Raw genomic sequence first — 52,488 nt, 5'->3', positions numbered from 1 at the left:
CAGCTGGCTCATGAAGCCTGCCTTGCATCGCCTTATGCAGCCTGCCCTTGCAGCTGGCTCATGAAGCCTGCCTTGCATCGCCTTATGCAGCCTGCCCTTGCAGCTGGCTCATGAAGCCTGCCTTGCATCGCCTTATGCAGCCTGCCCTTGCAGCTGGCTCATGAAGCCTGCCTTGCAGTTGCCTCATGTCGTCTGGTCTTGCGGGCTTGCGTATGCGGCCAGGTGCGACAGCACAGAGCCATGTTCATGTCGCTCCTGCCTTGTGTATCGGCCTTAAGGTACGCTTACACAGGCTAACAGCAACCAGAATATTCAAGTTACTTATCAGCACTGCTTATCTGCCCTGGCACAGGCTGGCAGCAAAAGGCTGACTTGCTGATAACAATATGCAGACCTCACCGTGTTCTCTTAACACCTGCGGCAGGTGAGCCTTGTCCAGTGAGTTAACTTACAGGACTGGACTTCACCAGTTTTCCCTGAAAGGAGCACTTTCTTCTATGACATCTAATGGTTATTCAGCAAAAGCCAGTGGCAATGCAGGGAAATTCTCTCAGGGCAACAAGTACATAACCCTTAAGAGCATGCGCAATCTGCGCTCATGGTTTAAAGATGCCCGCTCTGACGATGTTCAGGACGTCATCAGACAGCTTGAACTTATCAAAAAGGAAAAGCTGCGCCAGGAAGAAGAGAACATCGAACGCAACCAGCGCCATCAGGAGATGTGCGACTTCTACTCCATGACGGGCTCATCGAGCATTATGGAAGTCAGCATTGACCCTCAGGATGTGCTCGATGCCCTTAGCGATTCGCTGAACTGCTGTATGCGCCGCTACCGCAGCGCCCGCATCAAATACCGTTTTTATGACCTTGATGGCAACCTGTGCGAATGGTCAGGCCAGGGACGAGAACCGCTTAAGCTGCGCGATGTGATGACAGCTACCGGCAAGTCCCGTGATGACTTTCTGGTCAGAAATGATGATCAGAACAACTCCTTTCTCATTGATGAGAGCTTTGCCCGCCTGTCAGAGAGCATGGACCAGAAATTCAAACAGTTCTCTGTATCCGGCAATCAGTCACGCAGAAGCAGCAGTACGGCAACCCCGGCTCCAGGAACATCACAGCCTGACTCACAGAACCTCTCCTCTGACAGTCAATTTGAACAGGACGACCATAATGCCAGTTAATCACGGCACATCATTGTGATCCCTGATGCTCAGCAACTGCGGCGCCCGGGCATGAAAAAGGCCATATCCCTTTTCAGGATATGGCCTTTTTCATGTGCACGTCACGATCTGGTCCGGGACTGTGGTCCGCTCCAGACCGAAGCTGGATCTGGTCAGGACCTGCTCTGTGCCCCGGCCTTGGCATAATGGCCATGGCCGGACACAGGGAAGGAGCGGGATGTGGCGTGCAGCTTATTTAATGGCAATGCCATTGCGCTCAGCCATAAGCTGGTAAATCTCAGCATTGATGGCCTTGAGCACAGCAGCAGGATTTTCAGCACGGGTAATTGGACGGCCAATTACCAGGTAGTCAGAGCCTGCCTTGATAGCCTCTACCGGAGTCATGACGCGCTTCTGATCACCGATAGCCGAGCCGGCTGGACGGATACCAGGGGTAACGGTAATAAACTCACCGCCCAGCTCATTTTTAATCATGTCAGCTTCCTGAGCTGAGGACACAACACCGTCCAGACCACTTTCCTTGACCAGACGGGCAAGGCGCATAACCTGCTCCTTAGGGGAAACATCAATACCAATGTCGGTAAGCTGAGCCTGGTCCATGGAGGTCAGAACGGTGACACCGATAACTACTGGTCGGGCTACAGCTGGTGGCAGACGCTCGAGCTCATTGGCTACGGTCTCCATCATGACACGGCCACCGGAGGCGTGAACATTGACCATCCACACGCCCATGCTGGCTGCTGCCTTGACGGCCATGGCTGTGGTATTTGGGATATCGTGAAACTTCAGATCGAGGAAGACACGGAAGTTAAGCTCAACCAGCTTGGAAACAAACTGAGGGCCGGCAACGGTAAAGAGCTCCTTGCCTACCTTGAGATTGCAGGTGCTCGGATCCAGCTGGGAGACAAAATCGAGGGCTGTTGCATCGTTATCGTAATCAAGAGCAACTATGACCTTGGGATCAAACATAATAACTTCCTGTAAAAGCCGGTCACGAATGTTCGTGCCACACCACCTACGGCCTGATTAAGGCATTGAAAATCAGCGGCCTCTATGCAGAGCAAAGACAGCCGATCCCCTTATTATACGGCCAATTGCTCACATCCATTACATATTTATAAATTGAAAATCTGCATAACAGCGCTATAAGCATCAATCTGCCAGGCCCGCAAGGCGCACAACGGCCAGACCGACGGACACAGCTTCAGGCACTGACTCAATGAGCATAAGCCCCTGGGCCAGGCCCCAGAAAAAGATGATGCGTGAGAGGTGTGGCGATGGAGCCGGTGAAGTCCTGCAGCCTCAGCAGCTGCAGCTGGTGCAGCCATGGAGCAGGTGCTGAGGCAAGGCTGGCAAAGCCAGTGACACCGGCGAAGCCAGAGGCGCAGCGGTGGCGCTGGGGCGGAGGAGGGGCGTCAGTCGCCATCGATGGAGTGACGGGGACGCATGGTATCGAAGTGGCGGCAGGATGGGCACTGCCAGAACATCATGGAGGACTCAAAGCCACAGCTTGAGCAGCTGTAGGTTGAGTGAATGGCTATCTGAGCATCGACAATGCTCTTGAGCTGCATCAGGGTTTCACTGTTCTCACCTTCCTTACTGTCAAGGCGTGAGCGCATGCCCATATAGTATGAAAACAGCTTGATATTGGGTCTTTCCTTGATCTGGCTTAACAGCATGAACTCGGCCTGAGACAGTGACTCCTGGTGCTCTATATAGCGACAGAGTTCTACCATGACAGCAGCACTGCTGGTGCGGCGGGCAAGGTCCTCAAGAGCCTTGCGGTAGGCCGGATCGCTTTTGTCCTCAAAGCAGCGGGTCAGCAGGTCAAGACAGAACATTCCTGTAGAGCTGTCAGTTTCTGCAATCTCACTTACCAGCTGCAGCACCTTCTCCCTGAAATCACCTGACTGCTCCTTGATAAGGATATCAGCCTTGATAATGCGGGCTCTGATGCACTGAGGCCAGATCTCAAGGGCATCATCAAGCAGCTTTATGGCATCACGATGACGGTTGTCCACCATGGCGCGCAGAGCCAGCTCGCAGTAGTACTGGGAAAGGTTGGCAAGGCCGTTACGACCGATCACATCCCTGTTGGCAAGGCCGGTTTCAATGGCCTTTTCGTAATCGCGAGTCTGATCATAAAGACGTACCAGCAGCACTGAGGCATTGCGGCGCTGACGTGGAATCTCCACCAGCTGCAGCAATATGTCCTCAGCACGGTCCATAAGACCGGCACTCATAAAATCACAGGCAAGCTCAATCTGAGCCAGCTCGCATTCGTAGGGCTCAGAGTTTTCATCATTGGCAAGGGAAGTATGCAGGGAAATGGCGCGGTCAACCTCACCGCGCTGGCGGAAAAGATTACCAAGAGCCAGAGAGGACTCAAAGGTAGGATGAGCAGAGTTGAGGTAGGCTATGAACTCATCCATAGCCTTTTCCTTGTTGTTATTGAGGAGAAAGTCGACGCCGCGCAGGTAGCTCTGAGCCTGCTCGGTCTTTTTACTGGCGCGCCTGTCCTTATAGGAATTTCTTCCCATATAGTAACCATAGGCTGCGGCAACCGGCAGCAGTAAAAAGAGTAACTCGAACATGTATTCAGAAGCTTATTTACAAGCCAGTCTCAGCATAACAGATTGATAAGCCTTCGGACTCAGGTACCATGCCTGAACCGGTCCGTTTTCGCCGCAATAATCATGCCGCAAATGCCGTCACAGCTCTGACATCACTGGCACTCACCGCTGCATAACAGCATTGTTTACTGCAGCACTCAGCATCATGTCAGCGCTATGTCAGAGTCCTGATTGACGGGCTGTATTGATTATCCGGAAACTCACTATAACACTGCATACCTGGTGCTAACCAGGCTTGTCGATATAAATTGCCAGGGACAGCCAGCCCTGATGAAAGGAGCCTTTCATGGCAGACAGTGCCTTGCAGGGCAAGCATGCACCTGCCCCTGCCACTGACCTGCCCGGGTATCTGTCCTTGCCAGGCACATGCCCCTGACCATTCCATGCCATGCCCCGGCAACTGCCCCTGACCATTCCATGCCATTCCATGCCATGCCCCGGCAACTGCCCCTGCATATGCCCTTGCCCCTGCATATGCCCTTGCCCCGGCAACAGCCCCTGCATATGCCCATAACCGGCTCCTGACTATGGCTCCTGTATCTGTCCGTGCTGGCATGATGGGCATTTGGGAGCGGTACAAAGACAAAGGGCCGACACCGTCGTGTGACGGTGCCAGCCCCTTGTGTGGTCTGATTCAGCATGTACGGCTCACAAAGATGCAGCGTCTGGTGCCTCTGCGCGGCTGCGCGGCTGCGCGGCAGCGCAGCAGCTGTGCCTGCCGTACCCTGCCCAAAACAAAGCCGCCGCTCCCAACTGACGTATGTTGAGGAGCGGCGGCGTGGCAGAACTGGTTCAGTACTGATTACTGAGCTTCAGCGGCCTTTGAGGATTCAACAGCCTTCTGGGCTTCCTTTTTGGCGCGACGGGCTTCAGATTTGGCGCCCTGAGCGCGGGCCCACATTTTGACTGAGAACAGCAGGGAGATGTACAGGCCGATGATAATACCGACCACAATGCCTACTACCATAACCATGGCAAGGGAAAGCTCAGCCTTTACAAAGAGGAAATCGAAAGTGACCATGCTCTCATTGGCAGAGCCTATGGTCAGACCTAAAACACAGATGAGAATTAATACAATGATGTAAAGCCAGAACTTTAACATAAGACACCCAATCAAACGAAAACCAGCCGGCCCTTAAGCCTGAGGGCATTATAGCAAAAAAACAGGCAGGGCCTGAATTTGACTGTCTTACAAGCCAGCAAGGCTCACACTTTTACTGTTACCAGCTCCCCGGTGCCCTGCCCCAGGCACATGCTCATGGGCTGGATCAGGCTGTCCATCCGCTGCCTGCATCCTGACTGACCATGGCAGTGCACAGGCACTCAACAGTGCCATCCCGGCTGCCCGTGTTACAGCCCGACAGATGCTTTGCCGGGCAACTGCAGCTGTCCAGCCTGTAACAGGCCTGCCACAGCCTGTCACAGCCTGCCTGCAACGGGATATACATCCCTGCTCATATCACAGTCTGCCCTGTGCCAGTTGATTTCTTTTGGCCACAGCTCTGGTATTTGCCCCTGAGTGGTTCTAATATTTGTGTTACTCCGTCAATGCAATGAGGTCAGGACAAGAACCAGCGACAGCCGGGCTCATGCCCGGCGGCTATGCTGGCTGCCCGGCGGCGGTGCCGGGCATGTGACATATGCCGCCCGGACTGCCGCTCCGTGGACAGGGAGCCCGGTCAAAATATTGGTGATATTGTCGTTATTAGTCGGGACAATGTTCAGTATTTTAAGACATGGCCCGAGCCATGACTGTACGGGCTACATAGTTAAGCCCTGACCTGAATATGTTTTTATTTGCAGTACAGCATCTGCCTTATGGCCCGTCATTCATGCCAGCCCCCGTGTCGGTACACGGTCTGTAAGACATAGGCTTATCTGTTATGATTATGTTTTTGATATCTAGTTAACTTGCCGGATATCGAACCTTATGCCCCGGGCAACCATCCTGTCAGGACTGCCTGAGGCCTGAGCCCTCCGGGCAGTTGCCCGTGAGGCCGATGCCTTAATGACTGCCCTTTACTCTGATACAGCCCGCTCAGTGGCGTACTTTCAGAGAGCCTGTCCATGGTTATGTTGCTCAACCATGAACCACAGGGCAGCTGCAGGCATTTGTATACTGGAGTATTGAGTAACACTATTGGAACAGAGAAAGTTTGCAGGCACTGATGCCTGTACCTCCCCACATAACTGTAATGTCCCTGCCCAGCTGGTCATGCTACGGGCATGACAGCATGAATTCCGGTCAGGCTGACGGCCAGCAGGACAGCTCGACAGGCTGACGGCCAGGCTGACGGCCAGCAGGACAGAGCGACAGTCTGTCCCCAGCCGTCCATAATATCTGCATTCAGTCATTATGCCGGCCAGGCATGACATAGAACCATTCCCGGCTCAGCCATGCACAAGCTGAGGCGTAATTACCAGGGGCAGTTTTGTGCCCACCGGACCTGTGAAAGCAGATCTGATGCGCAAGGCACCAGGCCGTGTATGGTCAGTTGAGCTGCAGGGCATGGCCCTGCAGGCATGGTACATGTTGCGAGGACCTTGCAGGTCTTATGTATGGGACGAGGTACTTTCTTTTTTCCTGACGCAGCGGATGCCGATTACAGCTTCCGCCCGCTTATGCCGCTGCTGCAAGCTGTGCGGCGGCATCAGCATCCGTCAGAACTTCCTCAGCTGTCTCATGAAAGGCCAGGCATGCCCATGCATAATTAAGCTGACCGGGACTTTTTGATTACAGCAATGGATAAGACCAAGGAGCAGACCAGGTATGGCCATCAAAATCAACAGTGAAGAGATCGCGACTTTCAAGGAAAATCTCAAGCTCTTAATGCCATATCAGGATCATGACCTGCTCAACAGTCTGGCCAAGGGTCTGTATACCAGCTCCAACTTTACCTTCAACAAGGTCAAGGGACTGAGCACCTGCACGGCCATCAACAATGTTCACATGTACTCCCGCCATAATGTCATGGAGGAGTGCCGCATCCTGTGCTCTCACCTTTCCTTTTCCCGCCTGTACCAAAAGCCTGTCTGCCAGGACACCATTGACAGTATTGAGTACTCCCTTTTCCCTAACCGCCAGCCCCTGCGTGAAAAAGCCCGTGCCGAGTTCATGGAGGAGTGTGAGCGCAACGATCAGATTCTCAACAGCACTGTCGAGCAGAGTCATCTGGATACCTCAGAGTTCCCGGAGCTCTCCCAGGGCCTGATTATTACCAGCTCCACTGACAAGAGCTATACCCCTGAGCGCGATGACCCGCCTCAGGTAACCATCTATGGCATAGCGGCCGGCCACGTGGTCGAGTACCTGTGCTCCATATACCCTGAGCTTGAAATCAATGTGGTCATACTCAACCCTGAGGTTACTGCCATCATGCTCAGCCAGGAGCCGGAAATGGGCCGTCGTCTTGCTCGAAAGAACGTCCACCTTTTCCTTGGCAATGATGACACAGAGATTCTTAAAAACCGTGTGGTTCTCATGCCGGAAATCACTCTGTGCCCTACCAGCAACTCCCATCTAAAGCAGCGCCTGATCTTCACCATGGAGCGCAATTACCACAGCCTCCATCAGAGCAAGAAGCGCCGCAGTTTCAGTGCGCTTCTGGCCCAGTACAATTACATCTACAGCCCTATGGCTCAGCAGCTGACCTACGATACTTTTGGTACAGCTGATGACATTGCCCTGGTACTCCCTGGCACTACCCTTTCAGACAGCATGGAGCGCATCAAAGAGCTCATGGAATCAGGCATACGTGTCATGACCTGCCTGATGGCACTGCCATTTTTTGAAAAGAACAAAATTGTGCCTGACATTGTCATGGCTGACGACGCCAGCATGTTCCGTATGCTGGGCAAGCTCGGTGGCCGCGACAGTATCTTCATGAAAAAGCCGGACTTCTACCGTGACAGTACCCTGGTATTCACCTCCAAGACCCATCTAATCATCCCTGCGAGCTTCTCAGGCGATAAGTACCTTGCCTACACCCGTGATCTCCAGCGTATCGGTGTCCCGGTGACTGAAGGTGCTATTACCGATCTGAATTTTACCAGTTCCATCAGTACTGCCATGATTTCCCTGGCTCTGAAGATGGAAGTGCAGCGTGTCTACCTCTTTGGCCTTGATACTGTTACCCGCTCCGAGGGCTATTACTCCACAGTCACTCTTGATGATGAGGAAGTGCTTATGGGCGTAACCAGCGCACTTACCGATACTGTAGAGTGTAATGATGGCCGTGTCCGTACAGCTTTGCATGCCTTTACCGGCTACAAACTGATTATTGAGGAAATCATAGCCAAAAACCCTCATGTCGAATTTGTTAACTGCTCACGCTTCGGAGCCATCATCAAAGGCTGTGTCCTTGATAACATCCTTGGTATCAGCAAAGACTGGTCTGAGTACAACACAGTCATGTAAAAGTGATCTCCAGATAAGCAAAAAGGCTACAGAACAGCGGTTCTGTAGCCTTTTTCATTTTGCACGCCCGGCACATCATGCCAGTGCCCTGACCAGTCGGCATGACCTTAACAGGCGGCATGCCCGCTGGCGGCATCCGGGCTGCCGCCGCCGATGGCTGCCTCCTGGTCAGGGCCATGGCGCCAGGGCGTCATGCCCGCAGCGGCAGCATGGATGCGCGGGTATGGGGCATGGGGCATGGTGCGTGGGGCATGAGGTATGGAGTAAACCATCAGTTCCTGGCGGCGGCCATGCTCTTTTCGTACTCGAGGAATGACTGGACACCCAGGATCTTCTTTGCGTTCTCCTCACGCTCCTCACTTGGAGTCTGTGTGTCCTTGAGCTTGTATGGAATACCCATTTCATCCCATTTGAAAGCACCGAAGGCATGGTAAGGCAGCACCTCAATGCGCTTTACATTGCTCAGGGTAGCAATGAAATCATGCAGCTGATGCAGCCACTGATCATTGTCGGTGTATTCAGGCACCAGAACGTGACGCACCCACATGTCCTTGCCAGTTTCGCTTAAGTAGCGGGCACAGTCCAGAATGTTGGTGTTCTCGAAATGAGTAAGCTCCCTGTGCTTTTCATTGTCGATGTGCTTGAGGTCGAGCATTACCAGATCGGTGTACTTCATCAGTTCATTGAACTGAGAAATAAAAGGCTCTTCACGGGTAAAAGGAGCACCGCCGGTATCAATGGTAGTGTGCACGCCCTCCTGCTTGAGAGCCTTGAAGAACTCAATCATAAACTCCATCTGCAGCAGCGGCTCACCGCCAGAGCAGGTCACACCGCCATCCTTGCCCCAGTATGGACGATAGCGCAGTGCCTGTTTGATGATCTGCTCCACTGTTTTTTCCTGACCGGCGTCTATCTTCCAGGTATCGGGATTATGGCAGTAAAGGCAGCGCATTTTGCATCCCTGGAGGAATACCACGAAGCGGATACCTGGGCCATCAACAGAGCCAAAACTCTCAAAAGAATGAACGCGGGCTGTGGTCATGAAAAAAACCCTTTTTTACAGATCATTAATTACACCGGCCTTGGAGGTCAATACACAAAAGCGGTGCTGATATCAGGACAAATCTTCCTGCCTCAAACTGCACGCAGGGGCAGCTACAGGCAAGTCAGGCCGTGGCGCTGCTCCTGCAGGCAGTTTCAGGCAGAAAGACTTCAGATTGCTCAAATGACAAAGGGCGGCCTCAGGCCGCCCCCTTTTTGTTCTGCCTCTTAAATCAGGGGCATCACCTTAACTTACATGCTCTTGTGGCAGGTACGTGCAATTACGTCCAGCTGCTGCTCGCGGGTCAGGTCGATGAACTTGACGGCGTAGCCGGAAACGCGGATGGTGAAATTGGCGTACTCTGGCTTCTCAGGGTGCTCCATGGCGTCAATTAACTTCTCGGTACCGAAGACATTGACGTTGAGGTGGTGAGCGCCCTGCTCAAAGTAACCGTCCATTACCTGTACCAGCTTGGTGGTACGCTCGCCCAGGTCGTGACCCAGAGCATTTGGAGAAATGGTCTGAGTATTGGAAATACCGTCCAGAGCATACTCATATGGAAGCTTGGCTACGGAGTTTAAGGAGGCCAGTAAGCCGGACTGCTCAGCACCGTAAGAAGGGTTGGCGCCTGGGCTTAATGGTTCGCCAGCCTTGCGGCCATCAGGTAAGGAGCCGGTAGCCTTGCCATAGACCACATTGGAGGTAATGGTCAGAATGGAAGTGGTAGGCTCGGAGTGGCGGTAGGTGTGGTACTTCTTGATCTTGTTTAAGAAGGTCTTGAGTAACCATACAGCCAGCTCGTCAGCACGGTCGTCGTCGTTACCGTAACGTGGGAAATCACCCTCGGTCTCGTAGTCAATTACGATACCCTGCTCGTTACGGACAGTCTTTACCTTTGCGTACTTGATGGCGCACAGGGAGTCAACCACGTGGGAGAAACCTGCAATACCGGTAGCAAAGGTACGACGTACATCGGTATCGATGAGGGCCATCTCGGCAGCCTCATAGAAGTACTTGTCGTGCATGAAGTGGATCAGGTTAAGCACGTTTACATATAAGCCTGCCAGCCAGTCCATCATGGCGTCGTAACGCTGCATGACTTCGTCAAAGTCGAGGTACTCGGAGGTAATAGGACGGAACTCAGGACCTACCTGTACGAGGCTCTTCTCGTCAACACCACCGTTGATTGCGTAGAGCATGCACTTGGCCAGGTTGGCACGGGCACCGAAGAACTGCATTTCCTTACCGGTCTCGGTTGCAGATACACAGCAGCAGATGGAGTAGTCATCACCCCAGATTGGGCGCATTACGTCGTCGTTCTCATACTGAACAGAAGAGGTCAGGATGGAGATCTTGGCGGAGTAATCGCGGAAGCCCTGTGGCAGGTTCTTTGAGTACAGAACGGTCAGGTTAGGCTCTGGAGCCGGGCCCATGTTCTCAAGGGTGTGGAGGAAACGGAAATCGTTTTTGGTAACCATTGAGCGGCCATCCATGCCGATACCGGCCATCTCAAGGGTAGCCCATACAGGATCGCCAGAGAACAGCTGGTTGTAGGATGGAATACGGGCAAACTTGACCATACGGAACTTCATGACGATGTGGTCAACCAGCTCCTGAGCCTCGCTCTCGGTTAAGGTGCCTTCAGCGATATCACGCTCAATGTAGATGTCCAGGAAGGTGGAGATACGGCCTACGGACATGGCAGCGCCATTCTGGGTCTTGATGGCAGCCAGGTAGCCGAAGTATAACCACTGGAAAGCCTCACGGGCATTCTTTGCAGGACCGGAAATGTCATAACCGTAGGCGGCAGCCATGGTCTTCATTTCAGCAAGGGCACGGATCTGCTCTGAGATTTCCTCACGCTGACGGATGATGTCATCGGTCATAATGCCGCAGCCGCAGATAGATAAATCCTGCTTCTTTTTGGCAATCAGGAAATCGATACCGTATAAGGCAACACGACGGTAGTCGCCTACGATACGGCCACGGCCGTAGGTATCAGGAAGACCGGTAATGATCTTGTTCTTGCGGGCCAGACGCATCTCAGGGGTGTAGGCATCAAATACGCCCTGGTTGTGAGTCTTGCGGTACTCGTTGAAGATCTGCTCATACTTTGGATTTGGAGTGTAGCCGTAAGTAGTGCAGGCTTCCTGAGCCATCTTGATGCCGCCGTATGGCATGAAAGCACGCTTTAATGGCTTGTCAGTCTGTAAACCTACAACCTTCTCCAGGTCCTTTGAACCCTCGGCAATGTAGGCTGCACCGTAGGCATTGATGCCGGAGACAATCTCAGTCTCCATGTCGAGAACACCACCCTTGGCACGCTCCTGCTTCTGCAGATCCTGAAGGATACCCCAGAGCTTGTCGGTGCTTTCGGTTGCTGGAGCAAGGAAGGACTCATCACCATTGTACTGAGTGAAGTTGCACTGGATAAAGTCACGTACGTCGATCTCATCAACCCAATGAGTGCCCTTAAAACCACGCCATTCTGCTCTCATAACCATCTCCTGTGAGCATAAACAGATATTTTACAAAACTGTCCCCTGCGGTGATGCCCGCGATATTTATGGGGAAAATTCTGTGAACTCAATCAAATCGAACAGCGCTATTATTCTCCCGCCCCTGGTCAAAAACAAGATTTGATATCCAAATAATCAAGTTTTAACAAAGCTGTAAAAATTCCCGCCACTTTTGCTGTCAAATCAGGTAAACATGCCATTTGCCAGCATTATTTCTCCACTTTCCCCTCCCGGCACAGCAGCAGTCATTCAGCTCCTTACTTACCGCTGATCACATGGGGGCAATTTGATCTGCTGTCATGACTGCATATGGCGTAAATTCGCCATTTGCTATGGTTTAAAAGCCAATTCCACGTACAACTTCAACACCTGTAAACCGACTAAGTTTTTCACTTTTTTCCGGCCTGAAAAAAAATTTTATTTTTGTAAGATCTTTAATAAATGTCGTTAATAAATAAAGACAGTTTTTTGTTCCGTTAATTGCCTGTGTTTATCATATTTGTCACTTACTTTGTCTTATTTCGACAACTTAGATGCCTGGACAAATACGAGGCCTGAAAAGATCAGAAAATGCAAAAAAATATGTGCAAAAGGCATAAAAAAGGGGTTTTGATAACCCCTTTAGTAAAGCTGTAAATATATAGAAGTTAGCTTTGGGCAACTTTACATATAATCCCCGTAAATATGTACTTTGCTGGCACAGCTGTACCGCATAATATTCTGGAACAGCGCCCCATAAAAGTGCGCAATTTTTGCAAAAAGAACGGCGAATTGCTGGCACCTGCTACCGGCCCAGTAATACCATAAGTTTTTCTAATACAAGATTTTAATAACCTGCTTAACTAAAGCTCAAAAGGCTCATTTTCGCCAGATTTCTTTGAGCTGCATCACACGAATAACGGCAAGACAGATCAAATCACAGCTGAAAATATTGATAAATCATCATCATTTCAGGCCTTGTTTTTTCCAGAAAATCATAAGCAATAATTGCAAATGACAGCTGGCACTCCATTTTCCCCTGTCCCGGACTTCCGCCACCACCACCACCACCACTGCCTCCGGCTGCCTCCGTCGTCGGCTGCCCGAGCTCATGGCTTATGGCTCATGGCATCCCGGCTGCGGCTGCGGCAATGGCGCTGCAGAGGACCTGCCCATTGAGCCATGGCGGCCCCTGACCAGCGCAATGGCGGGCCTGTGTCAGGACCAGCGATTTGGCTGTCATATGTCATGGCCAGCAAGTTGGCGGGCCTGTGCCAGGACCAGCGAGTTGGCTGTCATATGCCAGGACCAGCAAGTTGGCTGTCATATGCCAGGGCCAGAAATGAAAAAAGCCATTACTCAGGGATACTGAATAATGGCTTTATAGCGCAGGCACTGGGGCACAAGAATACTGTAATTCACCGGACACATTACTGCATAAAGGGGGCACAACAAGGGCGCAATTATCTGCAGTCACAGTCTGGGCACACGGATGCGGCACAGGTCTCAGGCGAACACGCGGGCCGGGATGATCATAAAGACCACCGGGCACACGCTGCCTTATATCCTGATGCTCACTGAGCATCTGGCAGCAGCCTGAATGCAGATAATAATTAAGAGCCGACATGTTATATCCGGTCCTGAAGTGGTGAACATTTGCCGGCATTATAAAGGTACTGCCGTGCTTATAATCAATAAAATTTATCTTTAAGGCACGACGCATTACCTGCAGCTGCTCCCGATATTTATGCCTTTCTTTCAATAAACTGTTCACTGCGTGCACCGGCACGCCCAATGCCACTGCACTCCCTGTTTAAATCATAAGCCCGTGCCCAGCAGGCCATAACAGCCATCCCCATAACCTGTCCCAGTCAGCCAGAGTACGGAAAATTTTCACGACCATATCTAAAGTGGTGCATACAGCGTACGCCGCACCCTCATTTTTCAGCTGCACCCGCCCCGTTACAGAGCACGCTTTTAGACAAACTCTCCCCCAGCCCTCAGAGTCTGGCACTGCGCAACCGCCCATATTTTATGAATCAGGCAGTCCGGGCAAGCCTTCACAGCGCTGTATATGTAGCCTGACATGGAGGCTGACATCAAAAACCATGTTGTCTGCCTGGCTGACATGATGCCCTTATGGTTTATGGGGTGCTGCCTGAACAGGGCGTCCGGCGCTCATGCTGCCAGTGGCAGGCCGGACTGGGTACATCTCCGGGTGCCGGGCTGGATGCAGAGCTGGGTGCCGGGCTGGATGCATAGCTGAGTGCCGGGTTCAGGGGCAGCCATGATGAGCTGCTAAAAGAAACAGGCCCGCATCCCTTGTGAGGATGAGAGCCTGTCTGTTTCTCTTCTCTTTTATCATGCAGCCGGGCCATGAAAGCCATGGTCTGGCTGTATGGTGCTGCTTCCGGGCTGAGACCATGATCAGTCCGGACTTTGTCCGGGATCTGTACGGGATCAGTCCGGAAGCGGCAAATTCTTTTGTGTGCTGGCCGGGGCTGCCTGTCAGCGCTTGCGTGATGGGCGCTCGACAATAGTGCCCTTTACGTAGGCCTGCAGCAGCTGCTCAAGCTCATGAATACTGCGCTTGATGCGGGCACCATTATCAGTGTCCTCTACCTTAAGACGCTTTGGATATCTCTCCACCTCGGAAGATACGGAGATCATGTCAATGTTCTCACGGGCAGCCTTTTCGCAGCTTTCAAATGGGCGGTGGGCCTTGAGAACCAGGTTACGTGAGTTGGAAATCAGGGTATAACCGGCGATACCTGTTGTCTTGTGGTAGGCAGAGCACAGACCACCGTCGATAACGATCAGGCGGCCGTTGCCACGCATTGGCTGCTCACCGTCCTTAACACGGATTGGAGTGTGGCCATTGATGATGTGACCCAGCTCAGGGTCAAGACCGAACTCCTCAAGAATCATGCGGCAGGTAGCTTCGCTGTGATAGTGCTTGTAGTAAGGATCACTAGGCTCCTTGTGAGTGCTCTTGTCATCAACAAAGTAGCGCTCAAAAGGCTTCATGATACGGCCGGACAGAGGGCTGTTGAAGCCGCACCACAGGTAGTACATGAAGTCGAGGCTCTTCTGATCTCTGATGGTGTAAGCCTGACGGGCCAGACGGTCACAGTAATCAAGGAAAGCCTTGCCCTGCATGATCTTGCCGGCAATATTCACCTGACGGAAGCGGCCGTCCTCAGTAAGCGGGATGCAGCCGTGATAAAGCAGGTTGCCATTGAAGCACTTGTAGATAGAGCCGTGTGAGTACAGGAAGGCTACCTCATTTTGCAGTCTTTCAGACTTGAGGAAGGATTCCTTGAGAGACTCCATAAGATGAGCCTCTTCACGGCTGAGGGCGAACGGATCTTCCGGGTTGATGGTTGGCAGATCAACAGTGTTGAGCTCGTACTCATTGCCATTGATGGTTACTACACCACGCTTGAGGTCCATCTTGTCCATGAGCAGTCGGTCATCCATCATGAACTCGCTGTTGCGCTTGATGAGCTGGCCCTGCAGCTTCAGAGCAATAACGGTAATGGCCTTTACCATCTTGGCGCGGCTTTCGTCCTCGAAAGCCTGCATGAGATCTTCGTATTCCTGATCACTGTCAGCACCGTGACCATTTGGTGGAGCGAAGTTCTTGCCAAGGTGACAGGCAGCTCCCCTGGAGCGCTCCTTTACCGGATAAGTGTAGGTCTTGTTGGCAAACTCATTTAACTTGCGCAGAGAAATGGAGTAAGCACTCTCCAGCAGTGAGTAGTTAAAGTAGTTAACGTTATTGCGCAGCACAGTGGCAATACATACCTCGGAACCAAGGGCAGCACCCATCCACAGAATATCGTGGTTACCCCACTGGATATCGATGCTGTGATAGTTCATGAGCAGGCTCATGATGCGATCAGGGCTTGGACCACGGTCATAAACGTCACCTACCACGTGCAGATGATCTACGGCCAGACGCTTGGACAGAGCGCATAAGGAGGTCACAAAGTGATGGGCAGACCTGGTTCTTAAAATGGTATTTAAGATGGCCTCATGGTAGATAGCACGGGAGGCAGTCTCGTCATTTTGAGCGTGGAGCAGCTCATCGATGATGTAGCTGTAATTCTTGTCAATAGCCTTACGTACCTTGGAGCGTGTGTACTTGGCAGAAAGATACTTACACAGCTTGATCAGGCGCTCAAGAGTCTCTTTGTACCACTGGTCATTAAGCTCACCGGCCTCACGGCGCAGGCGCATAACTTCCTCAGGGTAATAAACCAGAGAGCACAGAGCAGACTTTTCCTGAGGGCTGATATCAAAGAGCTCCTCAACCTTTTCATGGATAACGCCGGAGCATCCATTGATGATGTGGCAGAAAGCCTCATACTCACCGTGCAGGTCAGATACAAAGTGTTCAGTACCCTTTGGCAGGTTAAGGATAGCCTGCAGATTGATGATTTCAGAGAAAGCATCTACACGGTTAGGGTACTGCTCGGAGAGCAGCTCCAGATAGTGCAGATCAACCGGAAGACTGCCACGATTGGCGTCGTTAACAAATTCCTGTGCCTCGCCTATAACGTCAAGACCTGAGTCAAAAGTATTCAATCTATGCTGCTCCTGATAATGTTGCCTGTTTTCCGTACCTCTTCGGCGCCCTGACCGGCACCGTCTTGAAACTGAGCTGCTGACACCATAAATCTGACTGTCAGGCCGCCTGGCCACAGTCAATGGCTCAAAGCATGTCCATATTCAGAATCTGATAATAAGCTGCTGGCAGACCATCGGGACCTGGACTGCATATCCTTACCGGCTGAATGCCCTGCGCTGCATGGCAGCCATGGCGGCCAGCACGACTGCCTTATGACAGGTCTTTTGTCCTGGCAATCTGCGCCCTGTCAGGGCCATGTTCTGCTTGCTGTGTTAAGGCTTTTGAAGTACGGGAGGTAATTGACCCGTTGATTAATTTGCACAGCTCCTTTTTATGTCCAGACTGTGCACTCACCACACTTTGTGCCCTTGGCACAAGGAATTGAAAAACTTCCGGATGCTCCGGAAATTGTGATAACTAAGGAAGGAAGTGTTAATGCCTGTAAGACCGCTGCCATGTGACCTGCTGCAGGGCCCTGCTGCCTGAGCAGCTGCTACAGAAGCCTGTTTCCTGTAAGGCGAATTGAGTTTAGCAAAGTGCATTTTCTCTATCCAAGACGGCGCTTAAAAAGTGAGATCCATGCCATATCTTTGCATGCATGCATCATTCTTCCCCTGTTGCCAGGCTGAAACTCGGATCCAGGCACCGGCCCCTGTGTCTGCGATAACCACGCGCTTTGCAGACTGTGCCCCTGCGCAAAAGCCCAATGTTTTTTATTAAAATGATTTTAATAATTCATTAAATTAATTATCATCACGCCCTGACTTGCTCCAGTACGCCCCTCAACACCCGCCCATGCCTCCACAATAATGCTTATGCATACCGGCATTTCCTGACAGCCTGCACAGCAGGACGTCCATGGAAACATCCACGGCGCCCCCCCATGGTGCGGCCAATGCGCCTCCCTGTGGAAACAGCGACAGCCCTGTCACGTGGTGCGGCCAATGCGCCTCCCATGGAAACATCCACGGGCCTCCCCATGGTGCGGCCAATGCGCCTCTCCTGGAAACATCCACGGGCCTCCCCATGGTGCGGCCAATGCGCCTCCCTGTGGAAACAGCGACAGCCCTGTCCCATGGTAACGGCCCTGTTACGTCCCATGGAAACGGCACCGGTGCCGTCCCTTGCTGGATACAAGTTTGGTCCCTGCTCTATTCTCCCTTCCTTGCCTTAACACAAAGGCCGTACATGGACGCGTCAAGGCCTGAGCATGCCGGGCAAGGAAATGCCAGGGCTGTATACGGCGCGGCCTGGCATCGTCCACGCAGTTGCCTGGGCCTGGGACAGGTCAATTCCCCTGCCAGAGCAGCTTATGCATTGTCATGGCAAAGGCCGGTCAAGAGCGTGATGTAACCCGGTACCAGTATATCTATGGGAGCCTGTTTTGCTGTATCTGGAAAATCACTTTTGTGCAGTCAGAGCAGCACTGATAATGCGGCTCAGAAATCGCTTTTTCTCTGAACAGACAGGCACTTTGCAGCATGGCTTAACCGGACATTTTTAATAACAAATAAATATCTAGTAAAAACGGTGTCGCTATTACATTGGGCTTAACCGCCTTACCTGCATTGCATCTGAATTATTACTCTCATAATCAGAGAAAATTTTTCTGTTCATTCCGATAACCTTTTAAAGAATGAGCAACACCTCAAGATTTTCTGCCTGTTAAGTCCAGACAGGCATTTGCAGATGAACCTGTCATTTGACTCTGCCGGCTCATAAAGCCCGGATCTGAAATTCATAAAGGTCTGAGCATTACGGGCTTTGGAGGCCTGATTTTTTGCCTTATTCCAGTAAGTGGCGTGCTGACTGCTGTAATACAGAATTTGATGAGGTTAAGAGAGAAGAATGGGTATTTTCATTACTAATATCGCAGCCATGCAGGCCAGGCGATATCTGAATAATGCTACCCTGATGGCCGATAATGCCATGAAGCGCCTTGCTTCTGGTTTTCGTATTAACTCGGCAAAGGATGATCCGGCAGGACTTCAGATAGCCAGCAGAATGACCTCGCAGATTAATGGCTATAACCAGGCTACCCGCAATGCAGCTGATGGCCAGGCCCTGGCGCAGACCTATGAGGGAGCTCTGGACGAAACAGTAAACATGCTCCAGAAAATCAGAACTCTGGCTGTGCAGGCATCAAACGGCACCTATACCGATGAAGACCGTAAAGCCATGCAGGCCGAGGCTGATGCCCTTGCTGATGAAATTACCCGCATTGCCGAGCAGACAAAGTACGGTGGCAAGACCATTTTGCTTGGCCAGCAAAGCACCATGTTCGATAACGGTGAGTTTACCCTGCAGGTCGGCGCCTACAGTGGTGATACCATCACCCACGACATGTCACAGAGTTTCAGGCTTCAGGACATCTACGACTCACTGGCAGCAAATAACAACTCTGTAGCCAACGGCAAATTCACCCTCTCTACACGCGAGGGAGCACAGAACGTACTGGCAGATATTGACGGCATGATTGCCACAGTTGACGGCGCCCGTGGTTCCATTGGCGCTCTTCAGGTGCGTCTGGATTCTGTAATACGACTCAATGGCACCATGACAGCCAATCTTGCTGATGCCCGCAGCCGCATACGCGATACCGATTATGCAGAGGAGTCGGCCAATCTGATGAGAGCATCAATTCTCCAGCAGGCCTCCATGTCCATGCTGATGCAGGCAAACAGCCGCAACAATATCATCCTGCAGCTGATCAATAGCGGCATGATGTAATACCGAACAACTATCCCAGTAGGCCGAATCCACGATTCGGCCTCCTCCTTTTCAGTACCAGAATTAATAAAGCCCTGCCGCCCTGACCGCCAAGGTCAGGACTGCAGGGCATTTTTGTCCAGGTCAAACCGGACATAAGGACCGGCCGCAGGCTCAGGGCTGCACCGCTGCATGCGGCATGCAGGTGGGCTGCCGTACAGCTGGCACCAGGCGCAGGTCAGCTGGCACTGTTGCCGGTGCCGTGCATGGAGCTATACGGCCAGACGGTAGCCTACGCCCGTTTCGGTAAGGATGTAGACCGGATTTTTAGGATCATCTTCGAGCTTGGCCCTCAGGTTACAGATGACAATGCGCAGATTCTTATTCTGATCAAGATTATGCGGCCCCCATACCTGCTGAGTGATAAAGCGCTGAGTGAGAACCTTTCCATGATCTGAAAGCAGCACACGAAGAAGACGCTTTTCCAGCTTGGTCAGATGCACCTCGTGGCCATTTTTGGTGGTGATATTGCGCATCAGGTCGACCCTGACATTACCCATGGTAAAGACAGTATCGGAGCTTTGAATATCACTTGGAATGGTACGACGGCGCAGGTGGGCTCTGATTCGGGCACTGATTTCATCAGCACCAAAAGGTTTTATAACGTAATCATCAGCACCGCTGTCCAGAGCTTCTACCATGGTCTTTTCATCATCAACTGCGGAAATAACCATGATAGGAACCAGAGAATAGCCACGAATCTTTTTGATGAGCTGAACGCCGCAGCCGCCTGGCAATTCGTTATTGATCAGGATCAAATCAGGCTTGCGGGTAGCCGCATGAATGGCTCCCTGGCGCATGTCATGAGCCACGTAGGTTTTGTAATGCTCATTACCCAGTGACTTCTTGATATAGCGGCAGCTCTGATCATCACCATCAATAATCAATATGGTCGACTTGTGAATACGGGGAGCCGACTGGCCCGCAGATACAGATATTCCTGTGAAGCATGGGGCCACACCTGCAAGGACGTCACAGCTGTCGCCGTCCTCAAGCTCTGCACAATCATCCTGGGAGCAGTCATCATCCCCGTCTGTATACATGCGAGCTTCCCTTACATCACCAAAAGCAATCTCATCGGCACTGCAGGCCTCAAGAGCCTCACTGCAGCAAGGTCTGACACTCTTCTCACTGTCTGCATTCATATCAATATCAGAATCATCATCTTTACAACAGCAGGCACCTGTACTTACATCTGAAGAGGATGACTTTGATTTTCTGGAACGACAGTGCTCTGACCGGCAGTCTCCCTCTGAGCTGTCACTGACCTGGTCATGGTTCTTTTTGCCTGAACTGAAAGCGTGAAGCTGATGGAGGTTAGGCAACTCACCCTCTCCAGAGCTGCTGTCGTCACCGTAGCCATCATCATCAAGAGGACAGCCGTTATCTGGACAGTCACCATCACGCACGCTGCACTCATCTTTAGAGCGCCTGCGCAGGTCATCAGGACTGTCATGGAAAATGATCTGCTCACATTCATGCACGTTTGAGGCAAAATGCTCTGCTGTGGCATTCTGATAGAACACAGGAGCGTTGTGGTTGCCTACATATCCGGCAGCACCACGACAATACTCACGGTCAAAGCGCTCTTTGCTCTGAGCACTGGTGCTTTTGCGCAAGCTGAGACCGGCAAGGCTGATACCGCAGGCACGGCGGCCCTGGGAATCATTGTCATGGAAATCAGAGACTGCAGAGCTGCAGGAAGCAGCTGATCTGTTAACAGATAAAGGCTCTACAGTCTTTCCTTTATGGTTTTTTACTTCAACGGCAGGTATTGAGTCAGACATATAAGCGCATAGACGGTGGCAGTTTATATGACACCGCATAACCTCATGTAAGTTGCATCAGAGTAACATGCCAGGTATTACCGGAGCCTGAGCACGGGTAACAGCGTAGTCCTGAACAGCAGCATGACTCTGTGATTAACACAATTGCCCAGGGGGCTTATACAGGCTGCCTGACAGCAACAGCCTTAACGACTGCACAGGCGGCTTCAGACAGCATGTCCGCAAACGCAGGGTTCTGAGATACTGACAGTCCCCGATCGTATGGGCAGACCATGTCCCGGGCTAAGTCAGCTCACATTCTGACGGCCAGGGACAGTATGGTGTATCCTGTACAACTGCAGGACATGACCATGAGCCCTGCATACACGCTGCACTGTCCCCCGTTTTATGCTACTGCCCTTATGCAGGGACAATAACAAAGCCTCCTGAGTCCTTATCAAGGACCGGGCTGCGGGTGGGTAACGGCAGAAGAACAGCTGCAGTGCGGAAAACAGACAATCCTGCTGTTGATTTAATCAACAGCTCCTGCGTGCAAAAAGGGCACGTCAGGTGATGCAATTATAACCCGTCAAAGGCAGATACCTGGCAATTGTGCAATAAGACAATGTGATTATGGTCAAGGCGACTTGAGCTCTTTGTAACGTTGTTCACATTAATTACGCACATAGACGCTGCCCTGCGCCCCGACAAATCGGCCCTATTGCTCTCCCAGGCCCGCGCCTTACGCTGCCTCTGCAGCCACTGTGCAGCACTCGACCCATGCAGCTCCCTGGCCCATGCAGATCGCTTGCCCATGCCTGACAAGCCCTGCTCACTTACATGCAACTGACCTGCCTCCAATGACCAGGGTCATCCCCTGAAATGGCATTAGACAGGGGCAGACCCGTTTGCACCGCCTGTTTATGACCATGACCATCATCCTGACTGATGGTAATGGAGATTCATGGCCTCATTAACATGAAAGCCATGGGCAGTGATGCTCATGGCTTTCATGTGAGGAAAATAAATATCTCCTGGCAGTCGGACCTTCGACCCTGCCGGGCAAGGCCTGCGCGCAGCGGCAGCCTCAGTGTGCAGCATCATTGCTACGCACAGGTACGCAGCATCTGCTCATGGCATGGACGTGCTCATGCAGCTGTCACCTGTTGTGCGCGTGCAGCATGCACTGCGCCTGCAGGTCTGTTGTGCGTGTGCAGCATGCACTGCGCCTGCAGGTCTGGTGAGCACGTGGGCTGCCCTGTCCCTCAGGGGGACGGTGATTAACGAAGGGACTGATAATCAAGGAATGAGATGAAATTGTCGAGCAGACTCTCTGTTTCTTCATTGCGTCCTGAAATGCCCAGCAGCACCAGCTTGCCGGTCTCACCATAGACCAGAGCCTCGATATTGTTATCGCAGTTAAAAGCCCAGGCATTTTTGAGCAGATTGGACTTTACCGGCATGGTGCAGCTCATCTGCTCGGCTGCCACACGGGAGAAGGCAGCCGGAGTAACGGTTTCACCGCTCTTGTCGGAAATATAGGTCACACTGATGGCCAGATCGCCTGACTCATGAACGTAAGACAGAGAGTTCTCCACACTTGGATTTGGCTGAACAGTCCAGAAAGCCGGGCATGGAATATTGTGCTCACGTGCCTCAGCTGCAGTCAGTGGATGGGCCGGCGCTCCGCTTGAAGCGGCTACAGCGGCATCAGGAATGGAAACATTGGGGTCGCTGGCCTTGCCGGCAGCCCAGCAGGTGCTGGAGACAATCAGAGCTGAAGTAACAAGTAATGGAAATTTCATCAGTTTTGCTCAGGACACAAAGTACCTGCCCCCAAAAGAAAATAATTACCTGGGATTTTGCTCCCTGGGTCGTTCTTACAATTACGGCCCTGTATTTATACCACACTTTATCCATGGCTTGCCCTGGCCATACCCGCAGGCCATAAAAACGCTGTCATCAGCCCGCCGCACCAGCCGGCCCCTGCCTGCGCACAATGCCCCTGAGCGGCCTGCCCTGTGCAGCAGGCCCTGCACAACATGGCCATGATGCATGCCCCGTGGTCATAGCTGCCAGGCAGGTGCAGCATGCCATGGGCGGCCCCATGGGGCGCCCATGCAGCCGGGCACGGCAGTGCAGGGGCTGCGGTTCTGGTGCAGGCTGAGCTGATGGGGATAAAAAAAGCCCCGGGCAAATGACCGAGTGTGAACTGCAGTCTTTTCCGGGGCTCTTTTCAGGCAGCTGATCAGCTTATATTACTTGCTGACAGCGGCCTTTAAACCGTCAACTACTTCCTGAGCGATGGTCTCTACTGGACGGTTGCCGTCAACAGCCATGAATAAAGTCTGGCCCTTGTCAGCAAGATCCTTGTAGAAAGCTACCAGAGGCTCGGTCTGAGTGTGGTAAACCTCAAGACGGGAACGTACGGTGGCTTCTTCGTCATCAGCACGGATTACCAGATCCTCACCGGTTACGTCGTCCTTGCCCTCAACCTTAGGAGGGTTGTAAACGATGTGGTAGGTACGGCCGGAAGCAAGGTGAACACGACGGCCGGACATACGCTTTACAATCTTCTCGTCCGGTACCTGCAGCTCAACTACACCGTCAATGGTGATGCCGGCATCAACCAGGGCCTGAGCCTGTGGAATGGTACGTGGGAAGCCGTCAAAGAGGAAACCGTTCTTGCAGTCGTCAGCAGCAATGCGCTCTTTTACCAGACCGATAATGATGTCATCAGAAACCAGCTGACCGGCATCCATTACTTCCTTGGCCTTTAAGCCTAAAGGAGTACCTTCCTTGATGGCAGCACGCAGCATGTCACCAGTGGAAATCTGAGGAATGGAAAAAGCCTTGGTTAAGGTCTGAGCCTGAGTGCCCTTGCCGGCACCAGGTGGTCCTAACAGAATAATGCGCATTTTTGCTCCTGAAATTATGACGTTTCGATAAAGTACATTTTTATTATAACCAATTTGGAGCAAAATCAGCCGTTATTGGCCTTGTATATCTGATTTTTTACCCTTTTTGGATCATAAAGCCCCTGCCAGGATTGCTCCTGCAGGGGCTTTTTACGAATGTATTACTGGTCGCATATGCTGGCCGCTCATGCCTGAGGCAGCTGCGCGTGCTTGAGCTGCATGCAGCTGCCAGGCCGGGCCAGTCTGTCGGCTGTGACCAGCCGGCTGTGAGCGGCCGGTCTGTATCAGGCCCGTACCGGGACTGTTATCAGCCCCGTATCGGAACTTTTATCAGGCCAGTATGGGGACTGTTATCAGCCCCGTATCGGAACTTTTATCAGGCCAGTATGGGGACTGTTATCAGGCCTCGATGGAGCTGTCACCGTTGCTTTCGGCCTTAACCTCAGCCTGGGCGCTGCCCTTTACCAGCATACGGTTCATGAGCTCAACGAACTCACGCGGATTCTTGATGGAACCCTGGTCAGCAAGGCTGGCCTGCATGAAGATCAGTCTTGCCCAGTCCTTGAAGACGGTCTCGTTAGGCTCGGCATAAGCCTGCTTTACCAGAGCGTGCTCAGGGTTAATTTCGAGGATAAATGTCTCCTCAGGCAGCTCGGAGCCCTGCATCTTTGCCAGGAAGCGCATCTGCTGGCTGAAACCGGCGCTGGTGGCAGACTGTACCAGACAGGCTGGAGACTCGGTCAGACCATCAGCTACCCTGACATCCTCAACTGAAGCACCAAGGGCCTCCTTGAAGCGGGTTATCAGATCCTGATTGTCCTTCTGAACCTGCTCACGCTTCTCCTTGTCCTGCTCGTCCTCGAGCTCGCCCAGATCAAGGTCGGCGGAGTTGGCAGAGATAAACTTCTTGCCCTCGTACTCATTGAGGAAAGAGGTAATCCATGGATCGATAGGCTGCTTCCACAGGAGCAGAACTTCGATACCCTTGGCCTTCAGACGCTCGATGTATGGGGAGTTGACGGCCTTTTCATAGTCGTCAGCGCAGATGTAGTAAATGTTCTTCTGCTTGTCCTTCATACGGGAGATGTAGTCGTCCAGGGAGACATTGCAGGCTGGACGGGAATCTTCGGTAGAGGCAAAGCGGATAAGCTTGAGAATCTTGTTGCCATTCTCGCGGTCGTCAGAAATACCTTCCTTGAGAACATCGTTGAATGAGGCAACGAATCTGGCGTACTGATCCTTGTCAGCGCTGAGCTTCTCAATCATGTTAAGAGCACGCTTGGTAATGGCGCTCTTTAACCTGCGGCTGACACGGCTCTCCTGAAGGAGTTCACGGGATACGTTTAATGGCAGAGCATTGGTGTCTACCAGACCGCGTACGAAACGCAGGTAGGATGGCAGGAACTGCTCGCCCTCATCCATGATGAATACACGCTGTACATACAGCTTGATGCCATGGTGGTTGTCACGCATCATCATATTCATTGGAGCCATGGATGGCAGGTACAGTAAGGAGGTGTACTCAAGCTCACCCTCAACCTTGTTGTGAGACCAGCTCAGAGGGTCGGAGTAATCGTTGAAAGCGTGCTTGTAGAAGCTCTTGTAGTCATCATCGCTAACTTCCTTAGGATTGCGGGTCCATAAGGCCTGGGCATTGTTGACCTGAACAAACTTCTGAACTTCCTTTGGCTCCGGCTCCTTGTCCTCACCCTCGGCTGGCTGAGCGTTCTCATCCTTTTCATAGGTGGTATCAAAGAGCTCAACAGGAGTGCTGATGTGGTCAGAGTACTTGGTGATGGCAGCTCTTAAGGTCCAGTTCTCCAGGAACTCGGTGTTGCCTTCCTTGATGTGCAGAATGATCTTGGTGCCGCGCTCTGGAACAGAGATGTTCTCAGACTCGAAAGTACCGTTACCGGTAGAGGTCCAGCGTACGCCCTCTTCAGCAGTGGCCTTGGCAGAGCGGGAGATTACGGTAACCTGGTCGGCTACGATAAAGGCAGAGTAGAAGCCTACACCGAACTGACCGATAAGCTGGGAATCCCTGGCCTGATCACCTGAGAGATTCTTTACAAACTCTTCAGTGCCGGACTTGGCAATGGTGCCCAGGTTGGCATTGGCCTCCTCAAGGGTCATACCAAGACCGTTATCCTGGATGGTAAGAGTGCTAGTTTCCTTGTCGGCACGAACGCGAATCTTGAACTCAGGATCATCCTTGATAAGCTCCGGGTTGGTCAGGGACATGAAGTGGAGCTTGTCGATAGCGTCAGAGGCGTTGGAAATCAGCTCACGTAAGAAAACTTCCTTATTTGAGTACAGGGAGTGAGCAAGTAAATTTAAAAGCTTGGTAACTTCGGTCTGAAAGCCGTGTACAGTAGCTGACATTTTTAATCTCCACCGGCACCGTCAGTAAAAGCGCTGACCAGAGGTCGCGCTCCTGCTCCTGATCTGGCCGGTTGCTCTGTTCTGGCAGGCCACACAATGCGGCAGCCTTATTGTCCAGAACTAAACTACAAACCATGCAGGCAAATGGCCGGGGCTGGCTAATCGTCCTGAGCATCAGATATGGTGCTCACGCGATTAGCTAGCAGCAGCCCATCCCCCTGCAACTGTTCTACTAACTGGGGACGGGCACACATCATTTCAAGACTGACCTTAATTTTTTTCACCCTCCTCTCACCGCCATCACCACAACCGGCAAGTCCAGCCGCTCATCCCTGCCCTGCGCGCCGTTCCCTCCGGGCAAGGCCATGCCAGTCATCCAGGTCAGGCAGCCAGACCAGGCAACCAGGCCAGGCAGCATGGAAAGTCAGGCACCAACCATTAATCCCGGCCCTGCTCCCGCCCAAACGACAGTGGCCCGCTTGAGCTTGCTTTGAGCTGAGAGCGGGCCACTTGAAATGACTTGAGCAAAATGACAGATACCACGACCAGACTTAGGCGGTCTCAGCCCTGTCAGGACATGAGATGAAAACCTGGGACGTTCGTGCCCGGACTTATCAGGAAAATGGGCGGCGGTTCATCAGTGAGCTTGCCAGGGTCTTCTGGTCAACGGTATCAAGATCACCGCCCAGAGGAACGCCTGAGGCAATTTTGGAGATATTGCTGATGTTGTGACGCTGAGCCAGAGAGGCAATAAATGACGCTGTGGCATCGCCCTCAATGGTGGGGTTGGTAGCAAGAATAATCTCATCAAACTGACCTGTAGCCAGCAGCGTATCCAGAAGTGGCAGTCCCAGCTCACGGGCACCTATGCCGTCAATTGGGGAGAGATGGCCGTGAAGCACAAAATACAGACCAAAGAAGTTGTTGCTGTTTTCAATGGCCTCAACATCAGAGGGGCTTTCGACTATGCACAGTGCCCTTGCGTTATGCCTCTCCTGATTTGAGCAGATACGGCACAGCTCATTATCAGAGTAGTTGCGACAGCAATTGCACAGTCTGATGCTGTTCATGGCCTCTATCAGCACCTTGCCCAGCTCTATGGCGTCATTACGCCTGCGATCAAGCAGATAGTAGGCAATACGTGCAGCTGAGCGGCCGCCCACGCCAGGCTGAACCTGCAGAGCTTTAATGAGCTTGTCCAGATGGGTAGATGATGACATCAGTTTTTCCTGAGTTAAGCTGCCCCTGTCCACTCGGCCCAGCAGCCCCATACTGCCTCACAGTTCGCCCGGCCTGGCCTCATGGAATGGACTAACGTCCAGGCCTCATGGAACGGCCTCACGTCCTGGTCTCATGGAGCGGCCTCATGGAGCGGCCTCACGTCCAGGTCTCATGGAGCGGCCTCATGGAATGGACTCACGGTCATGGCCCATGGCATGGACTCATATCAGGTCAGGATGGACCAGGGAGCTGGGTGGTATGGGATGGGCAAAGCCAGGGGCTTGCTGAGTGGATAAGTTTAGAGTTTGAGGGCTGTAAAAACACCAAAACCCAGTTTCCGCAGCCTTATGCTGAAGAAAACCGGGTTTTTCACTTCAGGCCATGGGCCCTGCATGTCAAAGCATTAGAAAGGAAGCTTCATGCCTGGTGGTAATGGGATACCGGCAGTTACCTGCTCCATCTTGGCCTTGCTTTGCTCTTCAACACGTCTGTTGGCATCATTGCAGGCAGCTGCAATTAAATCCTCGAGCATGTCCTTGTCATCAGACAGGAGGCTGTCATCGATGGAAACACGACGTACCTCATGACGACCATTGACAGTGACCTTTACCAGACCGGCACCGGCTTCACCAGTGCACTCCAGATTGGCGACTTCTTCTTGAGCTTTAGCCAGACGCTCCTGAAGCATTTGAGCCTGCTTCATCATGTTGCCCATGTTAAACATGTTTTTTACTCCAGATGGAAATTTTTACTATTTTGACCAGGCTGGGCCTAAAACTCAAGATCCAGGCGATAAAGAGAAAAAATTTTTTCGCCCCTGACCGGCCGCGCAATGCCCGGCACGCCCGGCGCTGCAGACCGGCCAAATGCCATTAAGGCATAACTGCGTCAGGGGGCGCGCCCGTCCGGCCAGCCGGTACTCTGTCTGATGGATGGCTGCCGGGGCTGCCGGATATGCCATCTGGCAGTGCTGGCCGGGATGTCTGGCTTTGGCTCATAAGCAAAAGGCGATCGCTTTGCCCAGGGGCAGAAACGATCGCCTTTTATTTACGGCAGGAGCCGCTGTGTACGGGCAGCTTATGGAGCAAGGGCCAGAGGCGGGGTACCGCCTCCCATCAGTTGTGACCCTGCTCCAGTGCCGCGTTCTCACCTGTTATGGTGGTCAGAGCTCTGAGATTTTTCAGAGTCTGTATTGTTCAGTCAGACCTGCTTAACAGGAATGCGCAGGCTGCTACCCTTACGCTCTGGACGGAATACCAGATAAAGGGCAACCAGTACCAGAACACCTGCTACTACAGTGCCTGGACCGAATGGAACCTGACCGGTTACGAAGCCGCCAATCTCGTAAATGATCATGGCAAGACAGTAAGAAAAGACCAGCATGTAGACTACAGCAAAGGTGAACAGACGTGGGCTGTTGAGCTGACGCTTCATGGCACCAAGAGCTGCGATACATGGAGTTGAGAACAGGTTGAAGGCAAGGAAGGACATGGCAGCTGCAGAGGTGGTGAACTCACCATTGAGGGCTGCGCCAAGGCTGGCGTCATCCTCGGCAACCTCGCCCAGACCAAGCAGAACAGCCAGAGTGCCTACTACATTCTCCTTGGCCAGCAAACCGGTGAAGATAGCTACGGAAGCCTGCCAGGAGGCAAAACCCAGAGGAATGAAGATGAAGGCAATGGCAGAACCGATAACAGCCAGCAGAGAGTTGTTAACCTCAACCATGCCAAAGCCGTCAGCTGTGAAGTTGAAGTTGGACAGGAACCATACAACTACAACAGTGGCGAAAATTACGGTACCGGCCTTGATAACGAATGCACGGCAGCGCTCATAGGTGGAACGCATTACATTGCGCAGCTTAGGCAGAGTGTAGTTAGGCATCTCAAGAACGAATGGAGATACCTCTTCCTTGAAAGTGGAGTCCTTCTTGAGGATAAAGGCGGTAAAGCCAATGGAGAAAATGGCAAGGAAGTATACAGCCGGAGCTACCAGAGTGGACTCAGGGAAGAAAGCAGCAGCAATCATGGCAAGGATTGGCAGCTTGGCTGAGCATGGCACAAAGGTAGTAGTAATAATGGTGATGCGCTTTTCATTGATATTATCAATGTTATTGGTGGCCATAATGGCAGGCACGCCACAGCCGGAGGCAACGACCATTGGGATAAAGCAGCGGCCGGAAAGACCAAAGTGACGGAAGATGCGGTCCAGAACGAAAGCCACACGGGTCATGTAGCCGCTCTGCTCAAGTAAGGACAGCAGGATGAAGAGCACAATCATCTGAGGTACAAAGCCCAGAACAGCGCCTACACCGCCGATAATGCCATCAACTACCAGACCGGAGAGCCACTCTGGAGCATTGACGCTTTCCATAACGGAAGTAGCTGCATTGGTGGCATACTCGCCAAAGAGTACATCGTTGGCATAATCAGTACCCATGGTACCAATGGTGCTTACGGCCAGATAGTAGACCATGTAAACGATGAAAATGAAGATTGGAATGGCCAGGAAACGGTTGGTGACAATATCATCAATGCGCTTCGACAGGCTGTTGTAGCGGCCCTCACCTTTGGTAACGCTGTCCTTGATAATGCCGTCAATCCAGGCATAACGCTCCTGGGCAACCAGGCTTTCAACATCAGTGGAGAACTCCTTCTCCAGAGACATGATTTGACGGTTGACCTCAGTCAGGAGCTTTTCATTGTCAGCATAGGCTGCCATGTAGGCCTTGTCGTGCTGGAGCAGAGACAGGGCGATAAAGTTGCGGCCGCCCTCAAACTCAACATCAGGAACGGCAGCAGCAACGCTGGCAACGCTGCTGCCAAGCTTCTCATCATAGTAAGTGCTGCTGGTTACATGAGCATTTTCAACTGCAGCAAAGAGATCATCAAGACCCTCCTCGTGGGCAGCGGAAATGGCAACAACAGGTACGCCAAAACGCTCGCTCAGAGCACTGGTGTTGATGGTGATGTTTTCCTTGCGGGCAAGGTCCATCATGTTGATGGCAATAACCATAGGGCGCTTGAAAGAAAGCAGCTCACAGGTCAGGGAAAGGGAACGCTCAAGGTGGGTGGCATCGACAATGTTGACGATAACGTCATAGTCTCCACTCAGCAGGAAATCACGGGATACGATTTCCTCAGGAGAGTAAGGGGAAAGGGAATAAAGACCAGGAAGGTCAGCTACCTTGATGTTGCGGGATGAGATAAAGCCGGTACTCTTGTCCAGAGTAACACCAGGCCAGTTGCCCACATACTGATTGGAGCCGGTCAGGCAATTGAATAAAGTGGTCTTACCGCAGTTCTGATTACCAATTAAGGCAATGGTTTTGCTCATTTCAGGCTCCTGGATTACTGGGCAATTTCAATTAAACGGGCGTCTTCCTTACGGATGGTGAGAGCATACCCTCTAACCTTAAGCTCAACAGGATCACCTAAAGGAGCAAAACGCATAATCTCCACGTGAGTCTCAGGAGTCAGGCCCATATCAAGGAGGCGACGACGAAGAGAGGTATTGTGACCATTAACGGCTACTACTGTGCCGCTCTGGCCAGGCTCTAAAGTATCTAAAGTCTTGTTCATAATTCTTAAGCCCGCAGGCTTTTGCCACTTTTAGAAAAACTTTGCTCGTCAGACCCGGCGACGCTTTTGGCTGTATTTACTGTATAAGCACTGCACAGACTGTCGTGTGCCTTGCGCACAGCTGCCGGATGACTGAAAAACTACGGGAAAGCTCGTTCAGGGACTGCTCCCTTTTCCTGTGTCCATCAGATATCAGAGCTTGACAAACTAATGTCTCGTGCGACCGGCCTCTCACTGCAGACTCAGGCTAAAACCCAATAACCACTGTTGACCTTTCGCAAAATAATGCTGGAACCTGGTGACTGTGATATCTGCAGTCACTGCCTGCCCCTGACACTAATTCAGGCTGCAGAGTTCAGGCATTCAGGTGCTGATGAACAGCACCTGCCAATGAGAAATCCTTACGAGGGTCAGATAAGTATGTTGTGCTGTCAGGAGTCAGTCCTGCTGGACGGTATCAGTCCTGGTCAGGCTGTATCTGTTTGTATAAGCCTTTGTCAGGCTCTGTCAGCTCTGGTCAGCCGCAACTATATCGCGTTACCCTCTGCTTGCGTAAGTTAGTCTATACTTACCAATAACCATTTTCAATAACTATTAGCGCAAAAATAGCGTCCGCTCACCAAAAGGCTCTCAAAGGTATGGCTAAACCTTATAATTATACTACCCCTTACCTGCAATAAATCCCGTATTTAAGGGATTTTATCAGTGACTGCACTCCCACATTATCCCCAGCAGCAGTTAATCAAATCAGTTAAATAATTTCCCTGAAAAAATTGAATCTATGCGCCCCTTTCCAGGGCAATACCAACCGCACCTGCAGACCTCACCAGATCCATTTACCAGCCTGCCCACATGCCCGGCCCTTAAGGCCGTCCACTATCCTGTCAGCCAGTCTGTCCAACTGCCCACATGCCCTACCCCTAAGTCCGTCCATAAGCCCACCAGGCCCGTCCATACAAAGCAGTGGTCATCCGCTGTCTCAGTCCCTGCCTCCGGGAACGTATACTGTCTCCAACTGGGCATTAAGCCCGCCATCCCATCAAACCGCTTGCGGCTTCGTGCCAGATCCTGACGGTGGCTAAGCCGTCCAGACGCTGCCGTCTTGCCGCTTGCCGCTTACGGATGCATATCCAACTGTGCTAAGCCAGCCTGATGCTGGCAGGTTACGGCTGCGGATGCGGTATTGCTCTATCTGCACAGTACATTGGTGTATAAGTTCAGGTATGCAATCTGGAGCGGTGCATAACAATGTCAGGCATCTGATACAGCTGAGGGCTATGATCCGGGTTGCAGTTTTTGACTGATACACATTGCAATGAGTTGATACATTTAACTGCAATGTTGTTAAGTGAATCAACTGAGTCCAGATATGTATTTATCAATATCAAAAATGCCATTGACATCAATATGTTTTACCATTTCGATAAATATGCTCTTTTTGTGATGAAATGCCGGACTGTACTCACGAGTGGAGCAGTCACCATATTTTTTCACTTAATTGTGAAATATTTACCCAAAATCGGATCCAGCTCATAAATTTAATTATTTGATGGGAGCTGGCACTCACTTTCAGGGTAAATTTGAAGGGCATTTGACATTGCAGGGTTAAAATCAGTGCAGTGTCGCTGACGACAAACGCTTGCAGTTTTGACTGCACGGACAGGCGCCAGACCGGATCTGTTAATGCAAAACTGAGAAAAGAGCATGCTGGCCGGCATGGCAGTGACCAGTGCAACAGCAAATATGCAAACATTTGGCGGCAGCCCATCCTTACCACCGTTTCAGAAATTGCTGAGACAGATTTGAGTTGCGGTTATGTTGGAAGACTGTAATGCGGTAAGGGAATAGTGAATTTGTTGATGTTGTTATTAGAAGGAGTCACAAATGCCAAGGTATATGTGGTTCATCATTGCCACAATCGCTCTGATTGTCGGCTATATCGTTTATGGCAAGATCGTTGAAAAGATCTTCGCCCCTGATCCAAACCGCAAAACTCCGGCTGTTACCAAATACGACGGCGTTGACTACGTTACCATGCCAAAATGGAAGCTGTGGTTAATTCAGCTGCTTAACATCGCTGGCGTAGGCCCTGTATTCGGCCCTATCATGGGTGCTCTTTACGGCCCTCAGGCACTGATCTGGATCGTTATCGGCTCCATCTTTGCCGGTGCTGTTCACGATTACTTCGGTGGTATGCTGTCCGTACGTTATCAGGGTGCTAACGTTCCTCAGATCGTCGGTTACAACCTTGGCAAGCTCTTCAAGCAGATCATGCGCGTATTTGCCGTTATCCTGCTGCTGCTCGTAGGTGTGGTATTCGCAACTGCCCCTGCCAACCTGCTGGCCAAGCTGACTCCTGAAACTCTGGACTTCGGCTTCTGGCTGACTGTTATCTTTATCTACTACTTCATTGCCACCCTGGTGCCAATTGACAAGCTGATTGGCCGTATCTACCCAATCTTCGGTGCTCTGTTAATCATCATGGCTGTTGGTATTACTGCCGCCATGTTCATCAAGATGCCAGAGAACTTCTACTCCTGGGCCGAGTGGGGCGTAAACCCTCATCCACAGGATCTGCCATTATGGCCTCTCATGTTCATCACAATTGCCTGTGGTGCCCTGTCGGGCTTCCACGCCACTCAGTCTCCACTGATGGCCCGCTGCATTGAGAACGAGAACGAAGGCCGCATGGTATTCTACGGTGGCATGATCGCTGAAGGCTTCATCGGTCTGGTATGGTGTACTGTTGGTATGACTTTCTACACCGACCCTGCAACCTTAAATGACACCATCAACGCCGGCACTGCCTCTGCTGTTGTTTATGACAGCTCTGTAGCCCTGATGGGCGCCTTCGGTGGCTTACTGGCCATTCTGGGTGTTATTGTTCTGCCAATCACCTCCGGTGATACCTCTTTCCGTGCTGCACGACTGACCATTGCTGAAGTATTCAACTTTGACCAGACCAGCAAGGTAAAGCGTCTTATTATTGCTGTGCCAGTATTTGCTCTTGGTGTTGCCCTGTCTCAGATCGACTTCAACATCATCTGGAGATACTTCGGCTGGTCCAACCAGACTCTGGCTGCTATCATGCTGTGGACTGCCGCTGCTTACCTGTACCGTCGTGAGAAGTTCCACTGGATTGTTACTATTCCAGGTGCTTTCATCACCGCTGCATGTATCACCTACATTCTCTACGAGCCAAATATGGGTCTGGGCATGGATATCTACATCTCCCAGGTCATCGGCCTCGTTGCTACCGTATGCATCCTGCTGGTCTTCTTAAAGCTGGGCCGCAAGGAAATCGAAGGCGCTCCATTAGACGTCTAAGCGTCAGCGCAAAATTCCATACGGCCATGATGCCGTAATATGACAAAAGCCCCGCAGATCAAGGCCCAGGCCCTGACAGCGGGGCTTTTTCATGCCCATAAACCACCACTGGTACCGGCCTACTCTGCCCTGCCCTTCATCCAGGCAATTGCCCTTCCATTATCCTGGCAATTCCTCCCTGCCTCTCATACAGGCCATTCTGCTATCTCCCTCAACGGAGCAACCTTATCCTTGCAATCCATCGCTGTCCAGCAACAGCCAATCGTCATCAATGCCGATCTGCCGTATCCCTGGCCAGCACAATCTTATCTTTGCAATTCACCCCTGCCGACTACTGCTCAACGACTACTGCTACGCAGCATCTTCCTACCGCCAGTGCGGCGTCTGATTGCGCCATGCCCCGCTCTCATCAACGGATAATCTTAAGCCTGTAAAGCGCATACCATGCGCATCAAAGCCAGCTCAGAAACCTCTTAATAATTACGCTTCAAAAGAATTTAGAAAGTATTTTAAGGAACAGCAACTATGATGCAGCAACTGCCTCTCTATCCATTCTAATTTGTTTTGTAAATTAGTTTTTTTGATAATGCCTTTATGTTATGGACCAGGTTTTTGTTACAAATGTCGGCCCCGTTATCTGCAATATAAATTATTATGTAAAGCTATATCCGGGATCAACATATGAGTTAATGACATCAGGTTCGCCCTTACTACATGCCAGCATCAGGTGACAGCTTTCAGAGCATAGTAATTATTGAGCCTGAAACTCACCTGCTTGCAGCGGTGTGATTGAACAGAAATGGCAGAAGTAAGGGGATGGGCGCTATGCGATGGGATGGGATGAACGCGATACTATGAGATTGGATGGGATGGGATTGGATGGGATGGGCGCGATGCGATGGGGCTCGGCTGACGTGGCTGAATGAGACAGCCCGGGTGTGGGTGCTTATCTGATAATAAAAAATGCCGCCCCGTGTGCAGCGGAACGGCATCAGCGTCTGTATGCAAACCCGTTTGAGGCTGCTGCTCCGAAGCATAGGTGTTTTTCGGAGGCAGTCTCTCAGGGCTTAAACTGTTTTTAAGATTTGGATTCTGCGAAGCTCTGATTAGAAGTAGAGGCTGCCGCGCAGGTAGGCACCGGCGCAATTGTCAGTCTCAAAGGTGGCAAAATCGTTGCCGTCCTTGTCGTAGAGCTTGAACTCACGGTCAAAGTAGGTAAACAGACCGCCGGATAATACTAAACCAAGCGGGGTGTTCCAGGTGACACCGATGCTGGCTCCCTGAGACTTCTCACGCATAAAGCCCTCAGACAGTAGGCCCTTGCGTGCAACATCATCACCCATGTAGTAGGTATCATTGATGGTCAGATAGGTCAGATCAGCAGACCATGACTTGTTAAAGCGGTAGTTAACCTTGGTTGCAGGGTAAGCAATGGAGCCGCTCCAGCCGCGATCGCTCTCTTCACCGATCTTCAGACCTACAATAGGCAGGAAAACATTGTCGGCAGCGTTGAGGTTGGCGTAGGCACCAACGTAAGCGGTCATGCCGTTCATAAAGGTCCAGCCTAAAGCCAGACGAGGGCTGATGTTGTAGCTGTCGCCAAGGCTGATGTCATCCTCAAAAAGAGTACCGAGGGTTACACCGGCATAGCCTACCAGGCTGGTGCTCAGGGCACGCTCGGCGCGCAGGTCAACAGTAAACTTGTTCAGGCTGTCAAATGGATCGAAAGAACCGCTAAAGTTGTATTCAGTACGCATGTAACCGATGGTCATGTACTCATTACCGACATTCACGCCAAAGCTGGAGGTCTTAAGATCGGTATCGGTGCCATTGATGTTGGCATCACCTGATGCCATAACATCTGTATTTACATAGAAATTAGGAGCGGTGTAGGCAACAGAGCTGAAGCTGAGAGCCATGGCGGCGGCTGCAGCACATGCGAGTTTACTGAGTTTCATAAAAATCCTGGTTGATGGAAGAATTCAGGACTTAGAGCATCCTGCCCGTCAAAGTCCCTTAGGCATACAAACACAGATCCGGGCACTCGGATCTGATTCCTCGAAACACGGCCATTAGAAAAATGGCCATTACTTTTTTCCTGATAGTAATGTTGTTTTTCAGCTTAGGCAGGCCATTGTTGGTGAGGGGCCTAATCAACTGGCGGCATTATAGCAACAGAAGTTTGAGCTATTCCGTTTAAAAAAGGGGCAAATGTCAGTAAAAACAAATTATTTTTCAAATTTTTGGATGTAACTGCCAAACACTGTCAAACCGCATGTTTAAGCGGCCTACGAAACATACACTAGTGTCAGTAATGTCAGTTTACAGTCACACTGTATGTAAATAAAGTGTAAATTCTTATCTTGCACCAACATGATATTGTCATCCGACATTAAAAATCGACACTGTTCAATAACAGGGCAGACAAATCATATTTTGCCCCAATCCCCCCACTGCTTGGTTCACAGCCATAACGAACAGGCACGACCACAAGTACTGCACCGGCTATCAAGGCAATTCCCCCTGCCATAGCATGGCCGTCCTGCCCTCTTTCTGTCCTGATCTGTTCACGCTGCCACTGCCAGACCTGCCTGCCCGCATTGCCCGGCTATGCCACTGCATACCAGGTAACCGAATGACCTGCTAATACCAGCAAGGCAGCTGAGTGCTCTGCCAATTCGTGCCCGGCAGCTGAATGCTCTGCCAATACCTGACAGGCAACCGAATGCCCTGCCAATACCTGACAGGCAACCGAATGCTCTGCCAATACCTGACAGGCAACCGAATGCTCTGCCAATACCTGACAGGCAACCGAATGCTCTGCCAATACCTGCAAGGCAACCAAATGCCCTGCCAATACCTGCCAGGCAGCTGAATGCCCTGCTAATACCTGCAAGGCAGCTGAATGCTCTGCTAATACCAGCAAGGCAGCTGAGTGCTCTGCCAATTCGTGCCCAGCAGCTGAATGCTCTGCCAATACCTGCAAGGCAGCTGAGTGCTCTGCTAATACCAGCAAGGCAGCTGAGTGCTCTGCCAATTCGTGCCCAGCAGCTGAATGCTCTGCTAATACCAGCAAGGCAGCTGAGTGCTCTGCCAATACCTGCCAGGCAGCTGAATGCTCTGCCAATTCGTGCCCGGCATCTGTGTGCCTGCTGTGATAATTATGAGGATGACCGTGTATCCGTCAACAGCATGCCCTATAAGTGCTCTGAGATGGCACTGTGCTATTGCTTAATGCTGGTTATGCCTATGCCTGCGCTTATGCTTATGCTTATGGGGAGTAAAGGTATAGCCAGGTGAGTGGAACAGCAGATGGGTGGGAGATAGTGAGGCGTAGTTCGTACTGAGCTGTCAATGTGAGCTGATCCCTGGACTGATTATCAGCTGGTTGAGAGCCTCAGTTGAAAAAACTGTGTTTTTCCATCATTACGATTAATGGCAGGCAGCGATACTGCATCTTGCTGTAAGCATGACTGTTTGGCTGCGCAAGTAGCGCTTCGTACACGATTTAATAGCGGTTGCATGGACAGTTGTACGACCGTTTAAGCTAATAACTCCAATGGACAGACTAAATAATTCGTAATTTTTTGATGAACCTGGCAAATTTGCATTAAAGCGCCCCAGGTAACTGCTTTAAGGCCCGCAAAGCCCGTCAGTTCGGCACTGGCGCTGTATTATAATCTGTGCAAATGATGTCTTATGGCGCGTATATGACACCTCAGGACAGATTCATGAACATAGCCTGCCAGCCCATGTTGGCAGTTGCAATGGCAAAAGCAATGGCAATTGATTCTGACCTCACTGTATGTGCCAGACAAACAGGCTGATACAAGACGTTTATCCAGCTCCTGATGCCTGGAGCGCAGCTGCAGCGCAAAAAACATTTTGTTCTGTGTAATTGACGCATTAGAAGATAACTTTGGCCTGCATACATCACAATTTGATACTAATTGACGTGCAATTGCCTCAGGCGATTATCCGCCGGGCAATATCAGGGATATACTTAGATTATTTACTGAAATTCTCAGGTTAATCGATCCCCTGATGGCTGATGCCCTGGCTGAGCTGAAACACCTTGATAACCAGCTTTTGCATCAGCCGGTGAAGGTTAGTGGGAACATACAGACTGTGCACCAGATATGCCTTTATATGGTCCATGGATGCCTTGAATGTATGCTTATCAGAACAGAGGTTACAGAGCCTCTGACATGCTGCAGGGAGCAGCTTTAGGCGGAATCTTATCTGCCCTTCCCAAAGTGCCGGTCCGGTCAGCTGGACCTGCACTTGTTGTATGAGGAAATGTGCTATGGACTCACTCATAAAAAGCAAGATCAAATCTGTGATTAAAGGAGTTTTCACTACACTTGGCTTCTCCTTTGTCATGGTTGGATTAAGCGGCTGCGGTGCTCAGAAACCAGATGAAACTGCCGCTGCTGACATTACCTCCGGCCCATCAATGAACGCTAACCACAAGGCTGATCTGGTTATCAAAGTTGGCTATGAAAACTCACGAGGTGAGCCTTTTGATATGGGCATGAAGCGCTGGAGAGATGAGCTTGCAAAAGAGACCGGTGGAGCAATCATTCTCGAGCTTTATCCTGAAGATGAGCTTGGCGATGAGCAGGCTCTGATGGAGCGCATGATCAATGGTGAAAAAATCATTTCCACTGCTGATGCAGCTGATCTTTACAGCCGTGGTGCTTACGACATAGGCATCTGCTTTAGTCCATATCTTTTCAAGAGCTGGGACGAAGCTTTTCATCTGACCCGCAGCAAGTGGTATCAGGAACAGAACAAGCGTCTGTCAGAAAAGCAAGGCCTGCATATTATTTCCTCAACCTGGCAGTTCGGCCTGCGTCATATTCTCTCCACACGTCCAATTACCAGGATCAGCGAACTGGATGGCCTAAGAATCAGAGTGGACAATAATGAAATTCAGAACAACACCTGGAAGATTTACGGTGCAGAACCAAAAGAACTGCCTCCATCAATGATCATGCAGGCTTTCAGAGACAAGGAGCTTGATGCTGTAGATCTTCCTGTTACCCGTATGTACGGTGCCGGCTTCCATAATGCTGCCAAGTACCTGCTGATGACAGGCCATGTCTATACCGTTACCAGCATTATTACCGGAGAGGAGTTCTGGAACAGTCTGACTACTGAGCAAAGAGAAGCTCTGACCAGAACCTGCATCAAGGCATCCAGCTTCTACAATGTAGTACGTGAAGCCAATGAATATCAGGCACTCAAGAATATGCAGGAACAGGGCGTCACTGTTACCTATCCAGGCCGTGAAATGGTAGCTGCCCTCAATCTCAAGGCTCAGAGCTTCTACCGCCTCAAAGAGTTCCGCAAATGGACCCCAGGCCTTTACTATAAGGTACTCGAATCAAAGTCCCTGCCATGGACCTATTACACCAAGGGCGGCCTGATTGAGCCAGATAAGTAGCATACGCTATGCTTTGAGCATGCAGTGCAGAAAAAAGAGGACCCGACTTTTGTCGGGTCCTCTTTTTTGTCCTGTTGCCAGGTTCTTATAATCAGGCATGAACATGGGCCCCCGGCACGGCAATTCATGGCGCCAGGGACAGGGGCAGGGAAAGGGTCAGGGAAAGGGTCAGGGAGCCAGTAAACAGCAGTTGTCCTGAACTGGCAGCTATCCCATGTAGCGTATCAGAGTTGCTCTTACAGCTCCCGGACCTGTAATCATTTCCTTGAACAGGTTCTCTACTGTCTGACCAATGCCTGCCTCATAGAGGTTCTGGCCAAAGACAGTCTCATTGGACAGCAGAGGACGCAATGTGCGCTCCACGCTGTCAGGACGGGTAAAGATGATCTCAGACATTCTTCTGCTTAGCTCACTGAGCATAGGATCGTCGGAAATCTTCATGGTATGTCCATTATCGTCTATGGCCATGAGATAGCGCAGCCATCCGGCCAGAGCAAGCGGCAGAGCTACCAGTGAAGTCAGAGCGTAGCCACGCTTCTGATAGGCGCTGATGGTATAGCCAAAACGCATTCTGATTTTCTGGGAGGTATCTGTAGCGATACGTGCCGGGGTGTCGGGCAGAGCTCTGTTGGTAAGGCGCTCTTTGAAGATCTCATTGAGATATTCTCGTGGGGTCACAATCATAGGACTGTCGACTACACGCAGGCACTCTTCATAGCCAAGACGCCTGATTAAGTTAATCAGCTGTCTGTCATTCATGGCATCGCTGATGTGCTCATAGCCAAAAATACAGCCATAAAGAGCCAGAGCCGTTTGCAGAGGGTTGAGGCATGCTGATACCTTCATGCGCTCAAAGAGCTGTACACCTCTGGCAGTAGTAAAGAGTACTCCCACCTTCTCAAGCTGAGGACGGCCATTTGGGAACTTGTCCTCAATTACCAGGTAACGTGACTTCTCCATGTTCACAAAAGGGGCCATGTGAGCGCCCTTTTTGCTGGTATAGACCTCCATATCTTCAATGCCCATAGCGGTCAGGCGGGCCGCAATGTCACGATCAGGGTAAGGGGTGATACGGTCAATCATGGTGTTAGGGAAGGTCACTGAATCCTCATCAGACAGGTACCTGATAAAGGCCTGATTGACAAAGCCTCTGCTCTCCCACTCACGGGCAATGGTCAGAACTGCATCTCTGAGCAGGTTGCCATTTTCTGAGCAGTTGTCAAAAGACACCATGGCAACCGGAGCAGCACCGGCCTGCCATCGTTCCCACAGCAAAGCTGCAGTCCAGGAAACAGTATGGCCAGGTGCTACCGGACCGGACTCAATGTCCTTTTTAATCTCAGGAAGAAAATTGCCCTTGATATCCCTGATGACATAGCCCTTTTCCGTAATGGTATAGCTGATCATCTGTATGGATGGACGGGTTGCCAGTGCGCGCACATCATACTCATCTGCAGGCGAGCTGCCGTTGAGCTTGTAGCTGTTGGCAATGGCGGCAGTAACGCGCAGATTCAGAGTGCCATCACGCAACACTGTGGTCTCAAGAGTAAGACGGTCATGAGGGCTGAGCACACGATCTACCTCGGCTCCATCATGGGTAGACAGGGTAATAATGCCTGAGGTCTGGCTGCGGCTGCTTAACAGGTCATGCTGAAGAGATGCAATGTAGCCACGAAAGATATTGCCGGCACCAAAATGCAGCCATACGGGGTTATTGCGGCTGGTAGCCTGTACCCGGGCAACATCATAGTCAGGAAGAGCAATACCAGCCTTGTCAAAGGCGTCCCTGTCCTTAATTCCCTTGAGAGTAACCTTCATTAAAAAACCTCGCAGCGGACGAAACGAAGCACCAGTCATACAGGACAGCCGCTCCCGGCAGGTAACACGGCGGGAGTATGTCCTGATAATGCAGACGGGAAACTAATGGAAGACAGCACTCACAGGTGAGCATGCCTGGCATCGGTGGCCAGGATAAAAAGAGGCCCCGCTGTCACAAGCCCCCTTGGAGAAAACACATTAATGCAAGGATATCTGGAGAAAAGATCAACTCTCCCGCATGGCCATAAAGACAATATGACCTAAGTCATGACCTGAGAGCACCATCCAGTAATACAGAAATGATCCTGCTGTCTGCATGCGCAACGCCCCTGGATTATGGCAACGGTAAAGCCATTTAACAGGCAGCACGGCTCCGGCCAGTTGAAAAGCATGTAACTGTGTTGAGTTATGACCATACTGGCATATTATGCGAGCAACTCATGGATAAACACGGCACTTGTCACCATATCTTACGGTCGTATACACGGACCTGATAATTCTGTTAATACTTAATACCTTACCATACAAGTGATGGCTTTGCAGCACTGAACCAGGCCCCCATCCCGGCAGCTGCCGGCCTGATTCCGCCCTGCTGAAGCTGTCAGCAGCAAGGCTGCTGCAGCTACATGAAAAACAGCGCCTGACATACCTGCAATGCCATGCCGTACCATGCCATACCATAACACTGCCATACCCCTGACCAGATCCTGAACACCTTCCGAAGCCAACTGCACCAGGCAGCAACCACAACAGCCCCAGCAATACCCATCCCAGGCAGCGACCACAAGAGCCCCTGCCTCAACCATAGCGGTACCCACTATTCTGTCCAGAGTTTGATGCTACTTGTGTGATTGATCAACGAATACCCCACAGTCTCAGCTCATCAAAAGATTACATGCCATAACTTACTCCAGGGGCGTAGAGTGATTAAGAGTAAGGGCGGATAAGAAAGCTGTTGCCTGGCATGCTGCCGGGAGTGCTTCCGGAACCGCTGACATGACTGCTGGCTGGATACTTATAGAGACATGACAATCTATAAAGATCAGGGGATGGAGGCTCTGGGCTTACTTTGAGCCATGGGCAGCCTGGTTCAGGATGCAGTTATTTATGAGCACCGTCATGGGCATGGGGACTTTTTTAGTTTGTGATGTAGAGCAAAGTTTTAATATAGGCTAAAATATTGAAAAAAAATTCCATGGATACGATCTATAATTATCAGGTTCTTAGGAAAAGCTTTTCTTTACCTGGATCGCGCACATGCTGGCGACTGGTTAGCACATGGGATGTCAAAGCATATGGGTATATTAGACAGGCTTAACGGAGATCAGAAGAATCTTACGAAAGCCGACCTTGCTCTGCTCAAATACATCAAAGATCGAGGCCTTGACGTGTGCAACGCCCCTATCTCGGAAATTGCCCGCAACTGTGGCGTTTCGCATGCCACTGTGACCCGCTTTGCACGCAAATTTGGATACGATTCCCTGCAGTCATTCAAAATTGCCCTGGCTCAGGAAATTGGCATGACCAGTGACCTGGGCGATCTTATCTCCGTATCCATCTCTTATGACGAGGACTCACGACAGACAGCCGCAAAGCTCTCTCAGCTGATTGCCTCAACCATTGTTCAGACTGCTCAAAGCGTCAATCATCAAAGCCTTGCCCGTATTACCCGAGTTCTTTCCAATGCCCGAAGAGTACTGTTCATAGGCAAGGGAAACAGCGGCTTTGTGGCTCTGGACACAGCTTTCAAATTCAACCGCATTGGCATTGATTCAAGGGCCATTATTGATAGCCATGAAATGCTTGTGCTGTGTTCCCTGCTGGACAAAAAGGACGTAGTAGTTGCCTTTTCAAACTCAGGTTCTACTCCTGAAATTATCAAGGCCGTAAACCTGGCCCGTCAGGAACAGGCAAAGGTAATAGGCATTACCGCAGAGTCATCGAGTGATCTGTGCAAAATTGCCAATGACAGCCTGCTGTACTCGGTTAAAGAGACCTGCCTTGATTCAGGCTCCATCTACTCCAAAACAGCCGTTTATTTCATAGTCGATCTGATCTTCACTGAGCTGTGCAAGATGCTCGGACAGAAGGCAGTAGACACCAAGCACAAGACCAGTAAAGCCCTTGCTGTAATGTGCACCCCGGATTTCAAAAAGGAGCTGCTGGAAAGCGAGCCTCCTGTATGCCCTCAGCTCAATCCTTCTTCCCAGGATAACTGAGCTCATAATGCTTCAGCTTTCAGCCCGCTGCCGGTCTAAAGGCCCGACGGGTCAGGTCATGAATATTTGTTCTTCAGCGCCCCGGCGCAACAGCTCAGGCAGCCGCACTGCTATCCCTCTGGTCCACTCTCATGCCCTCAGGTCATGGTTTAAGGCAGGCTGCTGAGAAAACTTTCTTTAGGAGAGCCACATGCGTATTTACCGTGCCCATAACTATCAGGAGTTAAGCCGTAAAGCTGCCAACATCATTTCCGCTCAGGTAATCATCAAGCCTGACTGCGTTCTTGGTCTGGCAACCGGTTCCAGCCCAATTGGCACTTACAAGCAGTTAATCGAGTGGTACAACAAGGGCGATCTCGACTTCACCGAGGTCAAGAGCGTTAACCTCGATGAGTACCGTGGCCTTGGCAAGGAAAGTGACCAGAGCTATGTTTACTTCATGCACCACAACTTCTTTGATCACATCAACATCAAGCCGGAGAACATCAACATCCCTGATGGCAAGAACCCTGATGCAGTTGCTGAGTGCGCCCGCTATGACAAGGTAATTGAAGACCTGGGCGGCATCGACATCCAGCTGCTGGGTATCGGCCGTAACGGTCACATCGGCTTTAACGAGCCTGGCACTGCCTTTGAGAAGAACACCCACTGTGTTGACCTGACCGAGAGCACCATTGAGGCCAACAAGCGCTTCTTTGCCTCCATCGATGATGTACCACGTCAGGCCTACACCATGGGTATCCGCTCCATCATGCACGCCCGTCGGGTATTACTGATTGCCTCCGGTGAGGATAAGGCCGAAGCTATCTACAAGTCATTCTGGGGTCCTGTTACCCCTGAGGTTCCAGCCTCAGTTTTACAGCTGCACCCTAATGTAGTACTTGTTGCCGACGACGCTGCCTTAAGCATGGTCAAGATGTAATCACAGCAAGAGTCACAGCAGGCAGCCACCAACGCCGTTACGAAGGCATACAGCTGCCAGCTTTTTCCCGGCCAGCCGCCACGTCTGTCAGACTGACGTGACGGCAACACAAAGCCCGAACAGGAAAACCTGTCCGGGCTTTGTTGTCTTTGCGGCTCTGTCACTTCATCCGGATCAGGCTCTGCCCCCGGATCAAGCTCTGCCCCAGGATCACGCTCTGCCCCAGGATCAGGCTCTGCCCCAGGATCACGCTCTGCCCCCGGATCATGTACTGCAGCCCGGATCCGCCGGAACTTACTTGCAGGCAAGTGGCACGACACGGTACAACGCTGCTCTGACCTTCGTCTACGGCCTAGAAGGTCAGCAGAGGTCTGAGCCTTGCAATGATGAAGTAGGAGCGTACCGGACCAAAGTAACGGCTGTCGTAGCTGAAGACCTTTTCGTTGAGCAGCATTACCTCATCTTCTTCCAGGGTAAAGTAGCTGCCTGGCTCAGCATACATTGGCATAGGACGTCCTGCACCATCTCTCTTTAATGAGGCTGTATTGGTAATCAGTCTGTCATTGACGAGCACGCCCTGACAGTTGTAATCAATCTTGTCACCGGTTACTGCAGCTACATACTTGCCTACAGGAGCTATGCCACCTGGGCATTTGCCTGCGGTAAGATAGCCGCGCTCATATCCAAAACGGGCCATCCTGGTCTCAAGGCAGGCCAGAACAAGCTCACCCCTTTTCACCTCCAGAGTTCTTGCCTTTACAGTGGATGGCACAGCTGGCAGGCCACTGTCTGTGACCGGCTCTTCAGATGACACTTCACGGGTAAGAACACCTGCAGCTGTACCAAAGGCGTCCTCAGTGCCCGGGGCAGGTGCCGGACCGGAAACACTGCCGGCATAGATGGTACGACGGGCAAAACGCAGCTCCTGCTCACGTGACACACCTTTAGGGTCGATAAGATTCCCCAGATCAGCATCCTCTACACCGCTGAAGCCAAACAGACCGTAATCAATGCCATCGCGGTACTCAACCTTATAAAAGCCATAAGGCAATGACGGACTGACATTGATGTAGATGCCCATAAGGCTCATGGTCACATTGGCCACCAGGCTGAAAGCAAAAATTCCGGCAGCCGCCATCAAAATTATCCTGCCAGCTGAACGCTTTTTCCTGCCCCTGCCATCATGAGAACCATTATCTCCATGCAGCCCCGTGCCTGACTGTGCAGCTGATGCAGCCCGTGCAGCAATAGCCTCATTGCCCGTCCTGCGCAGTCTTTCCATACCGCTTTCATACTTGCCCTCACCTGCGCTGTGCTGCAATCCATCACCTGCAGTTTGGCTCATGCCATTGCCTGCAGTATGACGAATCCTGTCAATACTTGAGGCAGTACTGGTGCGTACCTCACTCGATGAGATACGACTGTCAGCGGTGCGGCTGTTAAAACGGGATGAATTATGGGAAAAGTGACTGAGATTGTCAGAGGATGGATTAAGAGGCATGTTACTTATCCTGCTGCGCCATAGCGCACTTTTACGGTCTGTTTGATTCTGATTCATGCCCTGGGGCATAGGGCCCTTAACACCGTGAGCCGTGCGGACCTTGTGTCGTTGACTGAATGTATTGAAATTTCTGTAAGCTGTGACTTAAGGTGCAGAGAAACATCATTGCACAGTTTGCCTGCGCACCTTCCCAGACAGAGCTGATGCTCTGTTCCTCTGCTGCGATGCTGCAGAGGCGCACTGCCATGCTTCTGCAGAGGCGTGCTGCCGATGCTGCAGTGTCGTGCTGCTGCGCTGCTGCAGTAACGCGCTGCTGCGCTGCTGCAGCCATTACAGCTTCTTGTATAGATAAAGCTCATTGATGAGATGCCTGATTGAGCTGCTTAGATTGTTGACTGTTACTTTGGTTGTTAAGTCTGCCTGCATGCGAAGACAGCCGGGTAGTACAAGGGTTAAAGATCATCTATAGATATCACGTCCCTATAATATAGTAATTTGAGAGCACTGCAGCAAACCACTGCAAAAAAGGGCTTTAACAAGGCAAATCAGCATTCACTGACACCATGGCGGACTGGCACCAGGGTGGACTCCAGGCACGGACAGAATACGATGGCCATGTGAGCACGGCCCAAAGACGGGGCAAACTACGGGGCAAGGCTCAAAGTCAGGCATAGCTACGGGCTCAGCCCCAAAGACAGGCATAGCTACGGGCTCAGCCCCAAAGACAGGTCAAACGACGGGCTAAGGCTTAAAGATGAGATTAGGGCGCAGAAATCAGATGTGCAGGCTTGCGGAGGTAGGCCCCAAACCATTGATCAATGCAAAAGTACAAATATGGCAAACGGGCTTGATGCCATTACGTTACCTGGAAGCTTATTGAGACGGGAAAGAATTAAGGTAAGTGGGGTGTGAGCCGGAGTTGGAGAGAAGGGGGTAAGAAGGAGTGGGAGTGGAGGGGGAGGGCCGCTGATGCCGTCGCCACAATATAACGACGGCATTAGTCAGGCTCGGGTCAACTGTGCTCAAAAGGAACATGAGCTGAACTTTGACCCTGACAGCTCAGAATGCTGCCATATCAGGTTATGCCTTTTCGACTTCCGGTTGCTGACTGAGTCGAAATGCACAGGACAAGACCTGAAAGGATTATGCACAGCTGTTCGGATCCTGCTGAAAGCGGGATAGATAATATCAGCAGTGACTGTCGTCTTTAATGCAAAAAGCACCGATACCGGTAACAACTGTATGAAGTGTGGTCAGAATATCAGTCAAAACTTATATGAAAATTAGAGTCCTCATTTTTTCACTGAAAATCTTAATCTGAACCGTATTCATAGCGGCGTGCATACCGAATCAGTCAGGTCAATGCTGGCCTGTATCATACGGCCTCCATTAACCAGATCAGCACATTCAGAGCCGGCCAGGCTATGCAAGTCCATGGCTGGCAAGGCCAAGGCTGGCAAGGCCACGCAAGGCCGGAGCTGGCAAGTCCCGGACAGCCATGACTGGGTAGTCAAGAACAGGCACGGCTCAGGTACAGGGCACCTCCATGTTACTAAGAACATAGATTTTCACTTATCTTAACTGGCCCGGGCTACCGATTACCCCCATTATGGCAAGTGGGCTGTAATCATTGTGTAGATGGCTGCACCAGCTGCACCTGAAGCCCAACTGTCTGTGCTTACGCTGCACAAGGTCCTGAGGTCAGAGGGATGGCTGACCCAATGGACAGAACCGGAGCTTCAGAGACAGGGTATGCTCAAGGCAGCCACTCCTGAACAAATCAGTACCAGTAAGTGCAGATTTGGGAAAGACAGAGAGCGACTCCCCTTACAAAGGGAGCAGGCGGCTGAGGTATGCGCGGCACCGGCATGGATGCAGGGGCATGGTCATCACTGACAGTTGCGACAGTTGCAACGGTTACGTCAGTTGTGACAGCCGGGTATTACCCTTGCCTGACAGCTCAATGACTAAAATGCGTAGCGCATACCGGCGGAGAAAGCGTTCTCGGAGAAGTTGGTGCCCATGGCAAGGTCGTAATTCTTCTCGCTGGTATTGTCGGTATCGGCATCAAAGCGTGCTTCAGCCCAGACATTGAACTGGTCGTTAACCTGGTAGTTTACAAATACAGGTACTACTGCAGCTTTGATCTTATCACCTTCAGTTTCTGTTTCAGTGGTCAGATAGCCAGTGCTGGCAGTCAGGCCGTTTTCCAGAGCATAGCTGGCAACAAACTCAAGACCTGTGACCTTGTAATCAACATCTGAAACACCGGCTGCCATGGAGGCGAGGTTGAACTTGCGCTGCTGGTACTGGGCGGCAAAGTAAGGACCAAGGTCAGTTGAGCCCCATGACAGGCCGGCAGCAAACTGCCTGTAGTCATCAAAGCGGTGCTGACCTGTTGCATTCTGCTCTGTAAGCTTACCTGTGCCATCATCGACCATACCATCAGCAAACTGACCAGACTCAAAGCCAAAACGTACGGCTACTGGACCAAATAGCACATCAGGAGAGGTGTAACCAGCAGCAGCTGATACTGAGCTCTGAATATCTGCAGCTTCACCCAGATCCCATGCACCGCCAACAGGATCGCCATCCTTGGCAAAAGCGTAGGAGAACAGAACGTCAAAACCTGCACCTGACCACTCATACTGAACTACACCGTTGCGGCGGTCATCAGCACCGGTAAGACCGACAGCACCCCAGTCCTCAAAGATATCTGTCTGGCTGATGGCATACTTCATGGCTGGCTCAAACTTACCTGCCTTGATAAGGCCGAACTGACCGAAGTCCAGACCAACGAAAAGATAACGTGCCGAGAAGGTCTCCTCACTGTCACCATTGGCTGCCTCCCACTCTGCATTGGCAAAGGCCGCAACATCAGAGGTCAGAGCTGAGCGCATGTTCAGACCAAGACGGCCAGAGGTGCTCATGGATGTTTCTTCGTTAGAAACACCTGATACCTTGCCTGAATACAGTACGGACTGAACGCGGCCGTAAACCTCCAGAGAATTGCCATCCTTGTCATATACAACTGCAGCATGGGCAGATGAAGCCATGGTTGAAAGAGCAACAATGGCACCAGCGACTGCCAGGACCAGATTTGTCTTCTTCATGAAAAACTCACTAATCTATAAAAGGCGGAACTGAAGCACCAGGGCTGTCAGCCAGAAACATAAATAAATCTTTAACCGCCAAAAACTCACTACTTGGTGCAGCACCACGAAAATACGAGCACAGATCGGGGCCACCCTGATTAGCCAAAGCTAAATAAGATTAGCTATAGCTAACTAATAGTACAAACTATATCACCACGTTCACATGTTTGTCACTATGCACCAAAAATAAAACAGCATGAACAACCGTTATGACACGGAAAATATCTGAGCAGACGGTAAACCTTTTCCCTGGCCCCACCTGGCTCTTCCCCGCAAAGCAGCACTCAATCACTCCCAGAACACAATCTGCCTAAAGGTATGCACGGCATCATGATACGCAGTCAACACCCCCGTTAATACCCAACACAATACTGCAGCTAAGGTAAGAGAGCTCCAGAGCAGATCACAAGCTACGTCATCTGTCTGATTCAATGAAAATACCCGGCCCTTGTCTGCTTCAATGAAAGGCCACTGCCCTGATACTTCCCATTGTGCGATATTGCGTGCGTGCATGCATGCACGCATGCAGATCATTCTGCTGAAAGGTAATCGTTACTGGAAATACTGATGAGTGTGATCATCATGATGAATCTTTCCCTACCTACTGCAGGCAAAATTTTAGAAAAATACCGCGTGAATATTTCGCTGGGACTCGCCAGCCATGTTCCAGCGACCTGATCCGGGACTGATTTGCCCATGGGAACTGAATCTGATTTATCCATGAGCACAAACGTGGATCTGAACCTGAGCTTTTCCATGGGTATAATCGCATAGATGGAGATGGATGTTGGCAGGATGGATATGGAGATGTGATGGCCGTGACCACAATTGCAGACAGAGCTTCAGACAGCCCGGGCTGTTACATGATCAGGATGTATGAACCTCGGGCTTAAGCACAGTCGTATGATGGTCCCAATGGTTCAATGAAAGGCTGATTTATGAGGACGTTCACCTCTTAAGTTAGCTATAGCTAGCTACAGGGGCAAAATAAAACAGACCTCACGGTCTGTTTTATTTTCACATGATCTGAGCTGATCAACATTGATAATACAGGGTCGAACCGCTCTAGCAGCGCATATTGCGCCAGGATGGGTTAAACATACCTCTGATGCTCAAGTCCATCCCTGCTCAAAGTCTATAACCAGGCTTATGTGGGATAGAGAATTTCGGCACCGGGTGCCGACGGCAAGCATTCTGAGCAATGCTAAGGCAGTTTAGCCCTGTAAAATCAATTTCGTATCAGCCGGGCCGGAAAACGACCCGGTTAAAATCATGAAATGTATCTTTAACTGCATGCAGCCTCAGCTGCGGTGCAATTAGAATACGTAACGCATACCGGCAGAGAATACGTTCTCGTCGTAGGCTTCACCAGTAGCGCGGGCAAAGTTCTTGCCATCAGTCAGGTCGTTGTCGGTACCGGCGTCGAAGCGAGCCTCAGCCCATACGTTGAACTGTGGGTTGAGCTGCCAGTTGGCATATACAGGAACGGTAGCGGCCTTAACCTTGTCAGAACCTACCTCATACTCCTTGGTCAGGTAACCGGTGCGCAGGGCGATGCCGTTAGGTAAGGCATAACCAACTACAAACTCATAACCGGAAACAGTCAGGTCAACAGTCTCAGTACCCTGTGGAGCAGTAGGAACAGCAGAGGTGGAGAAATCACGTGACTGGTAAACACCAGCTACATATGGACCTAAGTCCAGGGAACCCCATGACAGACCAACAGCATACTGGTTGTAGTCGTCATAGCGCAGGTTGCTGCCAATGGCGTTCTGCCAGCTCTGACCGTTAGGACCAGCGCTCTCGCCGTCAGCAAAAGTGCCGTGCTCGAAGCCGGCGCGAACAGCGATTGGGCCAAATACTACGTCTGGGGAGGTGTAGCCGGCAGCGAAGGAGAAGGTGTTGCTCATGTCAGCAGACTCACCGTTGGCGAAAGCGCCATCGATGTGAGTGCCGTCCTTGGCTAAGGATAAGGAAGCGATGATGTCGAGGCCATTGCCGGACCACATGTACTGGAAGGTACCGTCGCGCTTGTCGTCGTTACCAGCCAGACCGGTGCATCCCCAGTCGTCGAAGATATCAGTCTGGGAGATGGCATACTTCATGGCAGGCTCAAAACGACCGGCCTTGAAGGAACCGAACTGACCAAAGTCCAGACCTACCCAGAGGTAACGGGCAGAGAAATTGTCCTGACCGTGAGCGTCGCCGTTAGCAGCTTCCCACTCGGCCTTGGCAAAAGCAGCAACGCCGTTGGTGATCTGGGAACGCATGTCGACACCGAGACGGCCGGAGGTCATCAGGGTGGTCTCTTCGTTGGATACGTTGCCAGTCTTGTCAGAGTAGATTACAGACTGAACACGGCCGTAAACGGCTAAAGAGTTGCCATCCTTGTCATAAACAGTGGCGGCAGAAGCGGTTGAAGCGATTGAAGTAGCAGCTAAAGCAGCAACAGCTAAAGCTAAATAGGACTTCTTCATAATGATTTTCTATCCCAAAAATTCTTTAAAACTAAAGAGTCAGCACGAATGTTTGTGCTGGGGTAAATATACCACTATTAAAATGCTTTTTGCCATTTCTGACACTTTTGGTAACTAGATACGATTATCCATCCTGTTGACCATGGGTGATCACTGTCACGCAATCATGATATATACGCGGTTTACTCTGATGTGCACTATGTCACATTTATCAGACACACAAGGATTCCAAAATTGTGCAAACTTGTCTGACAAGCCTTGATATTTTCGTTTTACCCCCACCTATTTAAATAAATTTATGCCCAATAACCGCTTATTTATCATAATTTAATCCCTTGATTAAAAGCTCCATGAACATTTTGGATTATTTTTCCAGTATTTGTGATCTACTTCAAATAAAACTTTCCCAGAGTTTTGAACTATAAAAAGCTCTCTAATTAATAGATCCATGTAAATATGTACATAATTCTTAGTCAAGAGTTAGACATATACCCTTGTAGTCTTGCTGCCCGGTGGCCTTCCTGGACGCCGTTTTGCAGGCATAGGTCCTACAAATGCAGCATGAAACTCTCTAGTATG

General features: G+C 51.2%; 28 protein-coding genes. 7 read left to right on the top strand and 21 right to left on the bottom strand.

Annotation, left to right across the window (positions count from 1 at the left end):
- Positions 1-497 precede the first annotated feature (497 nt).
- Positions 498-1,184: a hypothetical protein gene (locus tag MXE39_RS09700; protein WP_246978421.1), complete on the top strand. Its 687-nt coding sequence runs from the start codon at positions 498-500 to the stop codon at positions 1,182-1,184.
- Positions 1,185-1,415: 231 nt separating this feature from the next.
- Here MXE39_RS09700 and pyrF read toward each other — a convergent pair whose 3' ends face one another.
- The 3 genes from pyrF to MXE39_RS09685 all read right to left on the bottom strand — a co-directional run bounded on the left by pyrF (position 1,416) and on the right by MXE39_RS09685 (position 4,919).
- Positions 1,416-2,153, bottom strand: coding sequence for an orotidine-5'-phosphate decarboxylase (gene pyrF / locus MXE39_RS09695; RefSeq protein ID WP_246978422.1), 738 nt, complete (start codon positions 2,151-2,153; stop codon positions 1,416-1,418).
- 446 nt (positions 2,154-2,599) lie between these two features.
- Entirely contained in the window at positions 2,600-3,778 is a 1,179-nt protein-coding gene (locus tag MXE39_RS09690) for a hypothetical protein (protein WP_246978424.1), read from the bottom strand.
- Between the two features lie 841 nt (positions 3,779-4,619).
- Entirely contained in the window at positions 4,620-4,919 is a 300-nt protein-coding gene (locus MXE39_RS09685) for a lipopolysaccharide assembly protein LapA domain-containing protein (protein ID WP_246978426.1), read from the bottom strand.
- Positions 4,920-6,587: 1,668 nt separating this feature from the next.
- On the opposite strand from MXE39_RS09685, the gene MXE39_RS09680 reads away from it, so the two are divergent.
- On the top strand, positions 6,588-8,234 hold the full coding sequence (locus tag MXE39_RS09680; protein ID WP_246978428.1) for a 6-hydroxymethylpterin diphosphokinase MptE-like protein: 1,647 nt from the start codon (positions 6,588-6,590) through the stop codon (positions 8,232-8,234).
- Between the two features lie 271 nt (positions 8,235-8,505).
- On the opposite strand, the gene pflA is transcribed toward MXE39_RS09680, so the two are convergent.
- The 3 genes from pflA to MXE39_RS09665 all read right to left on the bottom strand — a co-directional run bounded on the left by pflA (position 8,506) and on the right by MXE39_RS09665 (position 16,364).
- Positions 8,506-9,276: a pyruvate formate-lyase-activating protein gene (gene pflA / locus MXE39_RS09675; protein WP_246978430.1), complete on the bottom strand. Its 771-nt coding sequence runs from the start codon at positions 9,274-9,276 to the stop codon at positions 8,506-8,508.
- Positions 9,277-9,527: 251 nt separating this feature from the next.
- Positions 9,528-11,774: a formate C-acetyltransferase gene (pflB, locus tag MXE39_RS09670; RefSeq protein ID WP_246978431.1), complete on the bottom strand. Its 2,247-nt coding sequence runs from the start codon at positions 11,772-11,774 to the stop codon at positions 9,528-9,530.
- A gap of 2,508 nt (positions 11,775-14,282) precedes the next feature.
- Positions 14,283-16,364, bottom strand: a complete 2,082-nt coding sequence (locus tag MXE39_RS09665) for a fructose-1,6-bisphosphatase (protein WP_246978433.1) — start codon at positions 16,362-16,364, stop codon at positions 14,283-14,285.
- Between the two features lie 1,891 nt (positions 16,365-18,255).
- Here MXE39_RS09665 and MXE39_RS09660 point away from each other — a divergent pair.
- Positions 18,256-19,137: a flagellin gene (locus MXE39_RS09660; RefSeq protein ID WP_246978435.1), complete on the top strand. Its 882-nt coding sequence runs from the start codon at positions 18,256-18,258 to the stop codon at positions 19,135-19,137.
- Between the two features lie 251 nt (positions 19,138-19,388).
- Here the strand turns inward: MXE39_RS09660 and MXE39_RS09655 are convergent, their stop codons facing one another.
- From MXE39_RS09655 to MXE39_RS09620, 8 genes are all read right to left on the bottom strand, one after another.
- Positions 19,389-20,963, bottom strand: coding sequence for a response regulator (locus MXE39_RS09655; protein ID WP_246978437.1), 1,575 nt, complete (start codon positions 20,961-20,963; stop codon positions 19,389-19,391).
- A gap of 1,259 nt (positions 20,964-22,222) precedes the next feature.
- Positions 22,223-22,747 carry a hypothetical protein gene (locus MXE39_RS09650; RefSeq protein WP_246978439.1) on the bottom strand — a complete coding sequence of 175 codons (525 nt, stop codon included), beginning with the start codon at positions 22,745-22,747 and terminating at the stop codon, positions 22,223-22,225.
- 453 nt (positions 22,748-23,200) lie between these two features.
- Complete coding sequence (gene adk, locus MXE39_RS09645; RefSeq protein WP_246978441.1) at positions 23,201-23,860, bottom strand: adenylate kinase; 660 nt, start codon at positions 23,858-23,860, stop codon at positions 23,201-23,203.
- Positions 23,861-24,259: 399 nt separating this feature from the next.
- A complete protein-coding gene (gene htpG / locus MXE39_RS09640) occupies positions 24,260-26,242 on the bottom strand; it encodes a molecular chaperone HtpG (RefSeq protein WP_246978443.1) in 1,983 nt (660 codons plus the stop codon).
- A 614-nt stretch (positions 26,243-26,856) separates the two neighbouring features.
- Positions 26,857-27,462, bottom strand: coding sequence for a recombination mediator RecR (recR, locus tag MXE39_RS09635; protein WP_246978445.1), 606 nt, complete (start codon positions 27,460-27,462; stop codon positions 26,857-26,859).
- A gap of 404 nt (positions 27,463-27,866) precedes the next feature.
- Positions 27,867-28,187: a YbaB/EbfC family nucleoid-associated protein gene (locus MXE39_RS09630; protein ID WP_246978447.1), complete on the bottom strand. Its 321-nt coding sequence runs from the start codon at positions 28,185-28,187 to the stop codon at positions 27,867-27,869.
- 476 nt (positions 28,188-28,663) lie between these two features.
- Positions 28,664-30,796: a ferrous iron transport protein B gene (gene feoB / locus MXE39_RS09625; RefSeq protein ID WP_246978449.1), complete on the bottom strand. Its 2,133-nt coding sequence runs from the start codon at positions 30,794-30,796 to the stop codon at positions 28,664-28,666.
- A gap of 14 nt (positions 30,797-30,810) precedes the next feature.
- A complete protein-coding gene (locus MXE39_RS09620; protein WP_246978450.1) occupies positions 30,811-31,041 on the bottom strand; it encodes a FeoA family protein in 231 nt (76 codons plus the stop codon).
- 1,884 nt (positions 31,042-32,925) lie between these two features.
- Between MXE39_RS09620 and MXE39_RS09615 the strand changes: the two genes are divergently transcribed.
- Positions 32,926-34,368, top strand: coding sequence for a carbon starvation protein A (locus MXE39_RS09615; protein ID WP_246978452.1), 1,443 nt, complete (start codon positions 32,926-32,928; stop codon positions 34,366-34,368).
- A 1,106-nt stretch (positions 34,369-35,474) separates the two neighbouring features.
- On the opposite strand, the gene MXE39_RS09610 is transcribed toward MXE39_RS09615, so the two are convergent.
- Entirely contained in the window at positions 35,475-36,326 is an 852-nt protein-coding gene (locus MXE39_RS09610; RefSeq protein WP_246978454.1) for a hypothetical protein, read from the bottom strand.
- Positions 36,327-36,976: 650 nt separating this feature from the next.
- Complete coding sequence (locus MXE39_RS09605) at positions 36,977-37,444, bottom strand: hypothetical protein (RefSeq protein ID WP_246978455.1); 468 nt, start codon at positions 37,442-37,444, stop codon at positions 36,977-36,979.
- Between the two features lie 1,230 nt (positions 37,445-38,674).
- On the opposite strand from MXE39_RS09605, the gene dctP reads away from it, so the two are divergent.
- Complete coding sequence (gene dctP / locus MXE39_RS09600; RefSeq protein ID WP_246978457.1) at positions 38,675-39,817, top strand: TRAP transporter substrate-binding protein DctP; 1,143 nt, start codon at positions 38,675-38,677, stop codon at positions 39,815-39,817.
- Positions 39,818-40,024: 207 nt separating this feature from the next.
- Here dctP and MXE39_RS09595 read toward each other — a convergent pair whose 3' ends face one another.
- On the bottom strand, positions 40,025-41,635 hold the full coding sequence (locus tag MXE39_RS09595; protein WP_246978458.1) for a mannitol dehydrogenase family protein: 1,611 nt from the start codon (positions 41,633-41,635) through the stop codon (positions 40,025-40,027).
- A 1,295-nt stretch (positions 41,636-42,930) separates the two neighbouring features.
- On the opposite strand from MXE39_RS09595, the gene MXE39_RS09590 reads away from it, so the two are divergent.
- Both MXE39_RS09590 and nagB read left to right on the top strand, forming a co-directional pair.
- The gene (locus tag MXE39_RS09590) at positions 42,931-43,854 is read left to right on the top strand and encodes a MurR/RpiR family transcriptional regulator (protein WP_246978460.1); all 924 of its coding nucleotides are present in this window, start codon (positions 42,931-42,933) and stop codon (positions 43,852-43,854) included.
- Positions 43,855-44,044: 190 nt separating this feature from the next.
- Entirely contained in the window at positions 44,045-44,776 is a 732-nt protein-coding gene (gene nagB, locus MXE39_RS09585) for a glucosamine-6-phosphate deaminase (protein WP_246978462.1), read from the top strand.
- 352 nt (positions 44,777-45,128) lie between these two features.
- Here nagB and MXE39_RS09580 read toward each other — a convergent pair whose 3' ends face one another.
- The 4 genes from MXE39_RS09580 to MXE39_RS09565 all read right to left on the bottom strand — a co-directional run bounded on the left by MXE39_RS09580 (position 45,129) and on the right by MXE39_RS09565 (position 51,909).
- Positions 45,129-46,277, bottom strand: a complete 1,149-nt coding sequence (locus tag MXE39_RS09580) for a S26 family signal peptidase (RefSeq protein WP_246978464.1) — start codon at positions 46,275-46,277, stop codon at positions 45,129-45,131.
- 1,967 nt (positions 46,278-48,244) lie between these two features.
- A complete protein-coding gene (locus MXE39_RS09575; RefSeq protein ID WP_246978465.1) occupies positions 48,245-49,390 on the bottom strand; it encodes a porin in 1,146 nt (381 codons plus the stop codon).
- A 572-nt stretch (positions 49,391-49,962) separates the two neighbouring features.
- Positions 49,963-50,190 (bottom strand): hypothetical protein, encoded by a 228-nt coding sequence (locus MXE39_RS09570; protein ID WP_247074022.1) that lies wholly within the window; start codon positions 50,188-50,190, stop codon positions 49,963-49,965.
- Between the two features lie 558 nt (positions 50,191-50,748).
- Entirely contained in the window at positions 50,749-51,909 is a 1,161-nt protein-coding gene (locus tag MXE39_RS09565; protein WP_246978467.1) for a porin, read from the bottom strand.
- Positions 51,910-52,488: the final 579 nt, after the last annotated feature.

Origin of the sequence: Anaerobiospirillum sp. NML120511 (assembly GCF_023050955.1) — a bacterium.
In the GTDB taxonomy this organism is placed as follows: domain Bacteria; phylum Pseudomonadota; class Gammaproteobacteria; order Enterobacterales; family Succinivibrionaceae; genus Anaerobiospirillum.
Note: the sequence above shows the minus strand (reverse complement) of the source record. Positions and strands in the feature narration are given on the sequence as shown.

What these genes read in the sequence shown, in the direction of transcription:
- MXE39_RS09660 (WP_246978435.1), top strand. Translation starts at nt 18,256, where the DNA reads ATGGGTATTTTCATTACTAATATCGCAGCCATGCAGGCCAGGCGATAT.
- MXE39_RS09615 (WP_246978452.1), top strand. Translation starts at nt 32,926, where the DNA reads ATGCCAAGGTATATGTGGTTCATCATTGCCACAATCGCTCTGATTGTC.
- MXE39_RS09680 (WP_246978428.1), top strand. Translation starts at nt 6,588, where the DNA reads ATGGCCATCAAAATCAACAGTGAAGAGATCGCGACTTTCAAGGAAAAT.
- MXE39_RS09685 (WP_246978426.1), bottom strand. Translation starts at nt 4,919, where the DNA reads ATGTTAAAGTTCTGGCTTTACATCATTGTATTAATTCTCATCTGTGTT.
- pflA (WP_246978430.1), bottom strand. Translation starts at nt 9,276, where the DNA reads ATGACCACAGCCCGCGTTCATTCTTTTGAGAGTTTTGGCTCTGTTGAT.
- MXE39_RS09650 (WP_246978439.1), bottom strand. Translation starts at nt 22,747, where the DNA reads ATGAAATTTCCATTACTTGTTACTTCAGCTCTGATTGTCTCCAGCACC.
- MXE39_RS09565 (WP_246978467.1), bottom strand. Translation starts at nt 51,909, where the DNA reads ATGAAGAAGTCCTATTTAGCTTTAGCTGTTGCTGCTTTAGCTGCTACT.
- dctP (WP_246978457.1), top strand. Translation starts at nt 38,675, where the DNA reads ATGGACTCACTCATAAAAAGCAAGATCAAATCTGTGATTAAAGGAGTT.
- MXE39_RS09580 (WP_246978464.1), bottom strand. Translation starts at nt 46,277, where the DNA reads ATGCCTCTTAATCCATCCTCTGACAATCTCAGTCACTTTTCCCATAAT.
- MXE39_RS09610 (WP_246978454.1), bottom strand. Translation starts at nt 36,326, where the DNA reads ATGAAACTCAGTAAACTCGCATGTGCTGCAGCCGCCGCCATGGCTCTC.
- pyrF (WP_246978422.1), bottom strand. Translation starts at nt 2,153, where the DNA reads ATGTTTGATCCCAAGGTCATAGTTGCTCTTGATTACGATAACGATGCA.
- feoB (WP_246978449.1), bottom strand. Translation starts at nt 30,796, where the DNA reads ATGAGCAAAACCATTGCCTTAATTGGTAATCAGAACTGCGGTAAGACC.
- nagB (WP_246978462.1), top strand. Translation starts at nt 44,045, where the DNA reads ATGCGTATTTACCGTGCCCATAACTATCAGGAGTTAAGCCGTAAAGCT.
- htpG (WP_246978443.1), bottom strand. Translation starts at nt 26,242, where the DNA reads ATGTCAGCTACTGTACACGGCTTTCAGACCGAAGTTACCAAGCTTTTA.
- MXE39_RS09655 (WP_246978437.1), bottom strand. Translation starts at nt 20,963, where the DNA reads ATGTCTGACTCAATACCTGCCGTTGAAGTAAAAAACCATAAAGGAAAG.
- MXE39_RS09630 (WP_246978447.1), bottom strand. Translation starts at nt 28,187, where the DNA reads ATGTTTAACATGGGCAACATGATGAAGCAGGCTCAAATGCTTCAGGAG.
- MXE39_RS09570 (WP_247074022.1), bottom strand. Translation starts at nt 50,190, where the DNA reads ATGGAAAAGCTCAGGTTCAGATCCACGTTTGTGCTCATGGATAAATCA.
- recR (WP_246978445.1), bottom strand. Translation starts at nt 27,462, where the DNA reads ATGTCATCATCTACCCATCTGGACAAGCTCATTAAAGCTCTGCAGGTT.
- adk (WP_246978441.1), bottom strand. Translation starts at nt 23,860, where the DNA reads ATGCGCATTATTCTGTTAGGACCACCTGGTGCCGGCAAGGGCACTCAG.
- MXE39_RS09620 (WP_246978450.1), bottom strand. Translation starts at nt 31,041, where the DNA reads ATGAACAAGACTTTAGATACTTTAGAGCCTGGCCAGAGCGGCACAGTA.
- MXE39_RS09700 (WP_246978421.1), top strand. Translation starts at nt 498, where the DNA reads ATGACATCTAATGGTTATTCAGCAAAAGCCAGTGGCAATGCAGGGAAA.
- pflB (WP_246978431.1), bottom strand. Translation starts at nt 11,774, where the DNA reads ATGAGAGCAGAATGGCGTGGTTTTAAGGGCACTCATTGGGTTGATGAG.
- MXE39_RS09590 (WP_246978460.1), top strand. Translation starts at nt 42,931, where the DNA reads ATGGGTATATTAGACAGGCTTAACGGAGATCAGAAGAATCTTACGAAA.
- MXE39_RS09595 (WP_246978458.1), bottom strand. Translation starts at nt 41,635, where the DNA reads ATGAAGGTTACTCTCAAGGGAATTAAGGACAGGGACGCCTTTGACAAG.
- MXE39_RS09690 (WP_246978424.1), bottom strand. Translation starts at nt 3,778, where the DNA reads ATGTTCGAGTTACTCTTTTTACTGCTGCCGGTTGCCGCAGCCTATGGT.
- MXE39_RS09575 (WP_246978465.1), bottom strand. Translation starts at nt 49,390, where the DNA reads ATGAAGAAGACAAATCTGGTCCTGGCAGTCGCTGGTGCCATTGTTGCT.